We start from the raw sequence: 57,671 nt of genomic DNA on the forward strand, positions 1-57,671 counted from the left end.
CATTGTAACGCAGACCGAGTATGATGAAGGTGTCAAACATATCCTGTTGAACGCCGTTTACCGGCTTTGTCTTCAAGTAGTTTTGGAAAAACTCCGGTGTGAATTTCTCGATTTCCTTGAATCCGTTATAGATGAGGGCACCGCTCTTCAGATTGGTCTTGTCCGCTGCCGCGATCGTTTGTGGGTATTCCACGAATTTATTGCTTTGCGGATGGACGGTCCCTTCCGGATAATCAAGTGCCAGTTCAATCGCATCGTCTACATTCGGGATGACAGCGATGAGCTCTCCGCCATTTCTTACTTCATAGGCGACCGGCTTTTGGTACACCCTGTAGAGAAATGCGCTGAACTGGGCGCGTGTCACTTTTTCCTTCGGGCGGAATGAACCGTCATTATAACCTGTTGTCACTTCTTCGTTTGCAATGGCGTCTATGTAGTGATAATACGGATCCTCTATCGGAACATCCGTAAAAGAGCTGTTGCCTTTTCCTTCGTATTGATAAGCTGTTGCCAGCATTTTGGACATTTCGTCTCTAGTCAATGGCTTGTCGGGATTAAAGTGTCCTTCATCGAGCGACAGCCAATCGTTTTCGAGTACAATCATGATTTCAGCGTAGCCCGGAGATGTTGGAAGCAAATCCTCCACCGGGGTCGGCTCGCCTTCAAGCGTATAGAGATCAAGAGCCCTCGTCATCATAACGGCAGCATCTTTCCTCGTAATATCAAGGCCGGGTCTGAAGTGACCGTCTCCGAAGCCCCTGATGACTTTATGCTCAGCTACAAATTCAATATCTTTGTATGCCCAATATTGATACGATACGTCCTTGAATGTAGCTGCCTGTGCAGTAGGCATTCCTAAGATGAATACGGACAAAATGACGATGATGATGCTTAGCTGTTTACTTGATGATTTCATTCCACCTTCTCCTTCTGTTTGCAAGTTCGAGAGGAATATTTTAACTAAAATGTTCCCCATCATTTTCAAATGTTGTCTATCAGAAGTAAGGTGAAGTAACGAAATTTGTTTTCAAGCTACCATCTAGCCCTTTATTCTGATGTCTCTTTTACTAGAGTACTATATTTGCTTGCTGTTTGGAAGGTCAGAAGGAATAATTTGGTGTTTTGTTTTTTCGCATAAAAAAATACCTTCCGAATGAGGGTTTCACTCGGAAGGTATTCAATACTTATATTATATATTTACTTAACGTTAACCGTTAAGTCTACGATAGAATCCAATGGAATTGTTTTAGTGTTCTGACCATCTGTAAGAACTACTGAATTCACGTAGATTTTCGTCGATCCGGCAGCAGCTTTCTCCAATGTACCATCAGCTGCAAATGAAACAACTGCTTTGTTTGCAGAAGCACCTTTGACGCTTGCTACTGTATAGCCGTTAGCATCTTTCAACTGCGTGATCTTAGCGATCGCATCCGCAAGTTCTTCGCCTGCAGCCACATTGACTGTAGAAGAAGTGAAGAGGATGGATGGTTCAACTGCTGTTGCAGTCGAGTTGACAACTGTGAATGAATGAGTTTTAACAGTCACTCCAGCCACTTTTACGTCGACCGTGTAGACATCCCCAGCTTTCGCGCCTGCGCCAAGTGTGATCTTATTGCCATCAACCGTTACAGCTGTTGCCGTTTCACCTTTAGCGTTTTTCACAGTTACTGTCGGAGTCTCTGCTTTGATCATCAACCCATTCGCATCAACCGATAATACGTCAAGCTCCATCGTGTTTGCTTTTGCAGCCGCGTTCAAGTCCAATGTAGACTCAAGCCCACGTACATCGTATCTAGCAAATACACCCGGTTTCTTAATCTCAACAGCAAGTGTAGTTGTCACAGCTGATTGTCCTGTACCAACAGTCACTTCTACAGTGCGAGTGCCGACTTTCGCATCAGCTTTTGAAGCAACATTGAATTTCAAGACGCCTTCATCATTCGTTTTCGAACCAGAGTTCGTGATCGTGAGTGCAGCTGTATCGTTTTGAGCCACTTTTTCTTTCACAGTAACTGCTTCGTCTTTAATCGGATTGGCGAATTGATCAAGAACTGTCGCTTGGACTTCCATTCCTGCCGTATCGTTTGTTGACAAAGCAAGTGTAGATTGGCTAAGTGACAATGTATTAACAGCAGGCACTTCCCGAACATCCAAGGCAACGACTTCTTCAAATGCAACTTTATCGCCATCTTTGACAGTGATCTTTACTTGCGCTTTTCCTGTACCTAAGATTTGAACATCTCCAGTCGTTTGGTCAACTACGGCAACTTTCGGAGTAAGGGATTCGAATGTAACGGTCGGATTCGCCAAAACAGCTCCGAACTGATCAACCACTTCGGTATAGAGCTTCGCTTTTTGATCCGCATACACAATCGTGTTGCGTTTGAATTTATCGTCTTTAAAATTAGGAGCAGTTGTCGAAACTGTCCAGTTTGCTAGTTTTGCAGGCGTGTTCGCTTCTGCTTTAATCGTTACAACTTTGCTCTCAGCTACGACTTTGCCGTCTTTTTCATAGACAGCTTTTACTGTAGTTGAAGTACCTTTGGCAAGTGTGATTTTGCCGTTTGAGATTGCTGCGTTCGAAACGAATTTTACTTGGTTTTTAAATTGTGCAGTGACATCTGCACCTTTATTGTCAACCAACTTGAAAGCAATTTCTGTTGCAACGTTTGCAGGGATGGTTTGATCTTCCGTCACGATGCTTTCAACGCTCAATGAGCCGACTGCAAGTTCCCCGTTTAGCTTCGTCGTTCCTGAAGTGACTTCAACAGCGTATGTTGTGTTTGCCGTTACAGGCTCATAGAATGTGATTTCAGCAGACTTTTTATCTTCAGAGAGAGTAGCGGATTTTACAACTAGGTTGCTATTCGTAGACGTATTTTTCACTTTAACATCTGCCGCTTTCAATGAAGCTACTTTCGTATTGAACGAAACTGTTGCTGTCGTTGGGTTCGTTGCAGAAATAGAAGTGATTTCAGGTGTTGTTACCTTTTCTTCAAGATTTTCAGCACGGAACATGAACAACGCAAACTCACCGCGCGTCAAATTAGCTTCCGGTGCGAAAGTTGTTTCCGTTTTCCCTTTTGTAATGCCGTTATCTTTAAGTGCAGAAACAAAACCGATCCAATTGGAATTGACGTCTTTGAAATCCGCTTTCGTTTCAGCAGTCAAGTCATACGCATTCACGAGCATCTTCGCCATCTCTTGACGCGTGATGTTTTGGTCAGGAGCGAAAGATTCTTTCGTTTTACCCGATGCAATTCCTTCCGCTACAATGGCATTAACCGCGCCTTTGACACGATTATTCAAATCTTTGAATCCTTGATCTTTAGCATTTTCTATGTTCAATCCAAGGGCTCTCGCAATGAAAACAGCTGCGTCGCCACGTTTGATATTTTGTGTTGTGCCAAATTCAGTCGCATTCACACCGTTTGTAATGTTATGCGCTACTAGATAATCTACCGCTTCTTTATAGTTCGAATTTACATCTTTAAAATTAGTTGGTGCAGCGGCCATGGCTGCTGGAATGATAGCGGATGCAACAAATGCTGAAGTAGCAGTCGATGCCATAATCTTTTTGTACATCTTTGAATTCATAGTGTAGGTTTCCTCCTAGTTGTATCTCTCACCAATATAGTAAACTTGGAAAGGAATATAGTTTCATCTTACCAACTATTACCCGGTAAATCCAATATAAAACATTGGATTCGACACCATATTATAACAAAGTTATTTAGTTATTCTATTATACATTCCTGTTTAAACCTTATTATGACAACGCTAACTATATAACTAAGGTTAAATAAATATTCATCTATATTTCTATTTAAATAGTTTAATTATAGTAGATTATATTAATCTGTTTAATTAAATAATCAAATAAAAGTTTTAATGATAAAATAGCAATAAAAAGAAGCCCATCCATGTTGATGGGCTTCTTTATTTTTATTTAATATAAGGTGCAGCGATAAAGCCTGTTTGCACCTTACCATTGTGGACGGTCTTTACCGGGTACCAGATGTATTGATTGGAAGAGTTAGGATTCGTATCGTAGACGGGTCCACCGATGAGTGTATATGTATCTCCCGTTCCCGTCAGGATTGAATCAGTTCCGGAGCTTGGCTTGGATCTTAATCCCTTTCCGGTGTACTTGACGACGGACCCCTCTTTCAATAGTTCAGCCGACATCGTTTTGGAGCCAGTCATTGTGAAAGCTTTCTTATTGAATTGGATATTGTCTGTTGTTGTTCCGTCGTACGTGAAATCGGCAATTGTCATGTTGATGGTCGCGATATTCGGCGTGACGAAGCCATTGCTGATTTTGCGATAGACTTTCTCTTGGTATGCGTTCAGGTTTCTATCTCCAGTCGCTTGGTAAAATGGACTGTTCATCGGCTTTGTTCCGTTATAGGCCATTACCGCGAAGTACCAGTGTTCAAGGACATGACGGTTGTTCGTGCCGATGTTCGGCAGATCCGTACGCTTGAAATTATCCGCAAGGACTTTTATGCCAGCCTCGATATTGTACTCAATGTCATATTTGAGACGTTCTGTGTCAAATTCGGTTCTGTTCGTAATTTGCATGAGACCGATTCCGTTGTCTGAGCTGATGAGTGGTTCACCGTTGCTAAGATAATGCGTCCATCCGCTTTCAACTTCGACAATCGCTTTTACGATTTCAGGTGGAACATCCGCTTTTCTTGCCGCTTTCGTTACAAGGCAATTTAGCGTCTGGCGATCCGGATTCACCCTGCTTGCCGGAACGTAGCCGCAGGATTGAACAGTCAGGCGCAGCTGCTCGTTCGTGGCACGTGCAAGGAATGCAGAGAATTGTGCGCGTGTGACCGGCTTATCCGGATTGAATGTCGATTCCGAATAGCCTTGCGTGATCCCAGCTGCGATGATCTTCGGTATGTACGCATAGCCTGCAGAACTTACCGGAACATCGGTGAATGTCATCGGCTCTTCTTCCGTCAATTTAAAGGCACGCGTAAGGAAGATTGCCATTTCCCCTCTTGTGACTTTTTCATCCGGCTTGAATTTGCCATCGGTGTAGCCTTTGATGATCCCTTCGTCATTGGCCGATTGGATTGCACCCGATGCGAAGCTTTGACTGCTGACATCCGTGAAAATGGTAACCCTATTTCCAGTCGGCAAGTCCAGCGCCCTAGCAATCATGACTGCCGCCTCCGCACGCGTGACTACGTCGCCCGGAGCGAATCGATTCCCTTCTTTCCCCTTGATGACTCCTTGATTCGCTAAATAATTGATATGTTCATAGAATTGATAGGTGTTGCTTACATCTGAAAAACCCTCAGCCTTGGCAGTTCCAACACCACTAGTTACAAATAGTGTTGCTGCTACTAAAAATGTAATGATTTTTCTCAATCCGCTTCCCCTCCCTATTAGTAGATTACTATAATGTCAAACAATTTGAAAGGAATGTCAGGAATATGAGGCTAAGCGATCGGGAAGAGTCGAAGGCCAACTGCTCATATTTAATAGAGAACAAGGAAAAACCCTCCAATTGCTTAGACGCATTGGAGGGTTTGATCAGTTCGTAATTAGTTGATGAATTTGATTTCTGCAAGGAAGTTGTAGATGATTTTCGCCATTTGGCCACGGTTTGCATCCGCGTTCGGACGGAATGTGTTGTCAACGTAGCCGTCAAGTAAGCCGGCTTGGTAGACGCGCTCAACGTGCTTACGTGAAGCTGCACCGATTTCCTTGCTGTCTTTGAATGCAGTCAAAGCTTTCTTCGTGTCGAATGTCACTTTATCTGCACCTACATAGTCGATTGCACGGCTGATCATGATTGCCGCTTGGTCGCGAGTGATTTCTTCGTATGGACGGAAAGTGCCGTCAGTGTATCCTGCCACGATTCCTGCTTCAACGACTGCAGCGATTTCGCCGTTTTGGTTGAATGCTTGGCTCGTTGATACGTCTTTGAAGGAATTCGCTGTTTTGTCCATTGCCACGATGCCAAGACCGCGGGAAAGGATTGCTGCGAATTCACCACGAGTGATCTTCAATGTTGGAGCAAAAGTCGTCTGCGTTTTACCGTTCACGACCATGCGGGAAGCCAACTTGTCAACGTACTCCTCCGCCCAGCTTGTACCGGCGGTAATATCAGTGAACGACTTCGAATGCTCGATCAATGTGTACACTGAGTTAGTTGATCGATATAGGTCAGCAGATTTATTGTCTGTATTTACATATGTCGGCACCGCTGTCACTTTACCATTTGCATCCACTGTTACACCTACTGTTGAATGTGGGTTCAAAGTAGAAACTGCTGGCAATGTGCGCTTGATTGGCGTCGGGAACACATGCAATTCAACTGATTTCCCGCCAGGCGCTACAACCGATACGTTGAAGTCAAAAGCATCAGCGAGTACTTTGTAAGCTGTTTTGCTAGCAAGTGGGTTGTCCACCTTTTCAACGGATACGTTAAGTTTCAATTCAATAGAAGTAACCTCCAAGTCTTTTGCCACTTCAGCTAAATCGAATGCGTTAACAGGCAATTCATAAGCTATATCGCCAAATTGAAGTACAACTACAGCATCGCTGTTCTTCTTATCAAGTGCAGCCAGGATAGTTGCAGGGATTTCCACTTCCGTTGAACCTGTCGGTACTTTAATCGCAAGCACCTCGATCTTAGCTGCTTTTTCGATTATATCAATCACCGCTTGTGGATTGCTTACAACAGTCGAACCGTCAACTTCAACAGCACCGCCGCCAGTTACTGGTGGTGTTGTTGGAGGGATTATTATGCCTCCGCCTCCGCCACCGTCCACAGGAGGTAAGTATGCATTAAAAGCTGATTGGATGCCAGAGATTATTGTAAAATCAGGGCGCTTTATGACAGGCTTTAAACTAGCAGGAACTGCATTTTCTTCATAGACCTTCAATAACTTATCATATAGACCCGACCCTGCCAAGTCACGGTAATCAGAACTTTTTAGTTCCCCGACTGCCATAGCTAAGCCATCGATCACACTATCGAAATAGGTTACGAGGTCCTCTGAAGTAACATCTTCTTTAGCTCCACGAACAGCGTTTTTAAAGTCGCTATATCGGGCTTCAAGATTTTGTGTAGTTACTTTGTTAACAGTATCGAATGTCAGTAGAGTCTTGAATGCCGGACCAACTTCTTTTTGATAATCCGCTTCAATAGATTGCGAAGGGTCTTTCGCTAGTTCTTGCATGACAATTCGAATCAGTTCTTTTTTGTCGGCATCCAACGCATTGAATTTATCGATAAATTTTTTGATTGATGCTTTTTCACCGGTCGTTAAATTTTCAGCAGCTGTAGCCTCATTGGCATTCAGACCGATAGCAATTACAGGCGTCAACGCTACTGTTCCGATCATTACTGATTTCAATACTTTTGCACCTTGATTTTTTCCAGACATTTCTTCACCCCACTATATATTTTTACTACGTGATTAATAGTCTAATATAAAACACAATTCTAAACAAGCAAATCGGTATATTTTGTCGAATTTTCGCTGCGACTCTTAGTACAATATAATCACATCTTGGAAAAAGAGTGCCTATTCCATACCACAATTGAAATATTGACAGACTCCTCATCCAGGAAAGCTCTTCCTCCCACATTCCTATAGTTTAAAAGAATTACGTTTCTATCTTATTGACCTCAGTAATAAACGAAAACCCACCTGATCTGCAAAAAATTCGCAAACAAGGTGGGTATAGATTTTATGGGACCCGAGCGATATGTTTCCGCATATCGCTCTGGTACTTCTCCGAAGTGCTGAACCTTCAGAAAAGATATTAAATCTAATTTACCATCCACATTAAAACCCGTCAATAAATTTTTTCATTATTCTTTGAAGTGGATTAATTAACATATGAAAAAGAGGGAGCCGCAGCCCCCCCCCTTTTTCTTACCTTCATCAGTCTAACAATTGCAAAGTATCCAATGCACGGTATAGCATAACTGCTGCCTCTGCACGTGTTGCATTGTTCTTCGGCATGAAGTTTCCTTCATTTCCTTTGATAACGCCTAGTGATGTTGCCTTATAGACAGCGTCAATTGCAAAATTGCCAATCGATCCATGGTCGCCAAAGTTAGCAGGCTTCTCAAGGTTTGCCAGTTTCTCTTTGTTTTGGTATTCGATTGCGCGGACGACCATCGCAGCGATTTCTTCGCGCTTGATCGGTGCGTCCGGGTTGAATTTCCCGTCTGTTGTTCCGTTGACAATACCTGCACGTGCTGCCGCTTCCACGCCTGCATAAGCCCATTTCTTGCTGGCAATAACATCGCTGAATTTGCCTTCATACTCCTTCGTTGGAAGGTTAAGTGCTCTTGCAAGGAAAACTGCAAATTCCGCACGTGTAATTTGTGCATTGGGTGCGAATTCAGTTTCCGTCTTTCCTTGGATGATGCCTCTTGCGGCTAAAACCTTGATTTCATTCGCCGCAAATGTGTTGGCAATGTCCGTGAAGATTACTGGTTTGGTTACCGGTTTTTCTTCAGGCTTAGGTTCAGGTTTTGGATCTACAGGCGGTGTATATGGCGGGTAATATGGCGGCAGGACTACATCTTTTTTCTCGACTGTCACAGTTACGGTGACGTCTTCTTCTCCGTACGTTACTGTAATTGCCGTTTCTCCTACCGCTAATGCTTCAATTTTCCCTTCTACCACTTTAATGACTTTTTCGTCATAGCCGGTATATGCAGCGTCTTTTGTTACATCCTTTTTTTTCTCCACTTTATCTTCTTTTTGCGTTGAAGTGACCGCAAGTTGTTTGGTGTCGCCAACTTTCAGGGTCACTTTGTCAGGTGTGACAGATAGGGTTTGAGCCGGTTCTCCAGGTTCTTCAGCTGCATCATAAACCACATCGAATGAAGCTTCGGATTTATTTCCAGCTGCGTCTTCGACGAAAATCGTGACCGTGTTCACACCATTCGCCAAACCTGTCACTTCAAATGTGAAGGTTCCATCCTGTGCAAGATTCACCGGGCCGCTGGAGACGATATTTCCTGCTTCATCTGCCGCTTCGTATGTTGTTGCGAGTTTGGTATTCAGGTTATAGCCAAGCCCGTATTCAGCTAGTAGTTCTTGATAGTCGATATACTTGTCGACCAGGTTACCGCTGAATGTATAGGTCGGTGCATCTGCCACATGCGTTCCTTCAGACTCGATGACAGCAGAGGTACTCTTGACGAAGAGTGGTCCGTCCCACGCCTCGATGATTGTCGGGCCAGCGCCAAGGTTCAGCGCTGTAAAATCAACCGTATAGATGCCATCTGGAATACTTTCAAGTCCCGTACCGCCCCATGGTGCATACTCACCGTCTATCTCCAAGTAATAGCTTCCCGCTGCCAATGATGAACCGGAGTGCAGATAGCCGATATATCCATCTTCATAATATCCGCCTTCCGGATCCTGGATATCCCAAAGTTCAATGTAGTTCGTCGCTACATTGCTTAGTAATGTGAACTCCAGACGTCCAACATCCTTTACCCCATCCCCATTGAATGAAAGATCTTTTTCGGTAAGCGCATAATCCCCCATTCCAGTTGCAGGAGCTTTTGGCGAAAAGTCCACCGCGAAAGGCAATGAAAGTTCCGTTTGACCGTCCCGTAGGTGAATATAGCCCAAGAATTCATTTCCTGTAGCGGTTGTTGATTTGGATGCTGTCAATGTCACATTCAACAATTGCTCACCATTAAGCGTGAATGTCGGTTTATCAATTGTCAACTTCGCATCTTTAAATGCCTTTGTCACTTGGACACTCACTTCGAAATTGCTCGGCCCTCCCGACAGTTTTTTCACCCTGATCTGTTTAGTAACGGAGATGTCTCCATCTTTAACTTTCTCTAGGTTTCCGAATGTGACTGTCCCTTTATGGTTATCGACTTCAACACCATCGGATACAACGCGGTCTTCCGCATATGCCAGTGCTTTCGGGAATGCGGCATCGTATGGCTGGACGCGTCCCGGACCTTGTGCAAACACATCGTATTTTGCCGTATCCAATACTTTTGCTGTGTTTGACAAGGCAACCTTTACATCGAATGGTGTCCAATCTGGATTCGCATTCATGATGAGCGCAGCAATCCCAGCAATATGCGGAGTTGCCATCGATGTTCCCGTTTTTCGTGTGTATGCCTTGGAATAATCTGCAGCAGGATTATCTTTTCCATACATTGGAATGGTAGACATGATATTCGTCCCTGGTGCAGTGACGTCAGGTTTAATGTCGAAATTCGGGGTCGTCGGGCCGCGTGAGCTTGAATTGTTCACTTCGTCACCTGCAGAGCTTTTTGAAGTGAAATTGTCGAAGGAAACTTTTCCGGCTTCTGCAGCAAGCGCAGCACGCAACGCATCCCCTTCTGTCTGGGACATGTCAAATGCCGGGATGAACTCGAAAGCATCCCCCAGGAAAGTACCTGATGGACCTGGTGCATTTGTTCCTCCCCCGAAATTATGGATCAGCATGGCTGCAGCTCCTGCTTCTTTCGCAGCAGCGATCTTATCGACAAATGCTATTTCGCCGCGGGAAACGAGGACTACTTTTCCTGCAACGTCCAAACCTGCGTAGTCGGACGGTTTGCCAACACCCGGGATTGCAACGATTTCAAATTCACCAGCAAGCTGCTGCGATAGGTTTGCCCCGAATGTCGTCCCCATCAATTTCATATTGGATTCTTTTGAATAAGCACCTGCCGTTATGTCGACAGTTGCTTCAAATTGCGTTTCCGGATTTGTCGTGTTCCCGACAGCTACACCAAGTGCAGCAGCTGCAGGCGTGCCGATCGTCCCGCGCCCCGGTCCGGAGTTTCCTGTAGCCATGACCGCCAATGTTCCTGCAAGCATGGCATTGTTGATAGCGATTGTGTCAGCTGTTACGGATGTATTGCTACCTCCGCCAAGAGACAAGTTAATGATATCCATGCCTTCTTCAACGGCCTTATTTATCCCTGCAATCACCCCCGCGTTCGACCCGCTGCCATATGCGCCTAGAACACGGTATGCATGTAGGTCCACTTGCGGGGCGATGCCCGAAATGCCATACTCATTTTTGCCGAGGGCTGCGATTGTACCAGCGACATGTGTCCCGTGGGAAGTGTAGAATGAACTTCCATTAGCGTTGAATTCCGGCTTGGCGGCTGGACGTTCAGATGGAGTTGTTTCATATGGATCCCGCTCATCTCGCGGCTTTGTATAGTCTGCTGAATTGGCATGGGAGATGAAGTTCCATCCGCCCTTATAAATCCCTTCGAATTCTGGGTGGTTGTAGTCGATCCCCGTATCCAGAACACCTACTTTGATGCCATTTCCTTTGAAGCCTTTATTCCAAATCCGCTCAATACCAAGGAAGGATATGCTTGTATTCATCATCGCCTCGTAGTCGGTATCTTGTGAAGCTGTATCTTCCATTGCATATACTTCAATATCCGGCTCTACGGATGTGATGCCTGGGATACTAAGCAATTTTTCAAGATTTTTCGCTTTTACAGTTGCAGCAAATCCGTTCAGGACGATTTCGTAGGAAAACCCTTCTTGTTCGATCAGGTTATTTGCGTACATTTCTTTTTTCACAGCCGTTTGTTGCTGCTTTACTTTTGTCAGTGCGGCAGTTCGTTCAGCCGCGGTAAAAGGCTTATTATTGATTTTTTGCTTTCCTTCAGCCAAGGCTACTGCATCTTCCGAAAGTTGGATGATGACGTCAACGTTTTCTTCCCCTTTTAACCCTTGAAGGTCTTTGTGCAGGGTTGGAACGTTTTTCAACAGCTCAAGCTGTTGTGCGACAGCCATCTTCATCTGGTGGATACTTTCGTCCGTACCCCGTTCTTTGAATGGCTGTGCTGTTGTGTTAGCCGAAGCCTGCATCGGTGTGAGCAATGACAAGACCATAAATACAGCCAGCATTGTACTCAAAAACTTTAGAACCTTCTTACTGTACAATACCCCTTCCCCCTTAGAATAATAGTTTTTGCGGATGACCCATTCAACTGATTGTCCGAGGGTTTTCCGCGGTAACAATCCAGATACTACGCATATAAATGGACAAGCTTGTATCCTTCCCCTCAAATATATGATTGCTTGTCTAGTAATATTCTTTGTTATGTAAAAGAAAAAAAGAGGAGCTTGACTGCCCCCCTTCAGTATCCACAATATACAAATTCTCATATATCATAAGCATTTTAAAACGCGAAAAACCCTCAAATCAATTTTAGATTCGAGGGTTTTTCTTTAACACTATTAAGAGAATAGTATTGAGGTATATGAATTGACTGATGTCAGTTCACTTAACAAATGTTAATTAGTTTTTCTTCAATGTGACTTTCAATTCTTTCGTTGCATCGCCGATTTTTACTTTTACTGTTAATACAGTTTGGTTTACGCCAGTTGCTAATACTGCTTTAGCACCAGATGTACCATTTCCAGTAATTGAAACATCGGAAGCTTTAGTAGGAACGATTGTAACTACTGGTGAAGCCGCATCAGCTTTAACTAATGCATCATTGTCGTATTGATCCGTAGTTGCAACATACAAAGCAAGTGCATCTCCATCTTCATCAACAATTTCGCTTGCAATCGTGAAAGTATCGCCTGCAACAAGTGCATCTGTGATAGCTTCTGCATCATCAAAATCTACTGATTCTGTTGTAAAGAAGAAGTCTTGAACAGTTTTAGGAGCTTTTGAAGCAATGAATTTTTGTTCGATTACTTTACCAGTAGCATTGATTGTTACTCGTAGAGTAAGTTCTTTATCATTCAATTTGCCTTCTTCGTCTAAAGCTGTCACAGTGATTTTACCACCATCAGCATTAGCAGTTTTAGCACCAATTACTTCAGCAGTGTACTCAGTAGTATCAAGCTTTACTTTACCATTACCTAAAATACCGTTAACAGTAAATGCCTTAGCCGCGCCAACTTGAACTTTACCAACTTGAGCAACCTCGTAGTCGGAATATTCCTTACCATCTGTTACCCGAACTTGTTGTTCAACTGCAGAGTTTGCAACTTTTCCACTTGCATCTTTCAAATAGATTGTAAGCGTTGCTGCACCATTTTTGTCTCCCGCTACTACTGTTTTGTTATCAGTAACAGTTACAACTTGGTTAGCAGAGCTTGCAATGTTTTCAACTTCTACAGAATAGCCATTTGGTAAAGCTGTCATTGTACGACCATATTGGTCTTCCACATTAACTTTAGCAAAATCGATAACTGTAGAAGATCCGGACTTAACAACTAATGCTTTCTTCAAGCCACGAACTGCAACTGGTTTAGCTGCTTCATTAACTTTATACGTGATTGTAGAAACTTTGTTTGTTGAAGTAGTAACTGTAGCAGTTGCATAAGAATTAGCAGCAACAGTAGGGTTACCTAAGTTATAGTAAACTTGGCCGTCTTTCACTTCAATGTTTGCTTTTGTTGCTGGAGAACCATTTACTTTGATACCTTTAGTTGCATGTGTCAATAGATCTTTATCAGTAATTACATTGCCTTCTTTGTCAAGAACAGTGATTGGCAATTTAACAGCCTCACCCACAACAGCATATTGAGGTTGGCCTAATGATACAGCATCTGTAGTTTTTGTTTCTACAACATTAACTGTGTGGTTGAAAGTCTTACCATTCATTGTTAGGATGAATAGCAATTCTGCAGAACCGCCTTTAAATTCAGTATCACTATTTAGTTTACCAAATTTGACAACGAACTTGTTTTTTCCATCAATAGTAGCAGTTGTCACTTTGTCATCTACTAATTTAGCTACTAATGGGTTTGTGTTTGTAACAATTACACCTGTAGCTGTATCTGAAGAGTTTGCTGGTGCGATTGCATTACCATACTGATCTTTTAGATTCACAACTAAGTATACATCTGAAGCTACTGTATTATCTTTTAGATCTACTTTTTCACCTTTAGCATTGTAAACTCCATCAACTGAGATATCTGCAACAGTTGCAGCTGCTGATAATTTCAGTGTCGCAGATGTTGTTGTGCCTGATTGTGCATGAACTAATACTACAGGAACTAAATCTCCGATACGTTTACCTTTTAATCCTGTTAGATCTACTGTGCCTTTTGTATTGATTTTTACATTCGTGCTGTCGTTTGTAGTCAAATCTGTTGTTTTGGTAATGTCTGTACCGTATTGATCTTTTACTACGTATCCAACAGTTGCAGTTTCATTATCGATTAAACCACCATCTGGATTAGCAGAAAGTACAGCTACATCACTCAAAATTTGGATTGAAGAGACTTTTTGCGCTTCAATTTTAACGGAACCAGTTAAAGTTTTATCACCTAAACCAGTTACATTGACTGTGTAGTCTCCAGCTTGGAAGTTACCAGCGCCAATTAATTGAACAGATTTTTTATCGTCTGCCCACTTAAGTGTAACGTTTTGTTTGAATGAATCACGTAGTAATTCGACTGCCGCTTTATCAGTCTCTACAGCTTTGTTGAATGTTAATTCGATTGTTTTAGCATTGATAGCTTTAACAGAAGAAAGTGCAACTACACCAACTGCCGGAGCACCTTCAGCACGGTACATGAATAGAGCGAACTCTCCACGTGTAAGGTTAGCTGTTGGAGCGAAAGTTGTTTCTGTTTTACCAAGCGTGATTCCGGCTTCTTTAAGAGCGGAAACATAACCGATCCAGTTGCTGTTCACGTCTTTGAAGTTAGCGTTTTCTTTAGCAGTTAGACCGTAAGCGTTAGCAAGCATTTTCGCCATTTCTTGACGAGTGATGTTTGCATCCGGATCAAATTTAGTATCTGATTTACCGCCAGCGATTTTCGCTTCTACGATTGCGTTAACAGCGTTCTTAACGCGGTTGTTAAGGTCTGTGAAACCTTGGTCTTTCGCGCCGTCAACATCTAGTTTGAGAGCGCGTGCGATGAACACCGCAGCATCTCCGCGAGTGATGTTTTGAGTAGTGCCGAAAGTCGTAGCTGTTTTACCATTAGTGATGCCTTGTTCAACTAGGTAAGTGACAGCATCCTTGTAATTGCTGTTTACATCCGTGAAGTCAGATGCTGTTGCCGCTGAAGCAACTGGTACGATTGCTGTTGCAACTAGTGTTGCTGTTGCAGCCGAAGCTACAAACTTTTTGTAGGCTTTTGGTTGATGAGCCATGTGTAGAATTCCTCCCTATTGTATGGTTACATTTTATGAAGCTTTCATATGAATCTACTAGTGTACAAGATTCAATATGAATTATACCAACAATGCGTATAATAATCTACTTTTAATTTCAAGTGGGGTCCATTTTACTATATAAGAATAGTAGAATGAAACTATTAGAAATTAGAAGTTTATTAAAATACGTCATACGGCATGTCGCTCTTTTACAAGTATAGCAAACTTTAAAAATAATTCAAGCCATATTAAACTATCTTCTGAAAATTCGTCGTATATGCGCTGTGATGCCATTTATACTGCTTAAAACGGAATGTTTTTCGAGTATTCTAGCACCAATCATTCAACTTTAGAGACTTGGAATGTAAAAAGACCGGCATAAACACCGGCCTTTCTAGCTAAATCTATTAATACTCTTTCTTTCACATCGGACTGTTTTTCGAATCCCCTAACACATACACTTCAAAGCCGGCGGCCTGCCATTTCTCCCGGTCGATGCACTGCTTTGTATCGATAATGATTTTTCTATTCATTTTATCGGCGATTTGTGCTGGATTGAGATTCTTGAATTCATCATGGCTTGTCAGGATGATGGCTGCCTCTGCCCCTTCTAAAGCCTCATCCATATTTTGCGTCTGGATTTCAAGATTGTTCTTTTTGATATGCGGGTCGAATGCTACGGCATTCAACGCCCTCTTCTGCAATTCCTCTACAACGTCGATGGACGGACTTTCCCTCATGTCGTCGATGTTCCCTTTGAAAGCAAGACCGAGCACTGCCACCTTCGCTTCGTTTGTCTCAATCCCTTTGGCCTGCAATATTGTCGTAAGCAAATCTGCTGTATAGGCTGGCATCCCGTCGTTCGTCTTGCGTGACAGGTTGATGATCTTCGCGATTTCCGGATTCAATTCAACGAGGAACCATGGGTCGACAGCGATGCAATGGCCTCCGACTCCCGGCCCTGGCTGGTGAATATTGACGCGCGGGTGGAAGTTCGCAAGACGGATTGCCTCCCAGACGTTCACGCCGATCGTTGCGGAAAGTTTTGCAAGTTCATTCGCCAACGCAATATTGACGTCGCGGTATGTGTTTTCCATCACTTTGACGAGTTCGGCAGTCGTGTCATCCGTTTCGTGCATTTGTCCTTTGACGAATGAACGGTATAGGTCCGATGTCATTTTAGCGGATTCTTCGTTGACGCCGCCGATGATACGGTCGTTCGAGATGAGTTCTTCGAAAACACGGCCAGGAATGACCCGTTCAGGTGAATGGGAGACGAATAGGTCCGTTCCGATTTCGAGCCCTGTCGGAATGAGTTCCGGGATGACGACATCTTGTACAGTTCTCGGCGGAACCGTCGACTCAAGAATGACGAGGTTCCCTTTTTCCACGAATGGCGCAATCGCTTTCGATGCGCTTCTAATGTATTCGAGATTCGCTGTTTTGTCTTCACTGATCGGCGAAGGCACTGCAAGTATGAATACATCTGCCTTTACAGGTGTTGTGGAAACGGTGAACATGTTCGAGTCGATCGCTTCGTCCAACCGTTCCTGCAGACCGTTCTCTTCTATATGAAGTTGTTTGTTGCGGATGCTTTCCACTACGCTTTCATTGATATCGACGCCGTGAACCTTATGGCCGTGGTTGGCAAACATGACTGCTGTCGGTAACCCGATATACCCAAGACCGACGATGCAAATTGACTTTTTCATATTGATTGACTCCTAACTTTTTTAGTTTCTTCTATTAAAGAGGATGTTCATCAGGAAGAGGGGAAGGTTCATTTGGCGCTTGATCCGTTTCGGATCGCTCGCCAGCCTGTAAAGCCACTCGGTTCCTGTATTCCGGAAAAGAGCTGGTGCCCGCTTGACGGTTCCCGAGAAGACGTCGAAGCTGCCGCCGACCCCTTGAAATACTAAGACGTTCTTCAGCTTGTCCATGTTTCGTCTAATCCAAAGTTCCTGCTTCGGGCTTCCGAGGGCGACGAAGATGATTTCAGCGCCACTTTCGTTAATTCGGTTTATTAGCGCTTCTTCATCCTGTTCATATCCGTCCGTCATCCCTGCAATCTCGATACCGGGGTGTTGTTGTTTTATGTTATCGGCCGCTTTTTCTACGACTTCCTTTTTTGCGCCATATAAATAGATGGGATGTTGTTCGTCTTCGGCGAATTTCAGCAGCCTCGCCATCATATCGACGCCCGTGACGCGGGAATGGATCTTCCCTTTTTTCATCTTGGATGCCAGTAGTATGCCTACGCCGTCCGGAATTTGAAACGTCGATCCGTTAATCAGATTCTTCACTTCCGGATTGTTTTGCGCTGTCATCACTTTTTCCGGGTTGACGGCGATGATGGTGGATTGTTGACCGGCTGCCATCCGGTTTTTTATTTCCGTTATGATTCCTTCATATGTAAGAGGCGACACATGGACGCCAAGGTACGTTTCTTTCATTGCATGACCCTCGATTCGTTCGCTTTCAATTGTATAAGTATAGCAGAAACCCAAAGCGGTTGCATAGCCATTGGGAACGATGATAGAATGAATTAGAATTAACGATATAAGTGGAAACCATCCACTTGGAGCGGAATCGGAACATTTCCATTCATTATTTCGTTCTATTTAAAAAGTCGACTTTAATTTATCTATAACTGTGCTTTCACGGATGCGTGGAAGCTTTTGTTTTGAGGAGGATATCCATTGAAAATAGTGATTTCAGGATTTTACGGCCTTGGCAATACGGGTGACGAGGCCATTTTGAAGGCCATTGTCGATAATTTGCGTGCAGAGCTGGACAATCCGGATATAACCGTGTTTTCGCTATCTCCCGATAAGACAGCGAAGGAGCATGGCGTGAAGTCGGTCTACAGGGGATGGCGACATGGGAATAAGGAAAAGGTGAAGGCGCTCCGTAATGCGGATCTGTTGATTTCCGGGGGCGGCGGCTTACTTCAGGATACATACCCGACGAAGTTTTTATTCGGCCCGCTCCCTTATTACTTACTGATTGTTTTATTGGCGAAGCTATGCGGAACAAAAGTCATGTTCTTTTCTCAAGGAATCGGTCCTGTGACGAGCCGCTGGGGCAAGTTCCTTATGCGTGCGCTCGCCAATAAGGCTGATTTCGTCACGGTACGGGACGAGTATTCGAAAGAGTATCTTGAGAGTTTGAAGGTCACGAAGCCTAAGACGGTCGTTACTGCTGATATCGTGTTCGCTTTCAAGCCGACGGTGGATCATGTCGCCTATGCCTCGCTTGGCTTGAAAGGTGATGAACGCCTTGTCGCGGTCGCTCCCCGTCCTTGGTTTGAACATGAGGATGAATATATCGAGAAGCTTGCTTGGGTGTTGGACGAATTGATAGAACAAAGAGGCGTCATGCCTGTTTTCGTCCCGATGGAACCGCCTTATGATACGAATGTGTCGAAAAAGGTGATGGCGAAGATGAAGAATGCTGGTAAAACCCGGCTGTTAGGTGATTCATTCACACCGAATGAATTTTATAATTTCATCTCAAGGACTGAACTGACAATTGCTTTGCGTTTACATGCGTTGATCTTTGCAGCGCTTTCGAATGTGCCGCATATCGGGTTGAGCTATGATCGGAAAGTGGAAAGCTTTCTGAAGCGCTCCGGCATGTGGGACCGCTCTTTCCCATTGGGGGATTTCACGAAGGAAGCGCTGCTTGAAAATGCGCTTTACGTGCTTGACCACGGTGCAGAGACGAAAGAGATGATTGCACCGAATGTTGATGAGTTGCGACGGGAAGCGATTCGCAATGTCGACTTATTACGGGAACAATTTTTGGATGGAGGACGTTGAATTGAAAATACTTTTGGCTACTGCATATGATTATCCCCATTTGGGAGGTTTGTCAGTCCATTTGACCACTTTGAAGGCAGGTCTTGAATCACGGGGACATTCCGTGGATATCGTATCATTCTCCGATGTGCCGAAATGGAAGCGGGATGGTGTTGTCCGCGGACCGGCTTTCGTTTTGAATAAGATGAAGAAAGGTTCGGGCTATGTCTGGACGTTGAAGCGTCGGAAGGACGAGCTTGAGTCGTTGATCAAGGAGAAGGTTGCAGGCGGCGGATATGACATCATCAATGCGCAGGATGCTTATACAACGCTTGCCGCGCTTGAATCGGATGTCCCTGTCGTCAGTACGGTCCATGGCTATTTGACGTTCGAGGGGATTTCAAAAGGGACTGTCATGGAAAACTCCGCTGAAGCGGATGAGCTGATGGAAGCGGAGCGCAGATCTTATAAGTCGACGCGTGAAGTCATTACGGTGGATACGCGGATTAAGGATTATATTGAAAAAGAGACCGGCGTCGTCGGCAATATGATCAAGAACTTCATCGATGTCGAGTCGTTCAAGCCTGAGGTTGAGCGTCGGGACGAGTTCCGTGAAAAACACGGTTTTGAGAAGGACGATCTGATCTTCTTCGTACCTCGCAGACTGACGAAGAAGAACGGCGTCATTTACCCGATCCTTTCATTGCCCGCGGTGTTGGAGAAATTCCCGAAAGCCCGTGTCGTTTTTGCGGGGACTGGCGAGATGATGGATGAGATGAAGGAAAAGGCTAAAGAGCTCGGTGTTTCGGATCGCGTGACGATGGTCGGAGCTGTCGACCATTCGGTGATTGTGGAGTATTATGCATTGGCGAATGTCGCCCTTGTCCCTTCCATCTATTCAGCGGGCGTCGAGGAAGCGACGTCGATTTCCGCTCTTGAGGCGATGGGCTCGGGAGCTCCGTTGATTGCATGCGCGGTCGGCGGGTTGAAGGAGATCATCGAGGATGGCGTGGATGGATTGCTTGTTGAGGAGCAGAATGTGGAGGATTTGAGCAAGGGAATGATCCGGCTGCTGGCGGATCCCGAAGAGGGGGACCGGCTTGCGAAGGCTGCGCGCGAGAAGATTATCCGTGAGTATTCACACTTTGCTGCTGCAGAGAAGTATGAGGCGATTTATTTGAAGGCTTTGAAGAAGAATTGATTGAATGATTGCTCCCTGCCCTGGCTGGGGGCTTTCTTTTTATGGATTACCTTTACGACGGAGTGCTTTATGCGTGTTTGAGAGGATTTATGCGTGTCTGGAATGGTTTTATGCGTTTTTGGGAAGCTTTATGCGTATTTGGAGCGTTTTATGCGTTTTTGAGAAGCTTTATGCTTATTAGGAGCGTTTTATATGTTAGTCAACGATTTTATTTGCATTTACTGACTACGTCTTGATGGGCGCAGGTATAAGTTAGGTGGATGACGTTATGAGCAATTTGAAGAAGGCGGCTTTGTGGACGACGCTGCTCGCTCTCATTTTGAAGGTGTCTGGATTCATTCGGGAGTCGATTGTTGCGAATCAGTTTGGTGCTTCGGCGGAGACGGATGCGTATTTTTTGGCGTTCGGGTTTATTACGCTTGTCGTGGCGATGATCTCGACGGGCTTTAATAATGTGTTTTTGCCGATGTATGTGAAGAGCCGCAATGGCAATCCGGAGCATAGTGACCGGAATGCAAATGCGCTTTTGAATTGGACGGTTCTCTTATTTGTATTCGTGAGCTTGATCGGGTGGTTTTTTGCAGATTGGTTCGTGCCGTTCATCTATCAAAAGGCGGCTCTCGAAACGAAGTTGCTTGCCGTCCAGATGACACGGTTGTTTTTCGCTTTCATGACGATGATTGCACTAAGTGGATTGCTTGATTCGTATTTGCAGTCGCGACGAATTTTTGTCCCATCCCAGATGGCAAAGTTGCTTGCGACGTTGATGGCGGCTGTTTTTGCGATTCTCTTCAGTGATTTGTGGGGCATTTATTCGCTGGTATATGGGTTTATTGCCGGGACGGTGATGGGCGTTATTGTGCAGGTCGTTGCGCTCGCCCGCTCCGATTATAAATGGCAGCCTGTTTTCAATATGGAGAAGACGTTTGCGAAGGCGTTTTTAGTGCTGATCATTCCCTCGCTGTTGAATTCCGTAGTTGGCCAGGTGAACTTGTTCGTGAACCGGTATTTCGCTTCGGGGACGGAGGAAGCGGCCGTTACTTATTTGAACAACTCATCGCTGATCATCAGCATTCCGAATGCAATTTATGCGACAACGCTTGCCGCCATCATTTTCACGCTGATGAGCGAGCAGACGGAGCAATTGGATAAATTCAAGGATACTGTTTTCCGCGGGATGGAGATCTCTTTGGTCACGCTACTGCCGATTGCGGTCGGCTTGCTGGTTGTTGGGGATGCAGTCGTTTCTTTCATCTATGAACGTGGGAAATTTACAGCGGTGGATACTTCGAATACGTATGTAACCTTGCTGCTGTATTTGCCGATTATTGTATTCCAGGGGATGCAGCTGATTTTGTCGAAGTCGATGTATTCGAGGGGCAAGACCGCAGTTGTATTCCGGATCAGTGTGACGACGATTGCGGTGAATTTCATATTGAACTGGTTGTTGGTTGATAAGTATGGTTATCCGGCACTTGCGATATCAGCTTCCGTTGTCAGCGTCTATTATTTTGCGGTTTCGATGGCCGTTGTTTATAAGGATTTAGGGGCCGTTGAGTTGAAACGGGTTGCACGGATGAGTTCGCGGGTTGTAGGACCGGCAATTGTGATGGGGCTAGCTGTATGGGGCGCGAAGGTTCTGTTGCATGCCGAAGATTGGTATTCACTGTATCAATTGGCCGTTCTAGTGCCGATCGGGGTTGTTGTTTACGCAGCGATGATCCGGGTCATGTACCGGGAAGGGTTTAATCGGTTTGTTGGATTGTTGAGGCGTGGGTAATTTGATTCTGGTGTGTTGCGGGATGAACTCGTTGTGATGCGAGTGTGACTGGTTGCGTTGCGGCTAGGATTGGTTGTGATGCGGGCAGGGTTCGTTGTGTTGCGACTTTTATTGATTGCGTTGCGATAGGTGTTCATTGTGTTGCGAATCAAGTTGGTCGTGGGCAGCTTGATGTTTCCTCTACTCTTCGGATCGCGCCAAATGCTTTTGACAAATTAGGGGTTTGGTTTGGTTTGGTTTGGTTTGGTTTGGTTTGGTTGCGTTGCGCAGCGGATTGGTTGTGTAGAGACTTTGATTGGTTACGTTGCGATTGAGTTTGATTGCGTTGCGAAGCTGATTGATTGTGATGCGCTGGTTTGATTGTGTTGCGAATTTTATTGATTGCGTTGCGATAGGGGTTCATTGTGTTGCGAATCGAGTTGGGCGTGGGCAGCTTGATGTTTCCTCTACTCTTCGGATCGCGCTGAATGCTTTTGACAAATTAGGGGTTTGGTTGCGTTGCGCAGCGGATTGGTTGTGTTGCGACTCTGATTGGTTGCGTTGCAATTGAGTTTGATTGCGTTGCGAAGCTGATTGATTGTTATGCGCGGGTTTGATTGCGTTGCGGCTCCGATTGATTGCGTTGCGATAGGGGTTCATTGTGTTACGAATCAAGTTGGTCGTGGGCAGCTTGATGTTTTCTCTACTCTTCGGATCACGCTAAATGCTTTTGACAAATTAGGGGGTTGGTTGCGTTGCGCAGCTGATTGGTTGTGTTGCGACTTTGATTGGTTGCGTTGCGATTGAGTTTGATTGCGTTGCGAAGCTGATTGATTGTGATGCGCTGGTTTGATTGCGTTGCGGCTCCGATTGATTGCGTTGCAACCGAGGTTGATTGTGTTGCGGATTTATCACCATAAAAAAAGTAGAGGGAGCCCTCTACTTTTTTTCATTATCTTGTATTCAATTCTGTCAGGAAGTCTCCGCGGACCCATCCGAATTCGATGTGCTCTCCGTTGGCGTCTTTGATGACGGAGTCTGCGAAGATTTTGTACCAGATGTAGCCGTCTGCACCTTTTTGCTGTTCGACGATGGCGACTGGATAGCCGCTTTCGCCGCTCCGCCCAAGGTCGCGTTCGCTGAATGAGAATAGCAATGTATCCGACGAGACGACCGGTGCCGTTCTGATGTTCAATGATGATTTGATGTTCGTCATGGCCAGGCGGTATTTGTACAGATCCTTGCCGCCCATCGCTTTGTCCGTTCTCCACATATGGCCTGAGATCTTTGCTCCCCATGTCGGATCGGATGCGTACCGGACGTTGAAGCCTACGGTTTTATTGCCAGGCGCAGCGCCATTCGCATAAGCTGCTCCTGGAATGCCGTAGTTTTTATTGGCGTATTCCAATACGAATGCTTCGATGCTGCGTTGCGGGGTGGCGTATCTTTCCCCGGCCTCCGGTGTACTGTCAAATACTCTGATGCCGAATAGATTGTTCTTTTCGAGCGCATTGCGGCTCATGCCGAAATCACTTTCATGCATGGCTGTCGAGAGGATGAAGAGCCCGTTTACTCGATGTTGCGCTTCCATTTCTTTTATATAGGAACCTAGGCCGCGAAGTTTCGATTTCACGCTGGCTGCTGCGTATTTAGACAGGCCGGTGTTTTCCTTTTCCGCAAGGATCTGAATAATGAATGCATCGATTTCTTCTGCAGTATACTCTGTTTTCGAGCGGATTGACTGGAACTGGAAATACGGATAATGTGTACCCGCCACTTTCCCGGCACCGTCTAAATAATGAACGCCATCTCTTGAGTAGTATCTTGTCCCGATCTTCATGAATGAAGGAACGGGACCGATGCTGTAAGCACCATAGGCATGTGTTAAATAATTGTACGTATAGTGGAGGAGTTCATTGCTGTTGTTTCCGATATAGTAATCTTTTGATTGGGAAATGGAAACAGGCATGAAATCGATTTGGTTCTGTTTTACGTAGCCGACTGTGTCCCCCACTTGCACTTTGACGTAGTTTTCCGCGTATTCCAGAACGCCCATTTCACGGCCGGCCTCGATGTACGTCAGCTGTGTCCCGAAGGACGGACTTGAATAGATGATCGTGTTGTTGCCTAGAGGACCTTTGGCAAAGGCCATGCCGCTTTTAATGCGAAGCAATTCTTTGCCTTTGTAGATGCCTTCAGCTATCGGACTGGCATTCAGTGCCTGGACCGCTGCCGCGTACGTATCATATTTCTTGTCCAACAGCTTCATCGCCTTGTTTTCGACGATAGCAAGTTGGAATTTTACTGGATCAGCTACCGGTGGAGCTGGTGGTTCAGGTTTTGAAGGTTGTTCAGGTTCCAATTCAGGAATTTCGTGTTTTGCACGGAATGCGAGGAATCGGCTAAGTACAGCTGCCACTTGGTCCCGCTTTGACAGTCCTGCCGGGTCGAATGTAATGACAGTGCGTGTCGCATCGACTTTTGTCCCGTTCATGATGCCTGCCGCGAATACCGTTTTCGCCGCCATGACCCCTTCCGCTGATGCGAATAGGGATTCATCTGTCAGCACGATTTCGTTCGCATTGACATTGATGCCTAAGTAGTTGATGGCGCGAGCTGCAGTTACGGCCATTTCTTCCCTTGTCATTAATTTCAGAGGCATGAATTTACCATCCAACGTGCCTTTCATAATTCCGCTCTTTTGTATGGCCCCAATTTCACCTGCAATAGCAGATGATGGATTCACATCAGTGAATTCCGGCACTTCAGCAGAGAGCTTCATTGTTCGCGCCAAGAATGCCGCGAAATCTCCACGGCTCACGTCCGCTTTCGGGTATATTTTGCCGTCTGTATATCCTTTAATGATCCCCATCGCGACCATTTCACGAACTTCATTTTCCAATGTCAAACCTGTCAATTCATCAGCATGTGAAATTGACGGTGCCAATTGCATCATTAGCATAAGGATGACAATCATCGCTGCTAGTTTGCGTTTCATTTTCTTCCCCCTAAAAACTTTCTCCTTCTTTCTATCGGTCTATGAAACAATTATTAAATAGATGTTGTCCTTACTTCATATCGGTGGCGCTATAGACAGCTGCTGCAAATTCAGCTCTTGTCACGATCTTAGTGAATCCGTAAGAGGATGTTTGAAAGACGCCTGTCTTGTCCAGCTGTTTCAAAGCGTTGATTGAATTGATGGCCCAATAGGTCGACGGCATGTCAACGTAGAGGGAGGAGATGTGCACTTGGTCGTCCGCCTTCTTTTGTAGATCGAAGGCACGGTCGACGATGACGGCAAGCTGGGTTCTGGTCAGTTTGTCATTCAAGCCGAAACTGCCATCCTCATAACCTTTTAAGATGCCTGCTTCATTCATCGCGGCAATATGGACAGCAAATTGATGCTTTTTATCGATATCACTGAAGTTCACTTCACTCTTAGGTGTCAGCTTCAACACGCGATTCAGCATGGCAGCCGCCTGTCCGCGGGTGATCGTTTCTTCGGGCTTGAATTGATTGCCCGGAAAACCATTGATAACACCGTTACCGCTTAACGTCAAAATTGCGTTGTATGCCAGATGGTCAGCGTTGACGTCAACAAATGTGTTTGTCGGGATCGACGGCTTGACGGGTGCAGTATTCGTTGGAAATAAACGCTTTGCCCCTACAAAGCGCGGCTCCCAGTATGGATGTGAGAACAGCTTCGCTTTGGCGACGCCCCGTGTTTCATTTTCAGCTGAAATGAACGTATTATCTCCGAGATAGATGCCTGCATGAGAGATTCCCGGTTTGTACGTGTCCCTGAAAAATAGCAGGTCGCCTGGCTGCAGGTCGGAAACATCTACCGGAACACCGTAATTGAACTGCCCTTCCGATGTCCGCGGCAGTGGAATGTTGAACTGGTTAAATACATAAACGATGAAACCAGAACAGTCAAATCCCTCTTCAGGCGTATTTCCGCCAAATTTGTAAGAAGTCCCTTCATACCTTTTCGCAAACTCTGTCAAACTAGTAGTAGATGCTTTCGCATGCATACTAGGAAACACAATTGCCATGACTAACAGCAACAGCATTATCTTTTTAACTTTCATTTTTGATTCCCCCGATATCCTTACTTGAACGCATCTTCTTGAACCCTTGCCAGGAATACTGCAAAATCGGCCCGGCTCATTTGGTCGTTCGGCTTGAAGGTGCCATCTGTGTAGCCGTTTGTGATTTTGGCGGAGACGAGTGCATTGATTGCATTGTAGGAAGCCGTCGAAGGGTGACTGTCTGTGAATCTATTGACTCCATCCGATTTCAGCTTAAATGCTTTTGATATAAGGATCGCCATTTCTCCACGTGTCACCTTTTGATTGGGTTTAAACGTCCCATCTTTGAATCCGGATATAACTCCGGCCTCCTTTAATGCTTGTATGTAGCCTCCTGCAAAAGATGTTGGTGAAACATCCTTGAAAGCAACCGCCGAAGCTCTTTCCGGATAATCCAACGCCCTTCCGATAATAGCCGCGGCCTCTGCTCTTGTAATGTTTTCGTACGGTCGGATCGTGCCGTCTGGAAACCCTTTTAATTGTCCGTTAATCGTCAGGAAGCCGATTGAACCCGCAAATCGCTGACTGTTGTTCACGTCCGTGAATTCAGGTGATTGCAACTGGAAAATCTTCTTTTCCATCCAAGGTGTGCTTTGTCCGTTTTTTGTTGTTGCCAATACTTCGAGGTTGCCTGCAACCCCATAGATTTCCCACTTTCCACCTGTGTGATGAAGAACATTGCCTCCCTTAATCTCCACTTCCTTGTCCCCGCTGTACTGGAGTGTCAATTTACCGGGTTCCACTTGCTCTATAAAGTCAATCGTATTTTCAAAGGATTGCCTATATTGGACAAGGCCATGGCCAAAAACATCGTCTCTCCCTGTCGTTCCGAGATCTTTGGCGGTTCTCGCCAGAATCTGGCGCAACTCGCTATTTTTCATTTCAGGGAACCGTTCTTTATAAAGCGCCAAAATACCGGTTACATGGGCTGTTGCCATGGACGTGCCGGATAGACGCATATAACCATCCGCTTTTTCGTCTTCGAAATCCCATTTCATCGGGTATGTGCTAAAAATAAATTCGCCTGGTGCTGCAATTTCAATTTCAGGCCCGGCAGCGCTCTTCCGCAATTTCGTCAAGTCGGATCTAACCGCCGCTACTGCGATGACAGAATCATACTTAGCGGGATACATGACTGTGCTATCGGCCTGGTCGCCGTTGTTGCCTCCCGATCCTACAATGAGCATGCCTCGTGTATAGGCGTTCTGCAACGCCTTCTCAAGTGCGGGATCATCTTTTTCAGTTGTAATGCTTAGGTTCAAAATATCAATTTTTTGCTTGATAGCCCAATCGATACCGTCAATCAAGCTATATGTCGAGCCGACTCCGAAACTGTTCAAGGCTTTTATACTGTATAGGTCGACAGACGGCGCGATGCCGACAATGCCCGTCTGATTGGCAAGCGCTGCGATAATGCCTGCGACATGGGTTCCATGGCCATTGTCATCGTCATATGGGACGCCAATAGCACATTCCATCTTCAAGGGGCAATAGCCTCCTTTGACTTGGAGGTCCCGATGATTGATATCAATTCCGGAATCCAGGACAGCGACTTTTACGCCCCTGCCTGTATAAGGGGCAGTACTGGCCCTTGTCGTGTTGATCAATGCACTGGAGGCAAGGTCTTTTTCAGCATTCTTCTCATATGTCCGGTTATGTTGGATAACGATGCCTTGAAATTCATTTTTCAGCTCTTCAAGCTCTGCAGCTGTCAATGATACGGATACAATATCGAATGAAGGATACTTTTTTTCGATGTGCATTCCTCTATGATCCATATAATCAATTAGTTCCGTCTGGTTTCCACCACTGATCAGATATATTTCCTTCGATTCTTGCGCCATTGCCTGAATTTGCATTGTAAAAATAAGCGTGAATAAGACCGCAATGGTTGCCAAAAACTTTTTCAATGCCTTCACCGTCCTTTTCAAACTGACTATTTAACTATAAAAGAAGCCCTCTAGAAAACAAGATTCCAGTAGGGCTGTTCATTTACTTATTAATGATATTTTTTTGATGGGGTCGCGTTGTATTTCGTATAGAGAGGCATTACCTCTGAACGACCCTCAAAGTGATATAAGTAATCGAGAGTGCCTAGGAACACCGCTTTCGCCATCGTTTCGCGGTGTGCCGGGGAAGCGATGTATTGCGCATCCTTTGCATTATCGATGAAGCCGACTTCGATCAATGTAGCAGGCATCGAATTTTCACGGATAACATGAAGCGATTTGCTTTGTACGCTTCGATCCGGAAGGTTCCACGCTTCGAGCATACGCTTTTGGATATATGTTGAAAGTGCTTTGGATTCTTGTACATTCGTATTGCGGGCCGCGCTATAATAGTAAGTCTCAATGCCGGATGCCTTTCCGTTAAAAGCATTGGCATGGACACTGATGAATAGGTCCGCATTGTTCTGCTTCGCAAATTTGACGCGATCTGCAAGTTCAATGAAAACGTCTGTCTCCCGTGTCAGTTTCACGTTGATCGGCGTGCCTTGGAAATACTTTTTGGCGCGTTTGGAAATATCAAGGACGACCTCTTTTTCAGACATTTTATTGCCGACAGCTCCAGGATCTTTCCCGCCGTGGCCCGGATCGATGACGACTGTCAGTTGGCCGAGTGCTTTTTTGCCGATGATTTCGGTAATGACATCAATCGGATCTTTGATATTACTGATGGAAGGCTGGTCGGTGGATAAATATTCGCTATGGATGAACCCATAGCCGTTCCCCACTTTCGCATAGGCCCAGTTTCCGACAGTGTACGTAACGTCAACCGGATAGCCACTGAATAAATTCTTTGTTACAGGGTAATCCACCGATGGGCCTGTCCGCATATTGAGCGTCGTGTCCTCATCAACATTTACATACAGCGATGTGGATGTCATGCCTTCGTTTTTCGTACGGAATTCCGCATTGACGGCGCGGGCTAGGAATACAGCAAAATCGCCGCGTTTCATAAGCTGCTCGGTCCCGAAGTTTCCTTTGCCTACCCCTTCAGAAATACCTTTCGCCATGAATTCTTGTGCCGCTGCATTTGTCGTATCGGATTTGTAGCCGAATGCCCTGCTGATCAGCAAAGCCATCTCTCCGCGTTTCAATTGATTTTCAGGCTTGTACAAATACGTTCCATCTGTCTGTTTGTATCCGAAAATAATGCCGCGGTTCACAGAGTCTTCTATGTATCCTGACGCAAAATGACCGGTTGGAACATCCGGAAATCTAGTATTAACAGGAACACCTTTCAATTGAATCGCTTTTCCGATCATTGCCGCGGCGTGAGCCCGTGTCATAGGTGCATCGGGGTCGAATTTACCAACAATGTCGGATGTTGTAATATTACCTTGCTGAAGATAGCTAATCTCTTTATATGCTCTATGTGTAGCAGGGATGTCCACAAAACCGGAAGCAGCCGAGGCAGATTTAGGTGTGAATAGGTCAAATGAAAAAATCATGAGAAACGACAACAAAAATAAAACACTTTTTTTCATCTAATACTGTACTCCTTCGTGGAAAATGTTTCTCTTAGTCTACCATATGAAATTACATAATAATATGTTTCATTCGGACTAATTTCAAATTTATTGGGATTTTGTGTCTAAAAGGGGTGGCGAACGGGTATGGATTTAGATGTAATTGGTCGCATTTAGGCGGTTAGGATAAAAGAATGGCAGATACTTATCAAAAAAGCCCTACTCCAGTCGAATCGGAGTAGGGTTTGCTTTTTTTATTATCTTAATTTTTTTTGAAGCCGTTTTGCTGTGTTGCTAGTGAGACGTCGATGATACGACCTTCAACAGTTGGATTGATCTCAGTTCCGAGGGTTTTTACGTACTCTATAAAGTTTTCATAGTCTACGAAACCTGGCTCGGATACTTTGCCGGCTTTGTATGCATTGCCAAGTTGTTCGAATCCGTCGCCGCCTTTAGCAGTGAACGTGTTTGTTGCGACGAAGTAGGTTTTTGTTTTATCAAGATCCACGTATTTGTCGCCTTCAAGAACTTGTGCGGATTGGACGCGCTCCCCTTTTGCTTTCGAGCTGTCATATGTGAATTTCATGCCCGAAACATGCAGGAATGCACCGTTTTCCTTCAAACCTTTTCCGTTTGCAATCACATCTGCTCCTACGCTATGCTCGAGTGTTTTCAGAAGATCCGCACCTGATAGCTCTACAATTGCCAATGCGTTACCGAATGGCATAACTTTCAGTACTTCTCCTGTTGTAATGTCGCCTTCGTCAATCGATGTACGGATACCGCCGCCATTTTGGATAGCGATTGATGTCTTGTCGTTGATGGACTTCGCTTTCCAAAGCATTGCGTCAGTCATCAGGTTCCCAAGGTTCGTTTCATTATGGCGGACGCTTGAAACTCCTGTATTATCGCTATCCCGTTTTCCATCAAGAAGAGCTTTTGCACTGACACCGATAGAGCTTGCTTTCAATTCATTCACTTTGTCCGTGAACGGCGCCAATACTTTTGCCGCTTCCTTGTCCGCAACGATTGCGAAGTCTTTCGAAGTCGGGTCAGTTATGATCAACTTTCCAGCATGTGAATAGATTTCGCCTTTGGAATTGAACTTGACGTCCAATGTTCCGAGTGCTTTGCCGTATTCATGCGCCTGAACGATGATTGTCGGAGCCTTCCCTGTATTTACAACTACAGGATCGCCTAGCGAAGAGTGTGTATGGCCGCCGACGATGATATCGATGCCTTCAACTTGTTTCGCAAGCTCCTGGTCATTGTCCCAAACGAGTGAATCGTCAAAGCCGAGGTGAGTCAAGGCGATGATCTTGTTGACGCCTTGGTCTTCGAATGCCTTAACTGCAGCTTTCGCGCGGTCGATATAGTTTTCGAATTTCACTTCGCCGGTATCTGCAATGGTTTTAGTTTCTTCGGTCGTCAAACCGAACACGCCGACTTTTTGACCGTTTACATCGATGACAATTCCGTTATAGATTTGGCCATCTTTATAGTTGTCTACGACTTTTCTTGTTTGCAGCCCGTCGAACAGCTTGTCCTTCGAGAAGTCCACGTTTGCTGAGACGAACGGGAATTTTGCAGACTTGATGAATTCCGTAAGCTTCAGATGTCCATCTTTCGAGGCGCCCAAATCGAACTCATGGTTTCCGAATGTCATCGCATCGAAGCCAAGTTGGTTCATCATCGCTACGTCTGCAGCACCGTGGAACGCGTTGAAGTAAAGATCGCCCGAGAAAGCATCCCCAGCATGAAGAAGAAGATTGTTCTTATGTTGGCTTCTCAATTCATTGACAACTGTCGCCACGTAAGGGAACGGATCCAAATAACCATGGTGGTCGTTCATATGCATGACCATCAAGTCGATGAAACCTAGGTTTTCTTGGGAGCGGAATAGGAATAGGGCAATTTCGCCGCGAGTGACGTGGTCATATGCACCAAAGTTCGTATCTGTCTTCCCTTGTGTAATGCCAGCTTTCACAAGTGCTTCGACGTATTTTGAGAAATTGGAGTTGACGTCTTTGAATTTCGTTGTTTTAACCTTATCGTCGATTGAAAGATTCGCAGCATTTGCAAGTACTTTTGCCATTTGGTTGCGCGTCAATAACTCGTCCGAGCCAAATTCATCAGCATTCAAGCCATCGATGATTTTCGCTTCGACGAGTGCGTTGACAGCCCATTTGGCGCGTGCCGGCACATCTTTGAAGCCAGCATCTTTATATGTTTTGTTTGGATCGAAACCGAGTGCTGTTGCAATCAGGACTGCTGCATCTGCACGTTTGACGGAATCAGTAGTGCCGAATTGCTCAGGTGTGTATCCTCTCGATATGCCATGTGTGTACAGGAAATCTACCGCATTTTGATAACTTTTTGATAGATCCTTAAATGTAGCTGTGGCCGCTGAAGCCGATGGAACAGCCACCGCAGTCACAACTGCCGCCGCAATGATCGATGTTGCTAGATACTTCTTGCTTTGAATTGATTTGCGCAAAACATTTCCCCCTCTTTCAAAGTTTTCAAGATTCATATCTATTTTACCATTCATTTATATATTACACTATATGTAAAAGACAGATTAATCCGGGACTTTCGGCTTCTTCTCTATTGGAGGCGGTTGCGTTGCGGATTGGAGTTCAGTTTTTTATAATCGCGGGAGTTTTTTGGGCCTTCTCCTCCCCTATTCGCGCTGAATGCTTTTGACAAAGTAAGGGGTTGAGTTGAAGGCGTTATGCGTGAGTTTGGGAGATTATGCGTTTCTGGGTGGGTTTATGAGCGATTATCGTGGGTTATGCGTGATTGATAGTATTTATGCGTGTTTGGAAGGGCTTATGGACTTTTGGAGGCAGATATGCGTTTTTGACAGGTTTTCATGGAGGAGTAAATTGGATGAGCCGTCTTTCGGACGGCTCGGGTTAAACGTTCAACGGTGTGAAGGCCAGGAACCTTGCATTTTTCTGATCTGAATAATTTGGCCTGTATGATAGGCATCGTGAAGCATGATGTTTACTAGCTTCAATTCAAGATAATCTTGGTCAAGATCTTCAACGGCTGTTTTATTCAGCACCTGTCTTAAACTGTCTTGAACCTTTTCGGCACGTTCAATGACTTTCTTCCATTCCTGGTCATCATTTGATTGATCAGTAAGATAGAAGGTTTCATTACCGTCGAGATGCTGTGTCCATTCACGGCCTTCCATAATCGCTACATGTTTTTCTTTATAATAGATAAGATGATTCAAATTCTCCCAAATTGTTTTGGTCGCCTCTCCTGTCGGTTTCCAGTTCGCCTGTTCTGCGGTGAGTCCTTCTATTGCATCTTTGAGCGGCGCATACCAACTCTCCTTGTCAAAGGTTGTATCCAGCATGTATGAGAGCAATTCAACTCGATTCAATCTCAACTACCTCCTTCAATATGTTAATGAAAGTGATTCGACAAACATGTACATAACACCTTCTTATATTGAAGGGATGAGGGATTGTTTTTTCTTCCCTAGTCACTGTTACATGCAAAAGACAGCTAGCTACGAATAGCTAACTGTCAGTATCTAGGATATTTGTTCCGGCTGTAGATTATTTTTGCTGGTTTGCATTGCCTTGATTACTCATGTTCGATAACTGCGGGATCATATTTTGCAATTGGCCGCCACGCCCGGTCATCAGACTATAGGCTGCAGCCCCAATTCCAATGGCAGCAACGATAGGTAAAACCTGAATGTTGTTTTTCATTTCACTCCCCCTTTCTGTTGACTGTATTTATTTCAGTTTTAGCTTGTGTGTTACTTTTTGAAATAATCAAGTGAATTTTTCCCATTACTTTTTCTTATGGAAACAGCTCTAATCATTTTTAAAAGAATGGGAAGAATAGATGATTCATCTCTATTGTGAATTCGGGAATCGAAGGTTTGACAACGCAACTAAACTAGTCTATAAAACAATCATTCTTTCCCGCATCAAAACCAAAATCCTAATTTGTTAAAACCAGTCCGCGCGACCCGGGAAGGCAGCTCACAAGTTTGCTACCCACGTCCATGGATTCAGCAACACAATTTTTCATTGCCGCAACGAAATCATGCTTCTTGGCAACACAACCATCTAGGTCAGCAACGCAACCAAATCGTCGCATCACAACAAACTAATCCCGTAACGCAACCAACCATCCTAACAACACACGAATTGAAAGCCGCAACACAACAATGCAGCCGCGCAACTCAATCAATCAGTTTCGCTTGATTGGGTTGATATGGAATGGTCCAGTGAAAAAAAGAAGCCATCCTCTTAGACGGCTTCAAGATTTCGTATACGTTATGTTGCGGGTGGCTCCGTGCCTTCGCAGATTCGTGCGGCGTAGGATGACGCTTGCAGCTGAGCTGGATTTGAGTTCCAGGAAGATGCGGATCTGCCTATTCGTGAGAGTGGGGCTGACGAGTAGAAACCAGTCTTCTATGGCTTGCTGCAGTGCGTCTTTTGAGTTCTTCTTGCAAGACTTGCAGTACCAAGAATGACCGCGGACTCGGCTTGCTGGTTCGTTGCATGTTTGGCAGAGCACTCCCCTTATCAAGTCGTTCGGGTGGATGTTATACCGTTTGCAAGGAATTTCATGCAACCATTTCCTGCGATTTTCTTTGACGGTTCTAGCGATTCGGCTGATCTGGTTTGCCGTCATCAACGGTTCATCCGAAAGGAAATTCCTGATGTAGCGCGGCAGTTGCTTTGCATATTTTAGTGTAACGGAATTAGGGAGTTCGGGAATTTCGGTTTTATTGTTCGCCATGACGAGGACGGGCTCGATCGGAATGTTGATGTTACGTTGCTTCAGCCATTCGGTTAGACCGGTTGTCGCTCGGTCTACTTGGTGAATGACGCAGTCGTATTTTTCCACGGTTCCGTTCGGTGCGATTTTGATCGTTTTGCCGGATTTCTCGTCAAAGTGCACAGTGCCTGTGTAATTTTTTATTTCTAGGAGAAAAATGAAGTGAGGGGTAATGATCAAGGTCGATCTGGATTTGGAAATCGGGGTTAATTTCCAATGCGATGTCTTTCAGAATTGCCGCGCCCTGGGGAAAGGCGATTTCGTTGAGTACTCGGTCTACATACAGTTCACCGATGTAGCCGGCTTTTACTTGATTGTACTTTTTGCTGATCGTTTCGCGCTGCGAATGATTGGATGGCAGTCTTGTGAGCAGCCGTTCGAGTTGGGTAAGTTCTTCGGGCTCGTTGCGTTTTTCACGTATCGGTGTCCACGCTCCTTAAATTGAATATTCTTTGTTCATGGACAGGTTAGCATTTATGTTTGATCGTTGCAAGAGGTTGTCGGGAATGTTTGTACGCGGGTGACTTGTTGGATGGTCCGGTTATGCGTTCGCGCTGAATGATTTTGACAAACTAATGATGGGGCTTGATTTCGTTGCGATTTAAGTTGGTTGTGTTGCTCGTTGAGTTGGTTTCGTTATGTGCGGGAATTGTTGTGTTGCGATCAGGATTCATTGTGTTGCGCCAGTTTGATTGTCTTGCGGTAGAGTTTGCTTGCGTTAGACCATGATTTGATTGTGTTGCGACCGATGTTCATTGTACTGCGACAATTTAATTGCCTTGCGATTGAATTCCATAGGGTCAGCCGAGCCGTCCTCAGGACGGCTCGGCCTTGATTTTTCGTTTCTTCCATAAATCTTCGGCAGCACCGGAACCGAGGATGACGCCGATAATGATTAAGATAAAGCCGAATAGGTGGCGGCTTGTGATGATTTCGCCGAGGAAGATGGCGGAGCCTGCCAGGGAGAATAATGTGTTCAGGTTCATGAAAATGGCTGCTTTGGAAGGGCCGACTTGTCCAATCGAATGGTTGTAGAGCATGTGTCCGACGGCCGTGCTTAGGAGGGCGCTAGCTGCGAATACAGTCCAGAAGCTTGGCGGGACGGTTGTGAATTTTATCAGTTCGCCGGGTTCTTGGATGAGGCTGATGACGAACAGGATGAGGCTCCCGGTCGTGAGCATGTACGCGGTGAGCAGCCTTGGGTCGAGCGTCCTTGCCGACTTAGCGATTACTAAAAACGAAAGGACTTGTGCAAGGATGGCGAAGAAGATGAATGCGTCTCCGAGTTGCAGGCCGGTTAGTTTTTCGCCGGCTGCGAGGACGACGGATCCGATTCCGATAAAGCCTATGAGTGCGCCGATCCATTGGATTTTGGTCGGGTAGTTGCGCAGGATGAGCGCTGTGCATATTGCTGTTAGTACTGGGCCGGTTCCGAGGATGAGGCTTGCATTGGTGCCGGTTGTGCGGAAGAGGCCCATGTTGAGGAAATAGTGGTGGAGGACAACGTTGAGTGCGGCTCCGCCGATGATGTATGTCCATTCCTTTTTTGTTGGGAGTCGGACGAGTTTAAGGGCTCCGAGTATGATGAAGACGGCGATTCCCGCTGAGAGGACGCGGAGTGCTGTCATGGTGACGGGGTTCATGTAGGTAAGGAGGTATTTGAGCATGGGCAGGTTGAGCCCCCAGAGGAGCATGACGATGGTAAGTAGTGAGTAGATTTTCCACATGACGGGTGCCTTCTTTCTAGTGATGGTAGGAGTATAGTTTAGCATATTGCGCGGGGATTGCGGGCGGTTATGTGTGAATTGCTTAGAGTGATTGTGTTGCCAGGTTGCATTGTTGCATTGCGTTTGCCATTACTTGTGTAGCGACTGGGATTTGTTTCGTTGCGGGGTGATTTCATTGTGTTGCACTCATTTGATTTCGTTGCGATTGAATTTGATTGTGTTGCTCGAAGATTTGCTTGTGAAGCTACCGAGGATGATTTATTTGCTGAATATTACGGAATGTAGGTTCGCTTTTATTAGGGTAGAATGATAGAATAGAAAATGCAGCGACATTTAGCGGATGGACGGTTGGCACTCCCTTGCGAAGGGGGGTGATCATATATGGTGACTTACGAAACAATGAATATACTTGTGCAGTTAGGTATATTGCACGCACTCTGGGCTACGGCTGTGATTGCGTTGATTGCATTGTTCACCAAAAGAAAGTAACCGCCCTCCGCTAACCGACAAGTAAGCAAGGTGGTTACTTCTTCACTTTCGCACCTGGTCAACCGCTATTCTGCGGATGTCAGCTGCAATTATCGAATTGACTGGGCGTTCACAGCGCTCAGTCTTTTTTAGTATACGTTTATTGTAACATTACTATAAGGAAATTTCACTATTTTGATATCGCGGGAATCTTTTGAAGTCCAAGTCCTCCCCTATTCGCGCTGAATGCTTTTGACAAATTGAGGGTTTGGTTTCGATGGGGGGATCGTTGGTTGTGTTATGAGTGAGGTTGGTTGTGTATTGACTGGAGTTTGTTTCGTTGCGTGGTGATTTGATTGTATTGCGCCCGTTTGATTTCGTTGCGATTGGATTTGATTGTGTTGCACGACAGTTTGATTGCGTTGCACCGAATGGGAAAAGCGGACTCTCTGTTGTGGGGAGTCCGCTTTTCATTCAGAATCTGAAGGCTTTTCGCTGGATGGCGAGGGAGCCGATGATGTAGGCGAGCAGGGACAGGACGACGGGGATCGTGACTGTGTGGACGCCGAGTAGATTGCCGTATGCCGCGTTGTAGAAGTGGATCGCGATGTAGCTGGCGATGCCGGTGATCATGCTGAGTATGGCTCCGTATTTGTTGCCGTATTTCCAGTAGAGTCCGAGGACGACTGGCCAGATGAAGGCGGCTTCGAGTCCTCCGAACGCGAACAGGTTCAGGAAGATGAGCAGGTCGGGCGGCTGGATGGCGAGAAGGAAGACTATGATTCCCAGGATGCCGGTGACGCCGAAGCTCAGTTGTTTGACGCGTTTTTCGCTTGCTTCCGGTTTGATGAAGTTCAGGTAGACGTCTTTGACGATCGCTGAGCTGACGAGCAGCAACAGCGAGTCGACGGTCGACATGATGGCCGCCATCGGTGCCGCGAGGACGATGCCCGCTAGCCACGGGGGCAATACTTCGAGCGCGATTAACGGAATGACCTTATCCCCTACGTCGATGCCCGGCATGACGGGGCGCGCGAAGACGCCGATCAGGTGCATGTTGAGCATGATGAATCCTGTGACAATCGTGCCGATGACGAGTGCCCGGTGCATGGCGCGGGAGCTTTTGTAGCTCATGGCGCGGACGGCCATTTGCGGGAGGCCGACGACGCCGACGCCGACGAGTATCCAAAAGGAGGATACGTATGCGGCGGTGTGGGTCCCGTCTGCCCCGAATGGCGTGACAAGTCTCGGGTTTTCATTTAGTAAATCCTGCATGATTGCCGGAACTCCCCCGCCCGCGATGATGACCCCGATGAGCAGGATGAGCGTCCCGATGACCATGATGGCTCCTTGGACGGCGTCGGTCAGTGCGACGGCGCGAAATCCGCCGATCGTCACATAGACGAGGACGGAAATCGCGAAGATGAAGAGCGCCGACGTGTACTGCAGGCCGGTGAGCGATTCGATGAGCCGTCCCCCGCCTACCCATTGCGCAGTCATGGCGGAGAATAGGAAAATGATGATGGCGATGGCTGATAGAATCGCGACAGCCGGGCTGTTGTAGCGCGCTTTCAGGAAGTCGATCATTGTGACGGCGTTGTATTTGCGGCCGAGGATGGCGAATTTCTTCCCGAGGATTAGCAGGACGAAATAGCCGGTGACGACTTGGGTCATGGCGAGCAGGATCCAGCCGAAACCGACTGTGTAGGCGGTTCCGGGTCCCCCGAGGAAGCTCGATGCGCTGCCGTATGTGGCGACCATTGTCATGGCGAGAACGAAGCCGCCGAGTTCGCGCCCTCCGAGGAAGTATTCTTGGAGGAATCCGCCGGTTGAGCTCATCTGTTTTGACGCGATGTAGCCGACCGCGAAGATCGCGACGAGGAAGATGACGAGCGGGATGATGACTTGGATGTTCATGGCTTCTGGGATTCCTCCTCTGTTGTGTATTCCGCGTCGAGCGGGACCTCTTTTAAGACAAATTTGGTGATGATGATGACGATGACGCACATTAGAATAAAGCCGACGACGCAGCTGTAGAAGAACCAGTCGGGCAGGCCGAGGATGTATGTATATTCTTCGGGAGGACGGGAGCCGAGTCCGTAGGCGAAGCCGTACCACCAGATGAAGTTGAAGATTGCGAGTGCGATGCCGATGAGTGCTTCTTTGTGCGCGATTTTGAAGCGCGGGTCGGGCTTGTACGTTTCTTGTTTTTTGGAGGACATTTCCGGTGCTCCTTTCGTTAAGTGTTCTTGAGGTTGATTATACAGGATTTCCTTGTTTTTGGGAGGGGTAATTGGAGATTGATAGATATTGGGAGGCCGCGGGGGGCGGTTATGCGTGAGTTTTGCGATTTATGCGTGGAAAATGGGAGTTATGCGTGATTCGGCGGAGTTATGCGGGATTGTGGGAGTCTATGGACTTCTGGGGGCGTTTATGCGTTTTTGAAGGAGTTTATGCGGATTTGGGGGTGAGCGCGAAGTTTCTTCTATTATAGGAGAGCTGTGAATCGCGCTGAATGGTTTTGACAAACCAAGGGGTTGGAAGTGAAGAACCCACGAATCAAGGGATCCGTGGGTTTTCGGGTTGCACTTTATTTCTTGGAGAAAAGGTGGACCCAGTAGGTTGTGCCGTCGCTGGTAGTCGCGTAGCCTGAGCCGATATTGGTGAACGTCGTGTTCATCATGTTCTTGTAATGGCCGGGCGATTTGATCCATCCATTGACTGCTTCCTTAGGCGTCCGATAGCCCTTGGCGATGTTCTCCCCATATGAGGTCCAAGTGTAATTGAATGTGGCCAGCATTTCCCCAACGGTGCCGTGGGTTGGGGATGTGTGGTCGAAATAGCCATGCTTGGCCATGTCTTCCGCTTTGATTTGGGCGATTTTGCTTAGCTCCAGGTCGTGTGAAAGCGCCTTGACGCCTTTGCCCGTTCTTTCTTTATTGACAAGATCGATAGTTTCAATGGCGTTCTCCGACACATCAATAACGGGTGGTAACGGCTCCGGTTTTGATTTATCCATATACATTTTTCGTTTGTTATCGTAATAAATTGTGCCAACTTCCCGTTTTGCGTCAAATTCAAGCGCACGGCCCGTGAAGGCTGAAAGTTGCGCACGGGTGACGATGCCATGCGGGTCGAAGTGGGATGCTGAAACGCCTTTTGAAATTTCCGTTTCAGCGAGCGTAATAATATAGCCATGCCAGTAATCCTTTGGTACATCTACGAATTGGACCTGGTGGTTATCATCGACGATCAACTTGAAACCTTCGACTAGGATTTTTGCCATTTGATTGCGTGTCAGAAAGGAATCCGGGTTGAATTTACTTGTGTTGGCGATGATTCCCTTCTCAGCGAGTGCAGCAATCTCGTTGTATGCGAAATGGGATGGCGGGACGTCTGTAAAGTTTGGTTTGAAGCCCGCAGAAGGGGTTAATTTCAATGCTTTTCCAATGATTTTCGCAGCCTGCCCGCGTGTCACAGGCTGTCCCGGTTTAAAACTGCCATCCCTGTACCCGTCAATGATGCCTTTCGTAGAAAGTTCCTCAATCTGAGGGGAGGCCCAATAAGTCGGCGGAACGTCCTTGAACGTGGCAGCAAATGCAGAAATGGATGATGCACTGACTAGCAGCACTGAAAACAGCAAGGTTGTTAGCCATTTTTTCATATCAAAATCACCTCATTCACTAGATTCCGAGAGTGTATGTATTGCTACTTTAACAGATGGATAGTTGAATAGCAAAAGTTGCGGGAATTGAAAGAAAGGTTGACGGATTTCTACTATTATAAGGGACCCGTTATGGACTTTTGTGGGCGGTTATGCGTGAGAAATGGGATTTATGCGGAGTTCGGCGAGTTTATGCGTGCAAAATTGGATTTATGCGTTTTTGGGTTTATTAACAGAAGAAAAACGCTCCGCGGTGGGAGCGCTTTTTAGTGGGTTGGCGATTTATCTTTCATTACTACATAATGCGCCGCTTTCCGTTCGCCGATGAGTTGGAGGCCCGATTTGGCGAGCAGGCCGCGGGCGACGTTGCGGTTGTTGAGCTGGGTGAAGTAGCGGAAGTCGCGGTTCGTCATTTTCGGTTTGATTAGCATGAACCAGTCTTGGACGGTTTGTTGGTGCTCCGTTTTTCCCGTGTGCCCGCATGATGGGCAGTTCCACTTTTCCCTCCCCCACTTCATGCCGAGGCGGTCGCATGCCGGGCAGATGACGCCGGGTGCGATGTCTGCGGGATTGATGTCGTACAGGTCCGCGAGTGGAAATGGATTATAGTCCTTGTGGTGTTCGAGTAAGGCGTGCGCCAAGTTGTAGATGGCGTGTCCGTCGAGAATGTGTTCATTCACGGGCAGCGACCGGAAATGGGAGGGTGCTTCGTATGTGAACATCGTTTTCATTTCAGGCGACGGGTGTTCGATGGCGAGTTCGTTGGTGTGTGCGAATGTGAGGATGCCTTCGATGGGGATTTGGATGCCTCGATTGTCGAGCCAGTTTTTCAGCAGGTGGATTTTCCGGTCGATTTCGGTGTACGGGTTGCGCATCGGTTTGCGGTCGCCGTTTTGGAAGATTCGAATGAATTGAGTCGGGTTCGCTTTGATGACCGTTTTGTCTTTGTGGTTTTTCACTTCGACGATGGTGATCGATGATGGCGTGATGACGAGCGAGTCGATTTGGAAATAGGCGCCGGCGTGCTGCAAGTAGAGGTCGTGGAGTATGGCGTGCGGGTAGTCCGGCTGGAATTCATTGATGTGGGCGTCGTATTCGAGTTCACCGTTGTATCCTGCTTGGCAGATGAGCAGTTTTTTTTGGACGGCGTGCTTTTTATCGTTATTGTTGGGCAGGCGTTTGTCTAATGAAATGAGTGCTTTCAGTTCGTTTGGCATTGTCCGTTTTTTACAGATCAAATTGTTATCACCTCATAATTAGTTTAGCTTGCGAGGCGTGCGAATGGAATGCTTTTGGGCAAGATTGCATTTTGGGCCGTTTATGGGGTTTAAAATTGAGTTTTAAGGGAATTTCGGCGGTTAAAAATGAATTTTGCTAGTTTGGGAGTGTGTGATTGGTAGAGTTTATGCGTGAAAGTTGGAAGTTATGAGCGTGGATGGAGATTTTATGATCACTTGTAGACATTTATGGACGCTTCACAGGATTTATGATCACCTGGAGAGACTTATGAGCGCGGGAGGCTACTTGCTGGATGATTTTCCACTCGCGCTTAATGCTTTTGACAAATAAGGGTTTGATCGTAGGCGTTATGCGTGATTGGGAGCATTTATGCGTATCTAGAGCGGTTTATGCGTGAGTTGCTGGATTTATGCGTATATGTGGCAATTTATGCGTTTCTGGAGACGTTTATGCGTGTTTCATTAAAAAAACCGCCAGGCCGGCGGTTTACTGGGTGCAGTATTGGTAGATGGCGGCGGTGGCGAGGCAGTCTCCGATTGCGTCGTGGGCGTCGTGTTCGAGTTGGAGGTGCTTGGCTAGTGTGCCGAGTTTGTGGTTCGGCGTTTCCGTGATGGCTTTGCGTGCAAGTTTGACTGTGTCGATGACGGTGTATTCGGGAATCCGGATGCCCTCGATGTTGTCGAGGGCGTAGAGGAAGCCCATGTCGAAGCTGGCGTTGTGGGCGATGATCGGCAGGTCGCCGATGAATTCCAGAAGATCGTCGATTTTCTGTTCGATGGTCGGTGCATATTGAACCATTTCGTTCGTGATGCCGGTGAGTCGTGTGATGGTGGCCGGGATATGCCGCTCGGGATTGATGAACGAATTGAGGACTTCGACGCGCTCGTGGTTGATGTATTTGAGAGCGCCGATTTGGATGATGCGATCAGCGCCTGCACGGAAGCCTGTTGTTTCGAAGTCGAGGACGATGTAATCTGTGACACGCCTTGTTGTCGTTTTGTATTTCCGGATCCGGGAAGCGCGGCGGGCGCCCCAATTCTGGATGTCCGTTTTTGTTTGCAACAGCTGAGCGGCTTTGTGGTTCGGGCTCATCTTGGATGCACATCCTTTTTCTCGTTTGTTTCAATTCTCTTACTATATTACACCTTTTTTAAACTTTTAAACTATGAATAGGTTTATTCATCCAAAAAAGCGTTGCAAAGTGGTTGCCGGCATGCTAATATTGTTTCTTTTCGACTAATTTTACGTAAGAAAGCTAACAATATGTAGGTGGATGAGAGGGGTTTATATATGGAAGAAACGGTTGAACCGAAGAAATATGAGTTTTTGGCGGATGATCCGAATGTGAAAGTCATGCCGATCATGCTTTCACTCATCATCGGTGCTTTTTTTGCTATTTTGAATGAAACATTGTTGAATATCGCGCTGATTACGTTAATGGATGAGTTTTCAATCACGTTGCCAACGGTGCAATGGATGGCGACGGGCTTCATGTTGGTGATGGCAATTGTCATTCCGATTTCCGCATTGCTCTTGCAATGGTTCACGACGCGGCAATTGTTTATCGGAACGATGGCCGTCTTCACGATTGGTACCATTGTCAGTGCTTCCGCGCCGACATTTTCAATCCTGCTTGTCGGGCGGTTGATCCAAGCAGTCGGGACCGGTTTGCTGATGCCGATCATTTTCAATGTGTTCTTATTGATTTACCCGCCTGAACGCCGCGGGAAAGTGATGGGAGTGATTGGTCTTGTCATCATGTTTGCACCTGCGATCGGTCCAACGCTTTCAGGCGTGATCGTTGAATATCTCGGATGGCGTTATTTATTCATCGTTGTCATTCCGTTTGCGTTGTTTTCGATTGCATTCGCAGCCAAGCATTTGATGAATGTGGGTGAAGTGACGAAGCCTAAGATTGATGTTATTTCATTAGTCTTTTCGACGATCGGCTTCGGAGGGATCGTTTACGGGTTTAGCGCAGCAGGGCAAAGTACGGATGGATTTTTAAGTACGAATGTGTTGATTGCCATCGTTGTCGGTGTTGTCGGCGTCTTTCTATTTGTGATGCGGCAATTGAAGCTGGATGAGCCGATCATGGATTTGCGGGTGTTCCGCTATCCGATGTACACGCATGCGGTCGTCCTGTTTTTGATCATCATTATGGCGATGTTCGCTTCTGAAATCATTTTGCCGGTCTATATGCAGGGGCCATTGGCATTGACTGCCGCCACAGCTGGCTTGGTCTTGTTGCCGGGAAGTTTGTTGAACGGGGTGATGTCGCCGTTCATGGGGCATCTGTTTGATAAATTCGGGCCGCGCGTCTTGATGATTCCGGCAACGATTGTGTTGAGTGGGAAGATGTTCATGATGAGCCGGCTGACGGTCGACACGCCCGTTTGGGTCGTTGTTCTCGGATATATTTTGATCATGCTGACGGTGTCGGCGATCATGATGCCTGCGGAGACGAATGGCTTGAACCAGTTGCCGAAGCGGTTGTATCCGCATGGAACTGCGGTCATGTCAACGCTGCAGCCGGTCGGCGGAGCGATTGGCGTTTCCGTCTTCATCAGCATTTTGAATGCAAGGCAGCTGACATTTTTGGAAGCTTCCGCCACTCCGGGTAATCCGGCTACGGTTGACCTTGCGATGGTGGCGGGTGTTGAACTTGTCTACTTTATCGCTTTTGCGATGTCTATCGTTGCGGTGATTTTAGCATTCTTTGTTTATCGGGCGAAGCCGGTGGACGAGGAGCCGGTAGAGGAGAAGATCACTTGATCACATTTGCGAGCACAGGCGGCGATTTTATGAGCGTAGAACTGGATTTACGAGCACAAGTCGGAATTTACGAGCGCAGACGGCGATTTACGAGCGCGGGAGACGTTTTAATTGTAGAATCTTTTCGTCGTGCCTACTGCTTTTGACAAATTGAGGGGTTCGTTCTAGGCGTTATGCGTAGGTTTTGGGATTTATGCGCTTCTGAACGGATTTATGCGTGAATTGGAAAGTTTATGCGCCGTTGAGGGCGGTTATGCGCAATTAGATGAATTTATGCGTGTTTAAAGTGAAAACAGCCTTTCCGGAAAAACCCGGAAAGGCTGTTTTTTGTGTTAGTTGACAGCTACGAAGCTGCCGCCGCTGTTTGTTGTGAAGTTGACTGTGCCGTTTTTAACGTTAGCTTTTTTACTGACTTCTTTAGTTGTATTTGCATCGATTACACTGACTTGTTTGCTGCTTGTGTTAACTGGCATAACGACATTAATCGAATTAGCCAGACGCGTCAATTGTTGTTTCGCTTCCCCGGTTCCGTTCCAGAATGTGATCGTGTAGATGTCGGATACGGCGTTGGGTGCCGATGCGGCATTACTTGCCACTGAAATCGTGATGTCGCCATTCAAAGCCTTCCAAATGTTTTTATGCGGCGTGAAGACTGCGCCATCTTTTTGGATGACAACGTCTTTCTTTGAATTGACGATTGCTTTCAGGATAGAAGCACTGATTTCGATGTCGACTTCACCTTGCATCTTAGATGCATCCAGAACGATAGTACCGCCGGATTGTGAAATCAATTCTTCCGTAACGACGAAGCTGTTGTCCGGTTCAGGCTCAACTTGGTCGCCAGCGTTGTAGATGATCGCTTCGGCTTTATTGCCTGCAGCGTCTTCATATTTCACTTTGACCGAGTTTTCTTTTTTGTTCAGTTCAGAAAGGTCGAATGTGAATGTGCCGTCCTGCTCCAGGTTGACAGGGCCGGATGCGACAACTTCTTCACCTTTCAATACTTCATAAGATGCTTTCAGTTTTGTGTTGATATCGTAGCCGAGGCCGTAGAACACCAATTCCTCTTGGTAACCGATATAGGCATCATCGATTTGACCTGTTGCTGTTGTACCTTCGACTGCCCCTTCAATCGTACCCGCTGTGGATTTAACAACAACCGGTCCGACGTAGTCACCAATGATCGGCGGGTTGCCGGATTTTGTCATTGCTGTGTAGTCGATCGTGTAGAGACCGTCCGGGATGGTTGCTGCGCCAGAGCCGCCCCACGGGTTGTATTGTCCTTTGATCGCTAACTGGTATGAGCCAGCAGGTAGTGAAGAGCCCGCGTGCAGGTAGCCGATGTAGCCGTCTCCATATGCCCCGCCTTCAGGGTCCATGATGTCCCAAAGCTCTACGTAGTTCGTAGTGACGTCGCCCGTGATTGTGAAGTAGAGCGTTGCTTCGTCCTTCACACCGTCGCCATTGAAGCTCAAGTCTGTTTCTGTGATTCTCATGTCTTTCAATTCGGTTACCTTTGCTCCGCTGAAATCAGCTGCGAATGGCAATGAAGCTACTGTGCTTCCACCTTCGATGTTGATGTAGCCGAGGATTTCAGATCCAACCGGCGTATTCGCATTTTGGGAAGCTGTCAATGTAACGTTGAGCAACTGCTCGCCGGCTAGTGTGAATGTCGGCTTGTCAATCGTGACTTTCGCATCCGCGAAGCCTTTTGTCACTTGGACAGTTGCATTGTATGTGCCGCCGTTGCCATTCATATTTTTGACGAGAATCTGTTTTTGAACTGTGATATTTCCATCTTTAAGGGATTGAGGACCGAATGTCACTGTCCCTTTTTTGTTTTCGACTGTTTGTCCGTCATTATTTGCGGTGTCGAGTGCATATGCAAGGATTTCAGGGTGCGCTGCAGCATAAGCTTGTACGCGGCCTGCCCCTTGTGCGAATACGTCGTACTTGCCAGTGTCAAGTACCTTCGCTGTATTGGAAAGTGCGACCTTTACGTCAAAGGCATCCCAACTCGGATTCGCTTGCTTCACGAGCGCCGCGATTCCCGCAATATGTGGTGTTGCCATGGAAGTACCTGTTTTACGTGTGAAGGCGTGTTCGTAGGTAGCTTCCGGGAAATCTGCTTTGTACATCGGGATTGTGGACATGATGTTCGTTCCCGGTGCTGTGACGTCAGGCTTGATGTCGAAGTTTGGTGTTGATGGTCCGCGTGAGCTGGAGTTGTTCACTTCGTCGCCTGCTGTCATTGTTTTGTCGAAATTGCCAAATGAAATTGTTCCTTCTGCCTGTGCAAGTGCTGCACGGATTGCATCGCCGTCCGTCTGGGACATGTCGAATGTCGGAATGAATTCGAATGCGTCGCCTAGGAATGTGCCAGATGCGCCCGGTGCACCAGTTCCTCCAGCAAAGTTGTGGACGATGATCGCGATTGCGCCGTTGTCTTTTGCGGCAGCGATTTTGTCGACGAATGGAATTTCACCGCGAGAAACGAGTACGACTTTGCCGTTGACGTCAAGTCCAGCGTAATCTTTCGCTGCGCCGATGCCAGGGACTGCGACGAGGCTGTATTCGCCGTCAAGTTGAGAGGCGAGGTCTGCGCCGTAAGTTGTGCCCATCAGGTTGAGCTTTTTCGATAGGTTGTAGCTGCCGGCGTTGATGTTGATGTCGCCGAAGTAGTGCGCTTCAGGGTTTGTCGTGTTTCCGACTGCGATGCCAAGGCGGGATGTGGCTGGTGTGCCCATTGTTCCGCGGTTCGGGCCGGAGTTACCCGTTGCGATTACTGAGATTGTGCCTGCAAGCATGGCGTTGTTGATGGCGAATGATCCAGCGTCCGTTTCAGTGTTGGAGCCGCCGCCTAGTGATAGGTTGATGACGTCCATTTCTTGTTGGACTGAGTAGTCGATTGCTGCGACGATGCCGGATGTTGCACCGCTGCCGTATGCGCCAAGTACGCGGTATGCGTATAGGTCGACTTTCGGTGCGATCCCTTTAATGCCGTATTCGTTGTTACCGATTGCAGCGATTGTTCCTGCGACATGTGTGCCGTGGGATGTATAGAATGCGCTACCGTTAGCGCTGAATTCCGGTACGTTTGCCGGGCGTTCTACTGGCGACGTTTCAGATGCATCGTCATCCGCCCGTGGTTTTGTGTAGTTGCTGCTGTGCGGAATGAAGTTTTTACCGCCTTTATAGATGCCTTGGAAGTCCGGATGATCTGCGTCGATTCCTGTGTCAAGGACTGCGACTTTGATGCCTTGGCCTTCATAGCCTTCCGCCCAGAGTGCTTTGATTCCGAGGAAACCAATGCTTGTGTCCATTGCTGGTCCGACTTGTCCATCATTGACTTTCTTTTGTAGATCCGATTCGGACTGGGCCGGTTTTTTCGAGCCGTTCGAGTTGTCGTCTTCAAATGCATAGACGATTGTGTCTGGCTCGACAAGTGTGACGCCGTTCACTTCAAGGAGTTTAGGAAGGTCATCTGCTTTGACGGTTCCTGACATTCCGTTTAGGACGGTGTCATAGCTGAAGCCTTCGCTGAATTGGATGCCTTTGATGACCATTTCCTTTTTAGCGGCAGCTTGCTGGTTTCGAACTTTTTGTTTCGTTTGATTCGCTTGCGCTTTTGAGAATCCTTTGCCTTGCAGCTTGTGGATTCCTTTTTGGAGTCCCACTGATTTTTCCGATAGGTGGATGATGACTGGGACTTGTTGGTTCCCTTTTACGTTTTGGAGTTCCTCATGCAGTTTCGCTTCGCCCCCGATTAGGTTGAGCTGTTCGGCGATGGCAGCTTTTTGCTGCATGATCCTTTCATCTTGAAGTTGCTCTTTGAACGCTTTGAATGCTTTTTCTGTTTGTTCAGCCTCTGCGGCGGAAGCCGAGAATGGCGTGAGCATGGATAGCACGAGGATGAATGCTAACAATGTGCTGAACAGTTTGGTGAGATTATGATTCTTCAAAATGACTATTCCCCCTTAAGTAGTTTGGTAGATTGCCATTTCAAGATAGCATAGCGAGATTTGTTTGAAAATAGCGATTGGTATAGGGAATAGTGATATTTCAGAAAAATCGTTCAAAGGATATGGGTGATTCTGGATGTGGATAGTGCAGAAGATTTATGGGTGATGTTGGAAGCGTGAGGATTTAGCTAAGTTGCTTGTTTAGGTTATTTGTTATGGGATTTTGGAAGTTTTCTGGTTATCTATTGGATAAAGCGATTCATGCTACGGTAGTTATGCCTGGATTTCTGCGTTTATGCGTGTGTAGCGGGATTTATGCGCGAGTTTGCCGATTTATGCGTGGATTTTGCGATTTATGCGTATCTGTAGCGGGTTATGCGTGGATTTCGCGTATTATGCGCGGATTCGATGATTTATGCGTAAGTTCTCGTTGAAGCGGCAAGAGTTCTCGTTTACCTACGAAAGTTGTCGCGCTGAATGCTTTTGACCAATTAAGGGTTTCATTTAGAGCTTTGGGTCGCGGAGGAAGTTTTGGACGACGTGATGATCGGGTTCATATGTCTTGAAGTTGTAGCCTTCTTTTTGCAGCCATTCTATGATTTTGGGAAGGGCGATTGTTGTTTGGCTCCGGTCATGCAGGAGGATGATGATGTCCTTGTCGCCGGATTTCACCGCTTTTTTGACGCCGTCTTGGACATTTTTCACGATTTGGCCCGCTTGTTTGTCTGTGTAGCGCCAGTCGTTGGAGTCAACGTCCCAATCCCACATTTTATAGCCGCGGGCGATGAGGCTTTTTTGCATGCCTGGCGTGACGAGCGGCTTGCTGCCGTACGGAACGCGCACGAGTTTCGATGATTTCCCTGTCAGCTTCTCAATCATCTGTGCTCCGCCAGCCATTTCGGCAATGAATGACTCTGTCGAATTATAGACGAGCGCCTTGTCGTGGGTCATGCTGTGCGATCCGATGTAATGGCCGCTTTTCGATACGGTCTTGACGATATCCCCGTTGTGCTTCATTTGATTACCGAGGAAAAAGAATGTGGCAGGCACTTTGTATTTTTCGAGCGTCGCGTGATTGATTAACGTGAATTTATTCGGACCGTCATCGAACGTCAAGTAGACGGTCGGTTTTTTTGTAGTAGCCATTTCCTTTTTCTTTATATATTCCTTGATGACCCCTTCAAAATCCGCATGGCTAAGATGAGGATATGTGTCTCTATAAATCCGCAATGTTAGGTATTCCGGAAAATAATCAAGCTTGAATTCAAATTGGTCGGCCAAATACGTAAGACTGATAAGCACTACGCCGAACTCATCAATAATAAGCGGATTTCCTGTTTGTGCCGCTTCCGATGCGGCAGGCATGGAAAGTACAATTTCCTTCCCGTACTTAGTTAATTTTAGTACCCCTTTTTCCTCCGTGACGTCAATGTATAAGTATTTTGTAATTTCTTTGAAATGCACCTTTGTGTCACCGTCGATTACAGTGATGTACTCGATCGGCAGCATCTTGTCATGGAGACCGATATAACGCTGCGCATCATCTTTCGCCGCTGCCTCCTTCATCCCAAGTATGAAGGAGATTACTATGATCGCTATTACAATTCCTTTTTTCAAGTTTACCTTCTCCATTTCTATTATGAATTGCATTGTTTAATTCTATTAATGGAGAAGGGAAAGTAGAATAGGATTTGATTGGCCAACTGTGCGATATGAAGTTAGACATAAAAAAACCGCCCTTGGGCGGTTTTTTCATTGGTGTCTATTCCACAAATCCGTATTTCACGTAATTCTTCCAGCCGAATGTTCTCCAGTCGCTTTTCGATGGGAGTTCCAGCGGGAAAGGCAGGAAGGCATTGGATTGTTCATACTCGTCGATATTCCGGTCATAGATGGCGACGTCGCCGGTCGTCAAGCCATCCGCGATGACGGCGCGGTTGTCCGTGATGAATGGGACTTTGACGGCGGTTTTGGAGATGCGGCCATGGTCGTCCAACTTCCATGCAAAGGCGCTATCTTTAACGTACGCTTCAAGCCAGTGAATTTTCATGGAGACTGCATCCGCTTCGTTCACGATGATCGATGCGTTGACGTTTGCGCCGAACGGCAGATTGTTCAGCTCTTCGGTAGGCTTGATTGTAATTTCATATAGGTCGAGCGGATTGTTGCGTTCTTTCGGATCCAGCTTTTCGTATGCTTCGCTCCATCTGCTATCGGTCGCCGGCACTTCGGAAATGGAGTGGACTGTTCCTTCGATGACCGTCTCCAAAGAATTTTCCTGGATGCGGACGGGATCGCCTGCTTCGATTTTCTGCCATTCTTCGAGTTGTACGTACGTCGTGACAAGTTTCATATTGCTATAGATATCAGCGGCGAGCGTAAAGCCGTGCTTGTGCACTTTTGAAACCGTTCCGTCAATCGGGCTGATGAGTGCCGGACGGGTGGCGTCCTGGGCGAGCTGCGTTTGGACGACAGCGAGTTTCCTGTCGATTTCCGACAGTTCACGCTCGGCCTCGGCGATGGCTTGGGCGAATGCGCCGTCTTGATGGACATCGACTTGGACGTCGACCGTCAATTCGACATCGGAGTCGCCCGGTGTCTCGGTCGTATTCACATGAGATGTGTTGTTGCGGCTGCTGCTCCTATCTGATTCAAGGTTTTCAATAGTTGATTCGATTGCATTCTGTTGTTCAAGGAGGCCTTCTTCTTCCGCCTTCCATGCCGCGAGTTGTTTCTCTGCTCGTTCGGTTTGCAGCAACGCGATTTCATCCCCGACCTGGACTGGATCGCCTTCCTTTACGAGCCATGAATCGATGGTTTCATCGTCGCCGACGTAGACGGTGAAGACGTCTTCAGGCGTGAGGAGCCCTTCTTTTGGGATTTCCTCTTCATAATGTCCCGGAGTCATGCGCTCGTACTTATGGACATACAATGATTGTGAGACCGTGCTTTTTTTCGAGTACAGCAGGTGGACGTTCACGGCGATGAACAGGCTGATGATGATGGCGACGGTGATGCTTAATCGTTTATTCATCTAGAAGCCACCTCCAAATAGTGAATTGAGGATGGAATCGAACGGGATATACGCGACTGCCGCCGTGATGAGGGCCATTGCGACATGCAGACCGATCAATATCCACAGATACTCCCGCCATCTGCCGTCCACGAGGAATCCTCGGATGAAACGGTATTGCAATGTGATGATGAGTGCGCTAGTGATCGTCAATTGGTTCATGAAAAGGATCAAAAACCAGTTTTCCATGACTGTGACGGCGAGCGGGCCGAATGATAGAAATGAAAGGCTTACCGTGGCGCCTTTTATTGCGAAGACGATGAAAAGCACCGTCTTTTCCAAGAGCAGCAAGCCGGTCATGAGTACTTGCAGCGGAACGAGCTGCCGGTATGGGATTTTAGTCAGCATCGACAAGATCCATGCGACACCGAAAATATGGAATGCTATGTATAGGATTGCCCATAAAATCGTGCCCGCAAGTGAGGCGTATCTGGCGATTATGTAGTCTGTCGTCGTCATTGTCGTCAGCAATGACGTGAATGCTTCTGTGCCCATTCCCCAAAATTCCCGGAGCGCGAAGAGGGCGATGCCTGCCAGGAAGATGAGGAGAAGCCTTCGATTGAAGTGTCGCATCGTTCCAGTTTGCAGCTGGGAGGCGAGTTCATTGGGCCTCGTCAAAAAGTGCCAAAATCGGTATTCAAAGAACAAGCGCGACCATCCTTTCTGCGGATATTTTTATTTGCTATATACTAACTGTATCAAATCTCGTGGATTATTCAATTTATAGTAGGTTATTTATGTATAAATATTGTAGAATTTGGCCAGTCTAGCTAGAAAAGTTCATTCCCTGAAACGCCTCATTTCCCGGGAAATCGACAAAGGAGCGGAGTTTGATGGATCAAGACGATAAATATCGATTTACTATTCAGGATTTCTTGTTCGGATTGACCGGTTCCACTGTTTTCGTCATTGCCCTGCATTTTTTTACGAGTTGATTGGATGAAAGAATTGAGCCCTTGTGTGAATAATGGAGCCTTTGATGGAATAATTGAGCCCTTGGGCAAATAATGGAGCCTTTGTGCGTTTCAAGTTACCAAACAAGCTATATATACCCTATTAATCTAGTCGTTAAAACTCCGAAATTAAAAACACTCATCGTTTGTCTGGACGATAAGTGTTTTTTCATGATTTGTTTTTCAATGTTAGTGCATTCCTTCCGTCAGTTGAGTGAATAAGCTACGGTTGTTTGTTTCGAGTGCGTAGTCGATCATGCGCAGGCGGTTGTCAGCTTCGATTTCCTTCAGGAGCTCCGCCGCTTCCTGGACGATGTCTTCGGGCATCTCCAATTCCAGGTTCAACGTCCCTTCGAGGATCGATGCCAGATGCAGATGAAGATCCGAGATGAGAAGCAGTTGGTAGAGCGGCAACCGGATGAATCGGCTGCCCCGCTGGAAGACGAACACTTCGCCGAGATTTTCGACTTGCAGACTTTTTACATTGACGACAATTTCCTTTCCTTCAGAAGGAACAAATTGGTACACTTCACCGCCTTTGATTATCGAGAAATATTGATAGGCAAACACGAGACGCAGACGGAAGTCCTCTTGGCTTGTGAAAAAAGGCGTCATACGCTGAACTGAAAGCATGTTCATCCCTCCATCATTGAATATTCCGATTATTATTATTCTATCATAGTTGACGATGTTTTGTGAATGATTTGTTTTCTATAGTATTCAATTGCGTTTGGATTGATGATTCATCTTATTCGGTCTCATGATGAAGTGGTTTTCCACAGGTTCGAACGGGATTTTCCTTGCCAGCAGCTGTTTGATGAATTTACTTTCCTTGTCGTTGAATAGTGTCACTTCATCGGATCGATAATTGACGACAATCGCTTGGGCGTCGGGCTCGGGCGCCATGAACGTTTCCGCCGCTATGAATCCCCCGCCGTTGCCGTCTTCGGCAAAGATATGGTCGATCGATGTATAGTCTGCCAATAATAGATTGCGTTTTTCGTAAACTCTCGGAATATGTAGTAGTAACGTTTCCAATTCGGTTCCCCCTTCAACAGATTTTATGTTTGCTTGTTTCTTTACTATAAATGATATCATTTACGATTATGGCTTAGAAGCCTTATAATAAAGGGAATGCTTTAATTTAGGGAGTGAGCGGCTGATGCATATGTCAGTGGAACGATTTTCGTATTTGCATGAGCATGAAATAGATGATTGGATGAATCGGATCAAGCATTCGTTCCGTCCGGATGTGCAGGCGGAGTCCGAACAGATCCGGAAGGCGGTTTCGCTTGTCCGAAAAGGCGCGTTCCAAGGCTTCCGTTTTTTACAGGGTGTGACGACCCTTGTGGCGACATTGGCTGATGAAGGCGAGCAGACGGTGAAGCTTGCTCCTTCGGTATCGTTCAGGGATTGCACATGCGGCGAAGGGGAATGGTGCGTCCATAAGATTGCAGTCGTCTTCCAGCTTTATTCACAGTTCCATTCATTGACGGAATGGCTGCATGATTGGCAGCGGAGGGAGACGGAACAGATGGCGTTGACCGTTTCGGAACGGACGCCCGAAGCTTGGAATGACGTATTGTACAAGCTGACGAAACCTCTTCGGGAGATCGGGCGCGGCGACAATCCGAATGTGTTCATCCATGAAAGTTCATTGATGGATCAGAAAGTGATTCCGCTCTCCCCTTTCGAATGGGAATGGAAGCCGCTATTTGAACTGTTCTACCGGCTGCATCTGCTTGATGCCGGCTGGTCATTTGCGCACGAGCATCTTGAAGAGGCGAACCATTTCACGTACCGTCAATGGCAAGTGAAGATGTGGCTCAATGAACAGATCGAGAAGCTGCGTGATATCGGTAAGTCACTTGGCAAGAAGCCTAGATTGTTCGAGACGGATGCGTTTTACACGGCGCTGAAATCGCAAGTCCGGGAGTTTGCCTTGCGGAATGAAGGGCTTTTTGAAATCCGCCTTGAAATCTACGCGAGCATGTGGGAGTTCCTGTACAAAGACACGGCCGCACAGGAGAAGGAACTCGCCCGCCTCCTGGACGACGATTCAGTCGATGCTTCGTTTTTCGCTGCTTACTTCAATTTGACGAAGGGCGATGAAGAGACGCTGGCGAAAATTGCGGAGCGTGCGGGCGGCGAACTCGTCGGCCATTGGTTGCCGCTGGCGGATCTTGCCGCTGAGATGGAAGATGCCGGTTCCCTTGCTGTCATCATGGATACGATTTTTCCGCATATCGGCGCGTTTTTTGAACGGATTTCGTTTTCGACTGACCGATATCATTTCATCCGGAAGATCGACGGTTTGCTTGAAGAGGCGGATTTTCCTGAAAAGCGCCGCGAAGAACTGTTCATGATCTACGGGGAAGACGGCGTCAGCGCGTTCGGCGATTTCCTCATCGAGCGGGAGCGGTTCGCCGAATGGGCGGCGCTCATGCACCGGTTCAATATTCCGTATGACGGGCTTGAGCCGGATACGTTGAAGTTCGTCCTCGCAAATGACCCGGCTTCCGTCATGCCGTTGCTCCATACGTATGCGATGCGGTTCATCCAGGAGAAGAACCGCCATAGCTACCGCCGCGCCGTCCGGTTGTTCAAAAATATGAAGGCGGGCGCGAAAAAGAGCGGCAAGGTCGATTTCTGGAACCGGTATATCGACACGGTTCGCGAGCAGTACAGACGGCTGCGCGCCTTGTCGGAAGAAATGGAAAAGGGGAATTTGAATTTATGACGAAAATGGATACGTTGAATCTCCTTTTCCAATTGTCGATCTGGAGGAGCGAAGAGGGGCTTTATGAGGTAACCGCGACGGATTCCTCCGGGCGTGCGATTGCCCCCGACAGGCTCTCTTCGTTCCTGTTCTTCAATAATGAGCAGGCGTTGTACGGTTTGTTGCCGGCGACGGATGATGAGGTCGTCTATTTAAATACGAATGAATTCCTTCAAGTGTTTGCGGGCAAGACGCATCCTTTCGCATCGTTCGAGGGACAAACGACGAATGACGAGGCTCATTTGTCGGCGTTGCGGGAAGCCGCCCGTCTTTGGCATGAGCCCGATTTCTGGCAGCATGCGGAGCTGGACGCAGGGACGATCCGATTCGACGAGGAGAAAATCGGGATTTCTGCCCTTTCTTCGATGATTCTGCATGATGCGATTCGCGAAAAAATCAATGCTTCGGCAATGCAGCTCGATCAATTGCCGGCGCTGTTGCCGCATTTGCGCAAGTTCGGTTGGCCGGGCGATTCGGTTTCGACGATGCCGATCCGTGTCGCTTTCCGTCTGACGGAGCCGGATACGGATGGGGATACGGAGTGGCTGCTCGAGACGGTCATCGTAAGTGAACGCGGGGCGCAATGGACGCCCGCTGTCCGGAAGGCGAATGCGGAAATCGGTGATGCGCTGCCTGCGAAATGGAAGGAGTTCGCCGATGAAATCCGGGAGAAGCAGTCCGAGATGGTGTCTTTCCTCCGTTCGGTCGAGGCGGAGCCTGGGAATCGGTTTTTGTCGATGTCGATGACGGATCCGGAAGTGCGGATGTTCATTCAGGAAGATCTGCCCGTGTTCCAGTCATTCGGCTATCCTGTCATTTTGCCGGCTTGGCTGAAGTCGGTGACGGAGTCGAGGATGCGCGTCAGGACGAGTGCGAGTGTGCAGTCGTATCGGTCTGCGGCAGGTCTTGATGAAGTCCTGTCGTTCGATTGGAACTTTTCGCTTGCCGGGAAGGAGATCGATCAGGATTCGTTCCGGAAGTTGGTTGACGAGAACCGTGAGTTTATCCGATCGGGCGACGAGTGGTTCCATATAGACCCTGTTTGGCTGAAGCGGATCCGCGAGCTGATGGAGCAGGCGGACGCAGGCGAGTGGACGGTGAAGGATCTGCTGTTCCAAGAGATTCCCGACGAGATCATACAGGTTGACGATGATGATGAATCGGATGATCCCCTTCTGGCATTTTCGATGCAGCAATCGTTGCGCGAATACGTCGAGATGGTTTCGAATAAGCAAGGACTTCCTGACGCCGGCATTCCGGACGGATTGAAGGCTGAGCTCCGTCCGTATCAGGTCGACGGGTATAATTGGCTCGTCTTCATGCGCGAGAATCATTTTGGCGCTTGTTTGGCGGACGATATGGGGCTCGGGAAGACGGTGCAGCTCATTTCGTATTTGTTGAATGTGCATGCGCGGCCGGAAACGGACTCCCCTTCGCTCATCATTTGCCCGACGAGTGTGCTCGGCAACTGGCAGAAGGAGCTGGAGCGATTTGCTCCTGGGCTTAACGTGCATACGCATTATGGTCCAACGCGTGCTCGGGATGAAGAGTTCGATGAGCTTGTGAAGATCCGCAAGCCGGATGTCATTTTGACGACGTACGGAACTGCGACGCAGGACGATGAGACGCTTAGTGGTACTGTTTTCGCGAGTATTACGCTGGATGAAGCGCAAAATATCAAAAACATGCAGACGAAGCAGTCGCGGGCAATCCGCAAATTGCATGGCGACCATCAGATTGCGTTGACGGGGACGCCGATCGAGAACCGGTTGTCCGAGCTGTGGGCGATTTTCGATTTCATTCATAAAGGGTATTTCGGGAGCTTCCGTACGTTCACCGAGCAGTTCATCGTGCCGATCGAGCGGGATGATTCGGAGCTTGAGAAACGGAAGCTGCGGGCGAAGATCCGTCCGTTCCTGCTCCGCCGAACGAAGAACGATCCCGATTTGCAGCTGAATTTGCCGAAGAAGCTCGAACAGAACGAGTATTGTCCGTTGACGACGGAGCAAGCCGCGCTCTATGAGAGTTTCATCGAGGATACGAAATTCAAGCTGGAGACGTTGACCGGATTTGAACGGAAAGGGCTTATTTTGAAGATGCTGAGCCGTTTGAAGCAGCTTTGCAATCACCCTTCGCTGTTTTTGAAGGAGCCGCATGCGCCTGCAGACCAGATGTTGGAGCGGTCTGTGAAGCTGAACCGGATCGTGTCGATGGCGGCGGACATCGCGTCGAATGGCGAACAGTGTTTGATTTTCACGCAGTATATCGGGATGGGTCAGTTGATCCGCCAATGTTTGAGCGAGCTGTATGATATCGATGTACCGTTCTTGTCAGGCAGCATGCCGAAGGGGCAGCGCGATCACTTGGTCGAGGCATTCCAGGCCGGTGAATTCCCGATTTTCATCCTGTCGTTGAAAGCTGGCGGCACCGGGTTGAATTTGACGGCTGCGAATCATGTGCTGCACGCGGACCGCTGGTGGAATCCCGCGGTCGAGAACCAGGCGACAGACCGGGCGTACCGGATCGGCCAGACGAAGTTCGTGCATGTCCATAAGTTTGTGACCGTTGGGACGATTGAAGAGAAGATTGATAAGATGCTTGTTGAGAAAGCGGCTTTATCCGCGGATTTAATTCAGTCGAGTCAATGGCTTACGGAGCTGTCCGATACGGAATTGGATGATCTTCTGTCATTTGAAAGATAGTTGCATGGCCTCGGTTCCTTTTGGGAGCCGGGGCTTTTTATGTCCGCTGTGCTTGGCGCCGT

The 57,671-nt window shown here is 46.9% G+C and carries 37 protein-coding genes (2 of these 37 running past the window's edge); 8 read left to right on the top strand and 29 right to left on the bottom strand.

Annotated elements, in window-relative coordinates; genetic code table 11:
* The 8 genes from ACFPTP_RS16400 to ACFPTP_RS16435 all read right to left on the bottom strand — a co-directional run.
* On the bottom strand, window positions 1-916 hold the 5' portion of the coding sequence (locus tag ACFPTP_RS16400) for a DUF4855 domain-containing protein (protein WP_381447028.1). Its footprint begins 791 nt before the window's first position; 916 of the gene's 1,707 nt are visible here — the first part of the coding sequence; it begins with the start codon at window positions 914-916; its stop codon lies off the left edge, out of view.
* A gap of 281 nt (window positions 917-1,197) precedes the next feature.
* Entirely contained in the window at window positions 1,198-3,597 is a 2,400-nt protein-coding gene (locus ACFPTP_RS16405) for an S-layer homology domain-containing protein (RefSeq protein WP_381447030.1), read from the bottom strand.
* Window positions 3,598-3,945: 348 nt separating this feature from the next.
* Complete coding sequence (locus ACFPTP_RS16410) at window positions 3,946-5,388, bottom strand: S-layer homology domain-containing protein (RefSeq protein WP_381447032.1); 1,443 nt, start codon at window positions 5,386-5,388, stop codon at window positions 3,946-3,948.
* Between the two features lie 176 nt (window positions 5,389-5,564).
* Window positions 5,565-7,415, bottom strand: a complete 1,851-nt coding sequence (locus ACFPTP_RS16415) for an S-layer homology domain-containing protein (protein ID WP_381447034.1) — start codon at window positions 7,413-7,415, stop codon at window positions 5,565-5,567.
* 504 nt (window positions 7,416-7,919) lie between these two features.
* Window positions 7,920-11,942 carry a S8 family serine peptidase gene (locus tag ACFPTP_RS16420; RefSeq protein WP_381447036.1) on the bottom strand — a complete coding sequence of 1,341 codons (4,023 nt, stop codon included), beginning with the start codon at window positions 11,940-11,942 and terminating at the stop codon, window positions 7,920-7,922.
* A gap of 358 nt (window positions 11,943-12,300) precedes the next feature.
* Window positions 12,301-15,126 (bottom strand): S-layer homology domain-containing protein, encoded by a 2,826-nt coding sequence (locus ACFPTP_RS16425; RefSeq protein ID WP_381447038.1) that lies wholly within the window; start codon window positions 15,124-15,126, stop codon window positions 12,301-12,303.
* A gap of 425 nt (window positions 15,127-15,551) precedes the next feature.
* Window positions 15,552-16,841 carry a nucleotide sugar dehydrogenase gene (locus tag ACFPTP_RS16430; protein ID WP_381447041.1) on the bottom strand — a complete coding sequence of 430 codons (1,290 nt, stop codon included), beginning with the start codon at window positions 16,839-16,841 and terminating at the stop codon, window positions 15,552-15,554.
* 21 nt (window positions 16,842-16,862) lie between these two features.
* Window positions 16,863-17,582 (bottom strand): WecB/TagA/CpsF family glycosyltransferase, encoded by a 720-nt coding sequence (locus tag ACFPTP_RS16435; protein ID WP_381447043.1) that lies wholly within the window; start codon window positions 17,580-17,582, stop codon window positions 16,863-16,865.
* A gap of 246 nt (window positions 17,583-17,828) precedes the next feature.
* Here ACFPTP_RS16435 and csaB point away from each other — a divergent pair, with 246 nt between their 5' ends.
* The 3 genes from csaB (at window position 17,829) to murJ (ending at window position 21,910) form a co-directional block, all read left to right on the top strand.
* Window positions 17,829-18,950 (top strand): polysaccharide pyruvyl transferase CsaB, encoded by a 1,122-nt coding sequence (gene csaB / locus ACFPTP_RS16440; protein ID WP_381447045.1) that lies wholly within the window; start codon window positions 17,829-17,831, stop codon window positions 18,948-18,950.
* Window position 18,951: 1 nt separating this feature from the next.
* Window positions 18,952-20,130, top strand: a complete 1,179-nt coding sequence (locus ACFPTP_RS16445; protein ID WP_381447047.1) for a glycosyltransferase family 4 protein — start codon at window positions 18,952-18,954, stop codon at window positions 20,128-20,130.
* Window positions 20,131-20,398: 268 nt separating this feature from the next.
* Window positions 20,399-21,910 carry a murein biosynthesis integral membrane protein MurJ gene (murJ, locus tag ACFPTP_RS16450; protein ID WP_381447050.1) on the top strand — a complete coding sequence of 504 codons (1,512 nt, stop codon included), beginning with the start codon at window positions 20,399-20,401 and terminating at the stop codon, window positions 21,908-21,910.
* 931 nt (window positions 21,911-22,841) lie between these two features.
* Here the strand turns inward: murJ and ACFPTP_RS16455 are convergent.
* The 8 genes from ACFPTP_RS16455 to ACFPTP_RS16490 all read right to left on the bottom strand — a co-directional run bounded on the left by ACFPTP_RS16455 (window position 22,842) and on the right by ACFPTP_RS16490 (window position 34,390).
* Window positions 22,842-24,887, bottom strand: coding sequence for an S-layer homology domain-containing protein (locus tag ACFPTP_RS16455; RefSeq protein ID WP_381447052.1), 2,046 nt, complete (start codon window positions 24,885-24,887; stop codon window positions 22,842-22,844).
* A 70-nt stretch (window positions 24,888-24,957) separates the two neighbouring features.
* Window positions 24,958-25,980, bottom strand: coding sequence for a C40 family peptidase (locus tag ACFPTP_RS16460; protein ID WP_381447054.1), 1,023 nt, complete (start codon window positions 25,978-25,980; stop codon window positions 24,958-24,960).
* A 20-nt stretch (window positions 25,981-26,000) separates the two neighbouring features.
* Window positions 26,001-27,890, bottom strand: a complete 1,890-nt coding sequence (locus ACFPTP_RS16465) for a S8 family peptidase (RefSeq protein ID WP_381447056.1) — start codon at window positions 27,888-27,890, stop codon at window positions 26,001-26,003.
* Between the two features lie 89 nt (window positions 27,891-27,979).
* Complete coding sequence (locus ACFPTP_RS16470; protein ID WP_381447058.1) at window positions 27,980-29,470, bottom strand: N-acetylmuramoyl-L-alanine amidase; 1,491 nt, start codon at window positions 29,468-29,470, stop codon at window positions 27,980-27,982.
* Window positions 29,471-29,714: 244 nt separating this feature from the next.
* Window positions 29,715-31,949 carry a 5'-nucleotidase C-terminal domain-containing protein gene (locus tag ACFPTP_RS16475; protein ID WP_381447060.1) on the bottom strand — a complete coding sequence of 745 codons (2,235 nt, stop codon included), beginning with the start codon at window positions 31,947-31,949 and terminating at the stop codon, window positions 29,715-29,717.
* 429 nt (window positions 31,950-32,378) lie between these two features.
* Window positions 32,379-32,822 (bottom strand): DinB family protein, encoded by a 444-nt coding sequence (locus tag ACFPTP_RS16480; RefSeq protein WP_381447745.1) that lies wholly within the window; start codon window positions 32,820-32,822, stop codon window positions 32,379-32,381.
* A gap of 205 nt (window positions 32,823-33,027) precedes the next feature.
* The gene (locus ACFPTP_RS16485; protein ID WP_381447062.1) at window positions 33,028-33,183 is read right to left on the bottom strand and encodes a hypothetical protein; all 156 of its coding nucleotides are present in this window, start codon (window positions 33,181-33,183) and stop codon (window positions 33,028-33,030) included.
* Window positions 33,184-33,742: 559 nt separating this feature from the next.
* Window positions 33,743-34,390, bottom strand: coding sequence for a hypothetical protein (locus tag ACFPTP_RS16490; RefSeq protein WP_381447064.1), 648 nt, complete (start codon window positions 34,388-34,390; stop codon window positions 33,743-33,745).
* A gap of 49 nt (window positions 34,391-34,439) precedes the next feature.
* Here ACFPTP_RS16490 and ACFPTP_RS16495 point away from each other — a divergent pair, with 49 nt between their 5' ends.
* Window positions 34,440-34,712 carry a hypothetical protein gene (locus tag ACFPTP_RS16495; protein WP_381447066.1) on the top strand — a complete coding sequence of 91 codons (273 nt, stop codon included), beginning with the start codon at window positions 34,440-34,442 and terminating at the stop codon, window positions 34,710-34,712.
* Between the two features lie 370 nt (window positions 34,713-35,082).
* Here ACFPTP_RS16495 and ACFPTP_RS16500 read toward each other — a convergent pair whose 3' ends face one another.
* From ACFPTP_RS16500 to ACFPTP_RS16525, 6 genes are all read right to left on the bottom strand, one after another.
* Window positions 35,083-36,039 (bottom strand): DMT family transporter, encoded by a 957-nt coding sequence (locus tag ACFPTP_RS16500; protein ID WP_381447068.1) that lies wholly within the window; start codon window positions 36,037-36,039, stop codon window positions 35,083-35,085.
* A gap of 897 nt (window positions 36,040-36,936) precedes the next feature.
* Window positions 36,937-38,379, bottom strand: coding sequence for a sodium/pantothenate symporter (panF, locus tag ACFPTP_RS16505; protein WP_381447071.1), 1,443 nt, complete (start codon window positions 38,377-38,379; stop codon window positions 36,937-36,939).
* Window positions 38,376-38,684 (bottom strand): YhdT family protein, encoded by a 309-nt coding sequence (locus tag ACFPTP_RS16510; RefSeq protein WP_381447074.1) that lies wholly within the window; start codon window positions 38,682-38,684, stop codon window positions 38,376-38,378. The genes panF and ACFPTP_RS16510 overlap by 4 nt, the downstream gene beginning before the upstream one ends.
* Before the next feature lie 368 nt (window positions 38,685-39,052).
* Window positions 39,053-40,126 (bottom strand): CAP and S-layer homology domain-containing protein, encoded by a 1,074-nt coding sequence (locus ACFPTP_RS16515; protein ID WP_381447076.1) that lies wholly within the window; start codon window positions 40,124-40,126, stop codon window positions 39,053-39,055.
* A 266-nt stretch (window positions 40,127-40,392) separates the two neighbouring features.
* Window positions 40,393-41,364 (bottom strand): nuclease-related domain-containing protein, encoded by a 972-nt coding sequence (locus tag ACFPTP_RS16520; RefSeq protein WP_381447078.1) that lies wholly within the window; start codon window positions 41,362-41,364, stop codon window positions 40,393-40,395.
* A gap of 487 nt (window positions 41,365-41,851) precedes the next feature.
* Window positions 41,852-42,457, bottom strand: a complete 606-nt coding sequence (locus tag ACFPTP_RS16525; RefSeq protein ID WP_381447080.1) for a 3'-5' exonuclease — start codon at window positions 42,455-42,457, stop codon at window positions 41,852-41,854.
* A 198-nt stretch (window positions 42,458-42,655) separates the two neighbouring features.
* On the opposite strand from ACFPTP_RS16525, the gene ACFPTP_RS16530 reads away from it, so the two are divergent.
* Window positions 42,656-44,140 carry an MDR family MFS transporter gene (locus ACFPTP_RS16530; RefSeq protein WP_381447082.1) on the top strand — a complete coding sequence of 495 codons (1,485 nt, stop codon included), beginning with the start codon at window positions 42,656-42,658 and terminating at the stop codon, window positions 44,138-44,140.
* Window positions 44,137-44,286: a hypothetical protein gene (locus ACFPTP_RS16535; protein WP_381447084.1), complete on the top strand. Its 150-nt coding sequence runs from the start codon at window positions 44,137-44,139 to the stop codon at window positions 44,284-44,286. The genes ACFPTP_RS16530 and ACFPTP_RS16535 overlap by 4 nt, the downstream gene beginning before the upstream one ends.
* Window positions 44,287-44,472: 186 nt before the next feature.
* Here ACFPTP_RS16535 and ACFPTP_RS16540 read toward each other — a convergent pair whose 3' ends face one another.
* From ACFPTP_RS16540 to ACFPTP_RS16565, 6 genes are all read right to left on the bottom strand, one after another.
* The gene (locus tag ACFPTP_RS16540) at window positions 44,473-48,102 is read right to left on the bottom strand and encodes a S8 family serine peptidase (RefSeq protein WP_381447086.1); all 3,630 of its coding nucleotides are present in this window, start codon (window positions 48,100-48,102) and stop codon (window positions 44,473-44,475) included.
* 504 nt (window positions 48,103-48,606) lie between these two features.
* Entirely contained in the window at window positions 48,607-49,719 is a 1,113-nt protein-coding gene (locus ACFPTP_RS16545; RefSeq protein WP_381447088.1) for a polysaccharide deacetylase family protein, read from the bottom strand.
* 145 nt (window positions 49,720-49,864) lie between these two features.
* Window positions 49,865-51,136 carry an efflux RND transporter periplasmic adaptor subunit gene (locus ACFPTP_RS16550; protein WP_381447090.1) on the bottom strand — a complete coding sequence of 424 codons (1,272 nt, stop codon included), beginning with the start codon at window positions 51,134-51,136 and terminating at the stop codon, window positions 49,865-49,867.
* Window positions 51,137-51,823 (bottom strand): hypothetical protein, encoded by a 687-nt coding sequence (locus tag ACFPTP_RS16555; RefSeq protein WP_381447092.1) that lies wholly within the window; start codon window positions 51,821-51,823, stop codon window positions 51,137-51,139. It abuts the gene before it with no gap.
* Between the two features lie 494 nt (window positions 51,824-52,317).
* The gene (locus tag ACFPTP_RS16560) at window positions 52,318-52,761 is read right to left on the bottom strand and encodes a transcriptional regulator (RefSeq protein WP_381447094.1); all 444 of its coding nucleotides are present in this window, start codon (window positions 52,759-52,761) and stop codon (window positions 52,318-52,320) included.
* 87 nt (window positions 52,762-52,848) lie between these two features.
* Entirely contained in the window at window positions 52,849-53,166 is a 318-nt protein-coding gene (locus tag ACFPTP_RS16565; RefSeq protein WP_381447096.1) for a hypothetical protein, read from the bottom strand.
* A gap of 124 nt (window positions 53,167-53,290) precedes the next feature.
* Here ACFPTP_RS16565 and ACFPTP_RS16570 point away from each other — a divergent pair, with 124 nt between their 5' ends.
* Together ACFPTP_RS16570 and ACFPTP_RS16575 are read left to right on the top strand one after the other, a co-directional pair.
* Window positions 53,291-54,868 (top strand): hypothetical protein, encoded by a 1,578-nt coding sequence (locus tag ACFPTP_RS16570; protein ID WP_381447098.1) that lies wholly within the window; start codon window positions 53,291-53,293, stop codon window positions 54,866-54,868.
* Window positions 54,865-57,609 carry a DEAD/DEAH box helicase gene (locus ACFPTP_RS16575; RefSeq protein WP_381447101.1) on the top strand — a complete coding sequence of 915 codons (2,745 nt, stop codon included), beginning with the start codon at window positions 54,865-54,867 and terminating at the stop codon, window positions 57,607-57,609. The genes ACFPTP_RS16570 and ACFPTP_RS16575 overlap by 4 nt, the downstream gene beginning before the upstream one ends.
* A gap of 37 nt (window positions 57,610-57,646) precedes the next feature.
* Here the strand turns inward: ACFPTP_RS16575 and ACFPTP_RS16580 are convergent, their stop codons facing one another.
* On the bottom strand, window positions 57,647-57,671 hold the 3' portion of the coding sequence (locus ACFPTP_RS16580; RefSeq protein ID WP_381447103.1) for a hypothetical protein. 137 nt of this gene lie beyond the right edge of the window; the window shows 25 of its 162 coding nt (coding positions 138-162); the start codon falls outside the window, past its right edge — the gene reads right to left on this strand; it ends in the stop codon at window positions 57,647-57,649.

Origin of the sequence: Sporosarcina koreensis, from assembly GCF_042655825.1 — a bacterium.
GTDB classification, from domain to species: domain Bacteria; phylum Bacillota; class Bacilli; order Bacillales_A; family Planococcaceae; genus Sporosarcina; species Sporosarcina koreensis.

Excerpts from the sequence above, each read along its gene's own strand:
- ACFPTP_RS16575 (WP_381447101.1), top strand. The coding sequence starts at position 54,865 with ATGACGAAAATGGATACGTTGAATCTCCTTTTCCAATTGTCGATCTGG.
- ACFPTP_RS16550 (WP_381447090.1), bottom strand. The coding sequence starts at position 51,136 with ATGAATAAACGATTAAGCATCACCGTCGCCATCATCATCAGCCTGTTC.
- ACFPTP_RS16415 (WP_381447034.1), bottom strand. The coding sequence starts at position 7,415 with ATGTCTGGAAAAAATCAAGGTGCAAAAGTATTGAAATCAGTAATGATC.
- ACFPTP_RS16480 (WP_381447745.1), bottom strand. The coding sequence starts at position 32,822 with ATGCTGGATACAACCTTTGACAAGGAGAGTTGGTATGCGCCGCTCAAA.
- ACFPTP_RS16530 (WP_381447082.1), top strand. The coding sequence starts at position 42,656 with ATGGAAGAAACGGTTGAACCGAAGAAATATGAGTTTTTGGCGGATGAT.
- ACFPTP_RS16470 (WP_381447058.1), bottom strand. The coding sequence starts at position 29,470 with ATGAAAAAAAGTGTTTTATTTTTGTTGTCGTTTCTCATGATTTTTTCA.
- panF (WP_381447071.1), bottom strand. The coding sequence starts at position 38,379 with ATGAACATCCAAGTCATCATCCCGCTCGTCATCTTCCTCGTCGCGATC.
- ACFPTP_RS16425 (WP_381447038.1), bottom strand. The coding sequence starts at position 15,126 with ATGGCTCATCAACCAAAAGCCTACAAAAAGTTTGTAGCTTCGGCTGCA.
- ACFPTP_RS16525 (WP_381447080.1), bottom strand. The coding sequence starts at position 42,457 with ATGAGCCCGAACCACAAAGCCGCTCAGCTGTTGCAAACAAAAACGGAC.
- ACFPTP_RS16485 (WP_381447062.1), bottom strand. The coding sequence starts at position 33,183 with ATGAAAAACAACATTCAGGTTTTACCTATCGTTGCTGCCATTGGAATT.
- ACFPTP_RS16455 (WP_381447052.1), bottom strand. The coding sequence starts at position 24,887 with ATGAAACGCAAACTAGCAGCGATGATTGTCATCCTTATGCTAATGATG.
- ACFPTP_RS16405 (WP_381447030.1), bottom strand. The coding sequence starts at position 3,597 with ATGAATTCAAAGATGTACAAAAAGATTATGGCATCGACTGCTACTTCA.
- ACFPTP_RS16460 (WP_381447054.1), bottom strand. The coding sequence starts at position 25,980 with ATGAAAGTTAAAAAGATAATGCTGTTGCTGTTAGTCATGGCAATTGTG.
- ACFPTP_RS16560 (WP_381447094.1), bottom strand. The coding sequence starts at position 52,761 with ATGCTTTCAGTTCAGCGTATGACGCCTTTTTTCACAAGCCAAGAGGAC.
- ACFPTP_RS16435 (WP_381447043.1), bottom strand. The coding sequence starts at position 17,582 with ATGAAAGAAACGTACCTTGGCGTCCATGTGTCGCCTCTTACATATGAA.
- ACFPTP_RS16515 (WP_381447076.1), bottom strand. The coding sequence starts at position 40,126 with ATGAAAAAATGGCTAACAACCTTGCTGTTTTCAGTGCTGCTAGTCAGT.
- murJ (WP_381447050.1), top strand. The coding sequence starts at position 20,399 with ATGAGCAATTTGAAGAAGGCGGCTTTGTGGACGACGCTGCTCGCTCTC.
- ACFPTP_RS16495 (WP_381447066.1), top strand. The coding sequence starts at position 34,440 with ATGATCAAGGTCGATCTGGATTTGGAAATCGGGGTTAATTTCCAATGC.
- ACFPTP_RS16500 (WP_381447068.1), bottom strand. The coding sequence starts at position 36,039 with ATGCTAAACTATACTCCTACCATCACTAGAAAGAAGGCACCCGTCATG.
- ACFPTP_RS16510 (WP_381447074.1), bottom strand. The coding sequence starts at position 38,684 with ATGTCCTCCAAAAAACAAGAAACGTACAAGCCCGACCCGCGCTTCAAA.
- ACFPTP_RS16570 (WP_381447098.1), top strand. The coding sequence starts at position 53,291 with ATGCATATGTCAGTGGAACGATTTTCGTATTTGCATGAGCATGAAATA.
- ACFPTP_RS16430 (WP_381447041.1), bottom strand. The coding sequence starts at position 16,841 with ATGAAAAAGTCAATTTGCATCGTCGGTCTTGGGTATATCGGGTTACCG.